This window comes from Chroococcidiopsis cubana SAG 39.79 (genome assembly GCF_003991895.1).
Lineage (GTDB): Bacteria > Cyanobacteriota > Cyanobacteriia > Cyanobacteriales > Chroococcidiopsidaceae > Chroococcidiopsis > Chroococcidiopsis thermalis.
Window position 1 is genome coordinate 181,016 of sequence record NZ_RSCK01000003.1, and the last position, 43,295, is coordinate 224,310.

At 45.5% G+C, this 43,295-nt stretch carries 42 protein-coding genes, 6 pseudogenes and 1 riboswitch; of the genes and pseudogenes, 29 read left to right on the plus strand and 19 right to left on the minus strand.

Features of this window, described 5'->3' with window-relative positions; all coding sequences use genetic code 11:
- The 3 genes from DSM107010_RS03420 to DSM107010_RS41980 all read right to left on the minus strand — a co-directional run.
- Positions 1-1,162, minus strand: a 1,162-nt coding sequence (locus DSM107010_RS03420) for an iron uptake porin (RefSeq protein WP_241994108.1), incomplete at its 3' end; no start/stop codon positions are given.
- 1,065 nt (positions 1,163-2,227) lie between these two features.
- On the minus strand, positions 2,228-3,175 hold the full coding sequence (locus DSM107010_RS03425; protein WP_106165968.1) for a vitamin K epoxide reductase family protein: 948 nt from the start codon (positions 3,173-3,175) through the stop codon (positions 2,228-2,230).
- A 94-nt stretch (positions 3,176-3,269) separates the two neighbouring features.
- Entirely contained in the window at positions 3,270-3,392 is a 123-nt protein-coding gene (locus DSM107010_RS41980; RefSeq protein WP_277871302.1) for a hypothetical protein, read from the minus strand.
- An 80-nt stretch (positions 3,393-3,472) separates the two neighbouring features.
- On the opposite strand from DSM107010_RS41980, the gene DSM107010_RS03430 reads away from it, so the two are divergent.
- Together DSM107010_RS03430 and DSM107010_RS03435 are read left to right on the plus strand one after the other, a co-directional pair.
- Positions 3,473-3,904: an ArsR/SmtB family transcription factor gene (locus DSM107010_RS03430; RefSeq protein ID WP_106165969.1), complete on the plus strand. Its 432-nt coding sequence runs from the start codon at positions 3,473-3,475 to the stop codon at positions 3,902-3,904.
- Positions 3,905-3,999: 95 nt separating this feature from the next.
- Positions 4,000-4,527 (plus strand): hypothetical protein, encoded by a 528-nt coding sequence (locus DSM107010_RS03435; RefSeq protein ID WP_106165970.1) that lies wholly within the window; start codon positions 4,000-4,002, stop codon positions 4,525-4,527.
- 238 nt (positions 4,528-4,765) lie between these two features.
- Here DSM107010_RS03435 and DSM107010_RS03440 read toward each other — a convergent pair whose 3' ends face one another.
- Positions 4,766-5,374, minus strand: a complete 609-nt coding sequence (locus tag DSM107010_RS03440) for a GerMN domain-containing protein (protein WP_106165971.1) — start codon at positions 5,372-5,374, stop codon at positions 4,766-4,768.
- Positions 5,375-5,649: 275 nt separating this feature from the next.
- Positions 5,650-6,441, minus strand: a complete 792-nt coding sequence (locus DSM107010_RS03445; RefSeq protein ID WP_106165972.1) for a DUF305 domain-containing protein — start codon at positions 6,439-6,441, stop codon at positions 5,650-5,652.
- On the opposite strand from DSM107010_RS03445, the gene DSM107010_RS40890 reads away from it, so the two are divergent.
- The 3 genes and pseudogenes from DSM107010_RS40890 (at position 6,440) to DSM107010_RS03455 (ending at position 7,690) form a co-directional block, all read left to right on the plus strand.
- Positions 6,440-6,634, plus strand: a complete 195-nt coding sequence (locus DSM107010_RS40890; RefSeq protein ID WP_106165973.1) for a hypothetical protein — start codon at positions 6,440-6,442, stop codon at positions 6,632-6,634. The two genes, DSM107010_RS03445 and DSM107010_RS40890, sit on opposite strands and share 2 nt — an antisense overlap.
- A 202-nt stretch (positions 6,635-6,836) precedes the next feature.
- Positions 6,837-7,079: pseudogene (locus DSM107010_RS03450) on the plus strand (glycoside hydrolase); the annotation flags it as partial.
- Positions 7,080-7,114: 35 nt separating this feature from the next.
- The gene (locus DSM107010_RS03455; protein ID WP_106165974.1) at positions 7,115-7,690 is read left to right on the plus strand and encodes a DUF411 domain-containing protein; all 576 of its coding nucleotides are present in this window, start codon (positions 7,115-7,117) and stop codon (positions 7,688-7,690) included.
- A 97-nt stretch (positions 7,691-7,787) separates the two neighbouring features.
- On the opposite strand, the pseudogene DSM107010_RS42830 reads toward DSM107010_RS03455, so the two are convergent.
- A pseudogene (locus tag DSM107010_RS42830) lies at positions 7,788-8,297 on the minus strand (pyridoxal-phosphate dependent enzyme); the annotation flags it as partial.
- A gap of 70 nt (positions 8,298-8,367) precedes the next feature.
- Here DSM107010_RS42830 and DSM107010_RS03465 point away from each other — a divergent pair.
- Positions 8,368-8,673: a hypothetical protein gene (locus tag DSM107010_RS03465; RefSeq protein WP_106165975.1), complete on the plus strand. Its 306-nt coding sequence runs from the start codon at positions 8,368-8,370 to the stop codon at positions 8,671-8,673.
- Positions 8,628-9,614 (plus strand): ISKra4 family transposase, encoded by a 987-nt coding sequence (locus tag DSM107010_RS03470; RefSeq protein ID WP_127022381.1) that lies wholly within the window; start codon positions 8,628-8,630, stop codon positions 9,612-9,614. Before DSM107010_RS03465 ends, DSM107010_RS03470 begins: the two co-directional genes overlap by 46 nt.
- Before the next feature lie 155 nt (positions 9,615-9,769).
- On the opposite strand, the pseudogene DSM107010_RS03475 reads toward DSM107010_RS03470, so the two are convergent.
- From DSM107010_RS03475 to DSM107010_RS03495, 5 genes and pseudogenes are all read right to left on the minus strand, one after another.
- Positions 9,770-10,228: pseudogene (locus tag DSM107010_RS03475) on the minus strand (PLP-dependent cysteine synthase family protein); the annotation flags it as partial.
- 58 nt (positions 10,229-10,286) lie between these two features.
- The gene (locus DSM107010_RS03480; protein WP_106165977.1) at positions 10,287-11,009 is read right to left on the minus strand and encodes an MBL fold metallo-hydrolase; all 723 of its coding nucleotides are present in this window, start codon (positions 11,007-11,009) and stop codon (positions 10,287-10,289) included.
- A 145-nt stretch (positions 11,010-11,154) separates the two neighbouring features.
- Entirely contained in the window at positions 11,155-11,793 is a 639-nt protein-coding gene (locus DSM107010_RS03485) for a peroxiredoxin (RefSeq protein ID WP_106165978.1), read from the minus strand.
- A gap of 121 nt (positions 11,794-11,914) precedes the next feature.
- Positions 11,915-12,841, minus strand: coding sequence for a vitamin K epoxide reductase family protein (locus DSM107010_RS03490; protein WP_106165979.1), 927 nt, complete (start codon positions 12,839-12,841; stop codon positions 11,915-11,917).
- Positions 12,838-15,492, minus strand: coding sequence for a heavy metal translocating P-type ATPase (locus DSM107010_RS03495; RefSeq protein WP_106165980.1), 2,655 nt, complete (start codon positions 15,490-15,492; stop codon positions 12,838-12,840). Before DSM107010_RS03495 ends, DSM107010_RS03490 begins: the two co-directional genes overlap by 4 nt.
- A 219-nt stretch (positions 15,493-15,711) precedes the next feature.
- Between DSM107010_RS03495 and DSM107010_RS03500 the strand changes: the two genes are divergently transcribed.
- The 3 genes from DSM107010_RS03500 to DSM107010_RS42000 all read left to right on the plus strand — a co-directional run bounded on the left by DSM107010_RS03500 (position 15,712) and on the right by DSM107010_RS42000 (position 17,009).
- Entirely contained in the window at positions 15,712-16,092 is a 381-nt protein-coding gene (locus DSM107010_RS03500; RefSeq protein ID WP_199755380.1) for an ArsR/SmtB family transcription factor, read from the plus strand.
- A gap of 75 nt (positions 16,093-16,167) precedes the next feature.
- Positions 16,168-16,644, plus strand: coding sequence for a cation efflux transmembrane domain-containing protein (locus DSM107010_RS41995; RefSeq protein WP_258183788.1), 477 nt, complete (start codon positions 16,168-16,170; stop codon positions 16,642-16,644).
- Positions 16,632-17,009, plus strand: coding sequence for a cation diffusion facilitator family transporter (locus DSM107010_RS42000; protein WP_258183789.1), 378 nt, complete (start codon positions 16,632-16,634; stop codon positions 17,007-17,009). The genes DSM107010_RS41995 and DSM107010_RS42000 overlap by 13 nt, the downstream gene beginning before the upstream one ends.
- Here the strand turns inward: DSM107010_RS42000 and DSM107010_RS03510 are convergent.
- Together DSM107010_RS03510 and DSM107010_RS03515 are read right to left on the minus strand one after the other, a co-directional pair.
- Positions 16,953-18,134 (minus strand): hypothetical protein, encoded by a 1,182-nt coding sequence (locus DSM107010_RS03510; protein ID WP_106165981.1) that lies wholly within the window; start codon positions 18,132-18,134, stop codon positions 16,953-16,955. The two genes, DSM107010_RS42000 and DSM107010_RS03510, sit on opposite strands and share 57 nt — an antisense overlap.
- Positions 18,135-18,189: 55 nt before the next feature.
- Positions 18,190-18,381: a hypothetical protein gene (locus tag DSM107010_RS03515; protein WP_106165982.1), complete on the minus strand. Its 192-nt coding sequence runs from the start codon at positions 18,379-18,381 to the stop codon at positions 18,190-18,192.
- A gap of 21 nt (positions 18,382-18,402) precedes the next feature.
- Positions 18,403-18,551, minus strand: a riboswitch (cobalamin riboswitch).
- Between the two features lie 61 nt (positions 18,552-18,612).
- Here DSM107010_RS03515 and DSM107010_RS03520 point away from each other — a divergent pair.
- From DSM107010_RS03520 to DSM107010_RS03545, 6 genes are all read left to right on the plus strand, one after another.
- Entirely contained in the window at positions 18,613-18,942 is a 330-nt protein-coding gene (locus tag DSM107010_RS03520; protein WP_106165983.1) for a YnfA family protein, read from the plus strand.
- Positions 18,943-19,004: 62 nt separating this feature from the next.
- Positions 19,005-19,253: a hypothetical protein gene (locus tag DSM107010_RS03525; RefSeq protein ID WP_106165984.1), complete on the plus strand. Its 249-nt coding sequence runs from the start codon at positions 19,005-19,007 to the stop codon at positions 19,251-19,253.
- A complete protein-coding gene (locus DSM107010_RS03530) occupies positions 19,250-20,356 on the plus strand; it encodes a multicopper oxidase domain-containing protein (protein WP_106165985.1) in 1,107 nt (368 codons plus the stop codon). Before DSM107010_RS03525 ends, DSM107010_RS03530 begins: the two co-directional genes overlap by 4 nt.
- Positions 20,353-21,507 (plus strand): ZIP family metal transporter, encoded by a 1,155-nt coding sequence (locus tag DSM107010_RS03535; RefSeq protein WP_106165986.1) that lies wholly within the window; start codon positions 20,353-20,355, stop codon positions 21,505-21,507. The genes DSM107010_RS03530 and DSM107010_RS03535 overlap by 4 nt, the downstream gene beginning before the upstream one ends.
- Entirely contained in the window at positions 21,507-21,941 is a 435-nt protein-coding gene (locus tag DSM107010_RS03540; protein ID WP_106165987.1) for a QcrA and Rieske domain-containing protein, read from the plus strand. The genes DSM107010_RS03535 and DSM107010_RS03540 overlap by 1 nt, the downstream gene beginning before the upstream one ends.
- Positions 21,942-22,315: 374 nt before the next feature.
- Entirely contained in the window at positions 22,316-22,921 is a 606-nt protein-coding gene (locus DSM107010_RS03545; protein WP_106165988.1) for a hypothetical protein, read from the plus strand.
- A 2-nt stretch (positions 22,922-22,923) separates the two neighbouring features.
- On the opposite strand, the gene DSM107010_RS03550 is transcribed toward DSM107010_RS03545, so the two are convergent.
- Positions 22,924-23,541 (minus strand): TMEM165/GDT1 family protein, encoded by a 618-nt coding sequence (locus DSM107010_RS03550; RefSeq protein ID WP_106165989.1) that lies wholly within the window; start codon positions 23,539-23,541, stop codon positions 22,924-22,926.
- A 524-nt stretch (positions 23,542-24,065) separates the two neighbouring features.
- Between DSM107010_RS03550 and DSM107010_RS03555 the strand changes: the two genes are divergently transcribed.
- Positions 24,066-24,980: a cation diffusion facilitator family transporter gene (locus DSM107010_RS03555; protein WP_106165990.1), complete on the plus strand. Its 915-nt coding sequence runs from the start codon at positions 24,066-24,068 to the stop codon at positions 24,978-24,980.
- 84 nt (positions 24,981-25,064) lie between these two features.
- Positions 25,065-26,378: an Nramp family divalent metal transporter gene (locus DSM107010_RS03560; RefSeq protein ID WP_106165991.1), complete on the plus strand. Its 1,314-nt coding sequence runs from the start codon at positions 25,065-25,067 to the stop codon at positions 26,376-26,378.
- 37 nt (positions 26,379-26,415) lie between these two features.
- On the opposite strand, the gene DSM107010_RS03565 is transcribed toward DSM107010_RS03560, so the two are convergent.
- The 5 genes from DSM107010_RS03565 to DSM107010_RS03585 all read right to left on the minus strand — a co-directional run bounded on the left by DSM107010_RS03565 (position 26,416) and on the right by DSM107010_RS03585 (position 30,575).
- Positions 26,416-27,144 (minus strand): tetratricopeptide repeat protein, encoded by a 729-nt coding sequence (locus DSM107010_RS03565; RefSeq protein ID WP_106165992.1) that lies wholly within the window; start codon positions 27,142-27,144, stop codon positions 26,416-26,418.
- Positions 27,145-27,343: 199 nt separating this feature from the next.
- Complete coding sequence (locus DSM107010_RS03570) at positions 27,344-28,702, minus strand: mechanosensitive ion channel family protein (RefSeq protein ID WP_106165993.1); 1,359 nt, start codon at positions 28,700-28,702, stop codon at positions 27,344-27,346.
- A gap of 125 nt (positions 28,703-28,827) precedes the next feature.
- A complete protein-coding gene (locus tag DSM107010_RS03575; RefSeq protein ID WP_106165994.1) occupies positions 28,828-29,181 on the minus strand; it encodes a phage holin family protein in 354 nt (117 codons plus the stop codon).
- Between the two features lie 196 nt (positions 29,182-29,377).
- Positions 29,378-30,064: a class I SAM-dependent methyltransferase gene (locus tag DSM107010_RS03580; protein WP_106165995.1), complete on the minus strand. Its 687-nt coding sequence runs from the start codon at positions 30,062-30,064 to the stop codon at positions 29,378-29,380.
- A gap of 166 nt (positions 30,065-30,230) precedes the next feature.
- Entirely contained in the window at positions 30,231-30,575 is a 345-nt protein-coding gene (locus tag DSM107010_RS03585) for a DUF3703 domain-containing protein (protein WP_106165996.1), read from the minus strand.
- Positions 30,576-30,712: 137 nt separating this feature from the next.
- Between DSM107010_RS03585 and DSM107010_RS03590 the strand changes: the two genes are divergently transcribed.
- The 11 genes and pseudogenes from DSM107010_RS03590 to DSM107010_RS03640 all read left to right on the plus strand — a co-directional run.
- Complete coding sequence (locus DSM107010_RS03590; protein ID WP_106165997.1) at positions 30,713-31,249, plus strand: hypothetical protein; 537 nt, start codon at positions 30,713-30,715, stop codon at positions 31,247-31,249.
- A 157-nt stretch (positions 31,250-31,406) separates the two neighbouring features.
- A pseudogene (locus DSM107010_RS41070) lies at positions 31,407-32,527 on the plus strand (ISAzo13 family transposase).
- Entirely contained in the window at positions 32,500-35,163 is a 2,664-nt protein-coding gene (locus DSM107010_RS03600; protein ID WP_199755382.1) for an efflux RND transporter permease subunit, read from the plus strand. The pseudogene DSM107010_RS41070 and the gene DSM107010_RS03600 overlap by 28 nt, the downstream one beginning before the upstream one ends.
- A gap of 58 nt (positions 35,164-35,221) precedes the next feature.
- A complete protein-coding gene (locus tag DSM107010_RS03605; RefSeq protein WP_106168541.1) occupies positions 35,222-35,707 on the plus strand; it encodes a hypothetical protein in 486 nt (161 codons plus the stop codon).
- A 365-nt stretch (positions 35,708-36,072) separates the two neighbouring features.
- Positions 36,073-36,627, plus strand: a pseudogene (locus DSM107010_RS03610) (response regulator transcription factor); the annotation flags it as partial.
- Positions 36,628-36,894: 267 nt separating this feature from the next.
- Positions 36,895-37,392: a 2-oxobutyrate oxidase gene (locus tag DSM107010_RS03615; protein WP_106168543.1), complete on the plus strand. Its 498-nt coding sequence runs from the start codon at positions 36,895-36,897 to the stop codon at positions 37,390-37,392.
- Positions 37,393-37,575: 183 nt separating this feature from the next.
- Complete coding sequence (locus DSM107010_RS43510) at positions 37,576-37,899, plus strand: four-helix bundle copper-binding protein (protein ID WP_479684197.1); 324 nt, start codon at positions 37,576-37,578, stop codon at positions 37,897-37,899.
- A gap of 174 nt (positions 37,900-38,073) precedes the next feature.
- On the plus strand, positions 38,074-39,384 hold the full coding sequence (locus tag DSM107010_RS03625; RefSeq protein WP_106168545.1) for an IS701 family transposase: 1,311 nt from the start codon (positions 38,074-38,076) through the stop codon (positions 39,382-39,384).
- 184 nt (positions 39,385-39,568) lie between these two features.
- Positions 39,569-41,559: pseudogene (gene ftsH, locus DSM107010_RS42835) on the plus strand (ATP-dependent zinc metalloprotease FtsH).
- A gap of 307 nt (positions 41,560-41,866) precedes the next feature.
- The gene (locus tag DSM107010_RS03635) at positions 41,867-42,682 is read left to right on the plus strand and encodes a CemA family protein (protein WP_106167907.1); all 816 of its coding nucleotides are present in this window, start codon (positions 41,867-41,869) and stop codon (positions 42,680-42,682) included.
- 60 nt (positions 42,683-42,742) lie between these two features.
- Positions 42,743-43,295, plus strand: a 553-nt coding sequence (locus tag DSM107010_RS03640; protein WP_127022390.1) for a sigma-70 family RNA polymerase sigma factor, incomplete at its 3' end; no start/stop codon positions are given.

Here is a 43,295-nt window from a genome sequence, read left to right on the forward strand (position 1 = left end):
AACCTGCCCCTGAACCAAACCCAACTTGCGAATAGATGGGACTGCGGTAGCCAAACGCAGAAATAGCACCATCCTTTACATCTCCAAAGTAGGGATCGATCAGATCGACAAAATCTCCTAAAACACCACCGTAAGGTTCGACAAGAACCGTCAGGCGATCGCCTATCGGAAATTCATAGGCGAGATAAAACACTCCCAAGTCATTTTCGGTAGAACCAACGGTATCTCGTTCGTACACGAGTCGTCCCATGTTAGTACCTGTTGCGTCTCTAAAATCAGGGAAGTTATTGGCATAAAGCGAGACAGTCAGCGTATCTTTACCAGTAAAACTAGTCTCGAAATCTAACAGCACCCGATTGCTAAGGGTGAAATTTTCATCCACCCTGCCAGCCGAACCTGCTGTCACGCCAGAAGGAACGGCTTTGTCTTTCCCAACAGCTCCACTCAAAGCAAAGATGACTTGCCCGTTGAGTTTAGTCGTGGTGGAAAATTGATTGGCTTCTAATTCAGATGTCTGAGCTTCCAAGGCATCAACTCGTCCGCGAAGCGTAGCAAGTTCGGTAGAAAACTCTTCTTGCAACCGCTGTAGAGTTGCCAGATCTTCTTTGGTTACATTGTCAGCCGTAGCTGTGGCAATTAATTCATTCACTCGATCTAGACAGGCATTCAAACCAGCGGCAAATTCATAACGAGTCAGAGCGCGGTTGCCGCGATAAGTTCCGTCGGGATACCCCGCAATGCAGCCGTATCGTTCCACCAATGACTGCAATGCTTGAAATGCCCAGTCATTAGGCTGTACGTCGGATAGTTGGGATACTGAGGTAACTTGAGCCAACGAATCATCGAGCTTGTCTTCATTGCTGTGGGGATTGGCTCGAATTGAAGAGATAGGAGACGCAGATCCAGGGAGACTTGTAGCTGGAATTGCTTGCATGGCATTGGAATATTCCGTGGAGGAGATTGTAGTCGCTTGAGCTATCGTGGCTTCTGCCTTACCAGCCTCAAGCACATCTGCCCCAGATGCAGTCCCCTTTGGTTTATCGTGGATAATCTCTATCGAATTCGTCTCTCTCTTTAAAGCTTTTATCTGTGCAGCTTGTAGTTCAGAAACTTTAGTAGTTTTTGGAGTTGGAGCCGCTGTCGAGGCAGCTACGCTTGACATCAAAAATATTCCGAAAGCAGCCGAGCTTAGTAGTAGGTATTTCCACAAAATATTAGACACTTTCCCTCACACTTTTTTAGTACAAAAACTTCAAGAGCGACAATTCGAGAAATTCTTTACTCATTTAGCTGAGTTGCCTTAGACAATCGTTGCACAGCAGTAAAAGAGGTATGTCTCCTCTCCCCTTGTCAGCTCAGCAGAGTAGAGAACGTTTACCAAATAAACGTTAGCTTTTGTTCTTATCCCCCGCAGGAAGCTTATAGAACAATAGAAGGAAGTATTGTTTTTACAGTAATTTTACTTATTCTTACTTCCGAACGCTTCATTGGAAAACGCATCTAGTTTCTCAGCTATTATCGTTCCTATTAATAGCATTACTTCTTAAGTCTTGTCATTTCATACATATATATTTTTAATATTTTCAAGATATTACTACATTTAATAAAAATTTAATTATTTCTCTATTACTGTCTAGAAGTAGCTAAAATAAGCTCGGAGAGCTATTCTATAGTTTGCACTTGAGTCAACATCTTTTAAATCAACATTTTTTTCATCCTGAATTCATATTTATATGCTAATCAGTTTAAAATAAATTGATGTAACTCCAGCATAAGTTTGAAACTAAGTTATTTTCATCCTAATTTCATAATTAACTATCAATTTAGTGGAGCGTGGATTATTTACCAAAAAACGAATGATATTCTTCTGAAGCAAAATATTAGTGTCTCTACGGATGTCATTCATAAGTAGAGACACTAACTTGATAAAGTATCTACCTAAGTGTTCTTTAGGGAGCTGGATCGTCTCTAGTTACACTTCATTGCCTGTGGTGTATTTAACTCGTTCCTAAACTGCTAAGAGTGAAAGGGTGTAGCTCCAAAGTTCAATTGCCTTTTCGAGTGGGCTTACTTTCTGCTTCCAGATAATCCAAAGTAAACGTGACTTTTGTCTACTGTGTGTAATCTCTGTGCTGCTCAAAACGAAATACCTGCTCTGATGATTGGGAAAATGGCGTTCAATCTCAAGGTAATTCTTAGGATAAGGTTTCTGGCGATCGCCTCCTGGCTACTTTTCAGCAGGCAGAGAATTTTGAAAGTTACGCGGTCCTTTGTAGCCAGAAAGTTGTGCCAGTTCTTCTAAGCTTTGAGTCCCCGTAACAGTTTTGCCGTTAATTACCCAGGTGGGATATCCTTGTACCCCCGCAGCTTGACACTGCTTTGTTTGAGGATTTTTGCCTTTAGGATCGCACTCCACATAAGGAATGTCCTTAACTGCCTCCCGACCAAACAGTTGTTTTTGGTCGTGGCAGTGCGGACACCAGAAGCCGCCATAGAAGACTGCGCCAATCTGCTTCAGGTGTTGTGCCAGAGCGATCTCTGCTTTGCCGGAGCTAGTGGTAATGGGGTATCCCCCTGGTGAGGGTTGCTCCGTACTATGGCTGGAGTCGGCGACTGCTGGAGTTTTCGCGTTGATATAAACTCCTAGCGTGCCGATTAGCACGATCGTTACCACGATAAATCCGGTGAATAACAGTTGACCGATATCTTGCCAATCCCGACACAAGAGCGCCAAAGTAAATAGAAGTGCTGATAGGATTGCCGAGCCAACACAATAGATACAGACTGCCTTAATCTCAAAAGCGAGTAGATACATCAGGTAGCCGCTGAAAACCATCATCGCTGTTCCACCAGCAAACAATAGCAACCCAGTCCAGTTCTCCAACTGCGAGCGCAGAGCCTTATTGGACTGTGAATTTACAAGTAGAGGAGCCACAGCGAAGATTACCATGCTAGCGTAGGCGAGAAAGCCAAATAACGCCAGTGGTAAACCAAAGACAGTAGCGTAGGGGCTGGCAAGTACGATATCGCAGCCTTTAGTCGGACAGGCAGCAGAGCCTTGAGAAAATTTAACGACAGTGAGATAGGCAGTGACTACAGCACCCACAGTAGCAAGTCCTGCCATTAAAGGGCGCGAATAGCGATGAGTCCAAGGAGTAGAAGATCGTTTCTTCATGAAACTGTTGTGGATGAAGTTGAATATGAGGCTAAACAATTGTATGCAAAAGAATGCTTACCGCTCTTAGGTTGGTACTGCTGGCTCTAAACAATCACATTCCATTAGCAGTTACCAGCAAAGGGATTTCCGTATCTGCTAAAACCGCCACGACTAGTCCGAGCCACTCCAAGCGTACCCAACAAAAGTTAACTGCTAGCATTTTAATACAATACATATAATTACTGAATAAATGTTCACATATACAATGATTCTCATTTTAGATAACATGAGTAAGATCGATCGCCATTGCTTTTAATGAACAAGCGTAAGAAAAAGCTAGAAGATACCCCACCTCTTAGTCCGGATGCATCGACCTGTGAAATTCATCCAGTGCATCTCATCGATCGCGTTAGCTCTTCAAAGACACAAATCTTACCCACAACAAAGGCACAGCAGATGGCAGAATTTTTTGCAGTGCTAGCAGATCCAAACCGTCTGCGCCTCATATCTGCTCTTACTTCCCAAGAGTTGTGCGTCTGTGACTTAGCGGCGTTGACGAAAATGAGCCAATCGGCTGTTTCTCATCAACTGCGATTATTGAAAGCCATGCGTTTAGTCAGCTACCGTCGAGAAGGTCGCAACGTTTATTACGGTTTGGCTGATAACCATATTATCAACCTGTATCGCTGTGCGGCAGAACACTTGGACGAATCAAATGAAAGAACGCTCTTTGGGTCGCCACCCTGACTCAAGATAGCCCAACAACTTTGGTGTAGTGAAGTTTGACAGCTCGTCTTTTGACAGAGGCAGTTGCTTCATGCAAGTAATGACAAAAAAATCCTATGCCACGTCGATTACATCTAGAGCGAACACTTGGTTGGACTCTGCTTTTCGCCTCACTTATTAGCCCAGCTTCTGCCCACAACATTAAGATATCTGGGGACGTGGCTGGTACTTGGCACGTTGAGCCTAATCACGCTCCCAAAGCTGGAGAACCTGCTAGAGCTTGGATTGTACTGACCCGCAAGGGAGGGCAAATCCTGCCATTAGAGCAGGCTAATTGTCAAATGGCTGTTTACTCGCAACCTCGCAAAGGAGGTGACTCCCCCGTGCTACAGCCTACCGTCAAAGCTATTAATGCTGAAAAGTATCAGGGTATTCCTGGAGCGGATATCGTCTTTCCCAAGACTGGGCTTTATCAACTGGAGTTAAGCTGCACGCCAAAAACTCAAGGTAGTTTCCAGCCGTTTCAGTTAAAGTATGATGTCACTGTTGCAGCGAGTACTACACCAATACCCAGCACTAAAACATCATTGGAGAACACCACAGATAGTGCAACTACGCAAGCGAAAAAAAGTCAGCCAAACTAAAGTCCCCAAGAGTGGACGATTTTTGCAATTACGATTACAGCACTTTCAGAATGGAGAACCTTGGGAATAACAGTACGCCGTCATATAAAGCACTAATTTTTTAAGCCTACCCTGCATATCGTACCTTGTACTGACGCATGAAGTTAGCTGGATTTAATTCCCTGTCTAAAAGCATTTGGATACTAGAATCTCGAACTAACCTTGCGTGTCATTATAACTAGTGTTTATAGACTAGTGTTTATAGCGTAAAGTTTTCCTCAAAGCTTCGTCTGGTGAGCGGTTGCTCTAGTTCTAAACCTTCACCGCCCAAAACTTCCAACGGTTTGCCTTCTACTTCAATCCAGACCTTTGCTTTTGGATCTAAACTCGTGGCAGTATAAATAACTTGTGCCACGCGCCCAATCATAGCAGCACTACCACCGCCAGTAGTGAATTCTTCGGACAAATTGACGCGAACGCCATCTGGCTCAACTTTCACGTTCCGAAGCTTTGTTCTGGCTGGAATGGTAGTAGTTACCTCTCCCTTCTGAGGTCCCGCTAACAAACTGTTGAAAGCCGCTTTTAACATTGTACTGGGCTGGCGATCGGCAGTAGCTGCAATCGCTTCGGAAACCAACTCTTGGTTGCTACCAGTGTCCTTTAGCCAAAAAACTTGTGCCGTTTGCTCAACCTTCGGCTGTACAGATGGCGACGGCGACTGTTGCACTGTGTTGGGGGTAATTGGTGATGTTGGAGATTTAGTAGAATGCCAAATCCACCAAGCAGTACCCCCTCCTGCTACCACTACTACTGCTGCAATCGCCGCGATTAAACCACTAGAACCACTACGAGCTGGTTGTTTTGACATACTGAACCCCCTCCTTGGGGCTGGGATATTTGTGTAAGAAGGAAAACTTTGATTAACTACAGTTGACAACCAGCTATTTTTTGAAGACTGGAAGATGCTTCTAGATGGAGGAACGCTATAACTTGTTATTTTGTGAATTTATATTCAATTGTAATATTCGTACCTCCCACACAGAAGTCAGCTAACCTACTGGAAACTTGCTAATCTGGGGCAAAGAAAGTTTTGCGATCGCTACCAAACTTATTTAGCGTTCGGGAATTTACTAAAGTATCAGCTCATGATGTTTGATACCTCTTTTGATACCATTGTTGCATTTGGTCGATTTCAGCCGTTTGACTTTTGACAATTGCTTCAGCTATCTGACGAATTTCAGGGCGTTGGCTATGGGTCAGTACCATTTGAGCCATCATCACACCCATCTGGTGATGGGGAATCATTTGTTGAATAAACTCTCGATCGAAGTCAGATGCATTTTGCAGGGCATACATATTTGTACCCATGCATCCACCACCCATCATGCAACAACCGCCGCCAGATCCCCAACCTCGGTCATTCCAGCCTTGGTGCATACCCATGCCAGAATTCCAGTCAGGTTGAGTATTGCCTTGCTGCTGGCGATTCCGGTGATGCCAACCCCAGCCCATACCTTGTCTCCAAACAGGAACATCAGTACCATACCACTGCTTGTACCAAGTTTGCATTTGTTGAATTTCTTTGTTCTGTGTGGTTTTAATTGTTGCGGCTAGTTTTTTCAGTTCGGGCTGCTTTGCTCGACTCAAAGCCAGATCTGCCATTGCCACAGCCCCTTCATGATGCGGAATCATCATGATGATAAAGTGTTGGTCGGACTGACCCATCATTCTCAGTCTGGAAGGAACTGGGGTGGTGTTGCCTAGAGGGGTAGCTTGAGAGATACTTCTTGACGGCGTGCGATCGGTCTTGGTTATACCTGTAATAATGTTCGGAATTGAGGCTTGCGGGAGTGCTTGGGTAGCAGCGAGCATCAACATAGCGACGCTACCCGCGAGCAAACCTGCAAAACTGTAGAGAGTTAGTTTTTTGTTCATGGTTACACCTCATTTCCATACAAGGGAAAAAAAGCCTTCCCAGCAATTAATGGATCTCAGAAAGGTTTCGTGGAGCCAGTGGAAAAATAGTAGTTTTATCTTAATGTTAGACAAAAAAGTTGAGAAAATTGTGAGCAAAAGGTATTTAACTCTGTTTGGTGTAGTTGCGATCGCGTACACTCCAAATGGTTGATGTCCATCGTGGGGTTACTGCTCATTCGGAAGATTCCCCAGCTCGATCCGCGTTCAAGTGATGAGATGATATAAGGCAATTTGCCAGAAATTTCTGTTATGATGACTGGGATTGACGCGATCGCATGAAGAATAGAGGCGACTAAATGTAAATTATTCTGTTATGAAACCAGAACGATTCTTGATTGTTTAGCCCTAAGAAAATGCAAAAATCTTTCAGTCACAAGCCAAACAACTTCAGACAACCTAAAAAGTCGAGATGGTGGTTGAGATTGATTATTTTAGGGGTGCTAGCGTTACCGATTCTCATTTGGAACGGACGCAGAGAACAGCAATCTTCTTCTGAAAAAAATCCTTTTGGCTACTTACCACAACTAGCTATGTCGGGAGGCGATCCTTATGTTCGGGCATTAATGCGGACGATATCTGCCAGCAAGTCAATAGCAACGTCAAAAACTAACTGTTATTTGTGAGATTTTAAATGAAATACAAACAATCTCTGAGAATACAAAAATGGTTGCGCCCGATTGCGATCGGTGCTGCCATTGGAGTCGCGATGGTGACTTATCCAGCAGTAGCGCAGAACTTGGGAGACAATTCTTTGCTGGGTACTCCTCTAGGGCGATCGGTGAGTGTCGATCGAAACGTCAGTAAAAAACAGACAAAACCATCTGCAACGCCAGAGATTGTTGTCTACCGCAGTCCATCCTGCGGCTGTTGTGGTGGATGGATTGACTATATGAAAAAACAAGGTTTTCAAACAAAAGTCATACTCGCATCCGACACAGAAGCAGTCAAACAAAAGTATGGCGTTCCCGATCGCCTTGCATCTTGCCATACGGCAGTCGTCAACGGTTATGTCATCGAAGGACACGTACCAGTTAATGATGTTAAGCGCCTGCTGCAAGAAAAGCCAAATGTTACTGGTATATCCGTTCCCGAAATGCCTGTAGGCACTCCTGGTATGGAAGTAGGGGATCGCAGAGATCCATTCACCGTGTTCTCCTTCGATAAAAAAGGCACAGCTAAAGTCTTTAACAAGTATCCATCTTCTTGAAGCGGATTTCTGCCAAAAAAGCTTTTGTGAGAATGTAACTTCGCTTAAGCCTTTTGGCAGAGATAGAAGATTGTCTGCGATTGACACGAACAATTAGTTACACAACAGCAGGTACTCGTGGCTCTAAATCTTGAAACAATGGCGTACTCAAGTAGCGTTCTCCAAAGCTAGGCTGCATCGTGACAATCAATTTTCCTTTGTTCTCCGAGCGCTGAGCGATGCGGATTGCTGCACACAACGCCGCACCGGAGGAGATGCCAGAGAGTAGACCTTCTTCTTCTGCCAACCGCCGACTGTAAGCAATCGCTTCCTCATCAGTCACGCTTATGACTTCATCGAGCAAGTCCACTCGAAGGACTTGGGGAATAAATCCAGCACCAATGCCCTGAATTTTGTGCGCTCCTGGTTATCCTCCCGATAAAACTGGGCTACTAGCAGGTTCAACCGCGATCGCTTGAAAACTTGGTTTGCGTGCTTTAATTACCTCTGCCACGCCGGTAATTGTGCCACCAGTGCCGATTCCAGCCACCACCATATCTACTTGCCCATCTGTATCTGACCAGATTTCCTCTGCTGTTGTCTCTCTGTGAATCTGCACGTTAGCTGGGGTGTGACCTCTACTTGATTTAATTGTTAAATCGTGTTTATGTTCTCTAAGGGAGTCTAGAGGGCAGAGCATGAGCGCGAAATTAATTAGTATTGAGGGGTCAACCGTCAAGCTAGAAGTGAGCATCGAGATCGGTCGTTCGATGTTGACGAGTGAGGAGAACATCCAGCAAAGCTTAAACGCAGCAGGATGTATTGCAACTGTTGCAGCCCTGAAATATTTGGATACCGATGGCTCTCCCCTAGAGATTGGCGGAGAAATCATGCGAACCAAAGGAGAACAGCCCAAAGCCTATTCTTCGCCCTTATGGAGAAGTGGTAGTTCCGAGGCATGTGTATCAACGCTCTCTTTGGTGGAACGACCTATTGTCCTCTAGAACGAGACGGAAGAATCATCATCACCTCAACGCCGAAGTTTGCCAAACAGGTGTCCTCGAAACTAGCCTCTGGTTCAGCACGAGAGGTTCAACGGGATCTAGGAGAAAATCATCGCCGTCCAGTCGCAGTTTCCTACATCCAGCGCCTGGGCGAAGCTGTTGCCAGCATTATTCAAGCTAAAGAAGAAAGTTGGAGCTATGCGCCACCCAAACTAGATGTAGAGATTACGAGTGTAGCCATTGGCTTAGACGGAACCTGTATGTTGCTGTGTGAAGAGGGATGGCGCGAAGCAATGGTGGGTACAATTGCCCTCTATGACGCTCATGCAGAACGGCAGCATACGATTTACATCAGCGCCACTCCAGAGTATGGGAAAGCCAGTTTTCTAGAGCGCCTAGAACGAGAAATTACCAGAACCAAGACCCGATACCCTCAAGCCACCTACGTTGGGATTGCTGATGCTGCAGAGTCAAACTGGCGGTTTCTCAAACAGCATACCAGTGAACAAATTCTCGACTTCTATCATGCATCCGGCTATTTAGGAGCCGCTGCCATCGCCCTTTATCCCAATCAACTAGCTTCGCAGCGTCAATGGCTCCAGGATAGTTGTCATGATCTCAAACATGACCCAGGTGCCGCCACTCAACTCTATGAACAGATGCTTGAGCTATCTCAAAGCTCAAAACATTCCCAGACGATTCAGGATAATCTGGCAGCAGCAGTGACCTATTTCCGTAATCATCAGCATCAGATGAACTATGCTCAATGCCTTGACAGACATTATCCCATTGGCTCTGGAGTGACTGAAGCTGCCTGCAAAACCGTGATTAAGCAACGCTTATGTTGTTCGGGAATGCGTTGGAAGCAAAAGGGAGCAGCAGCGATTCTGAGCTTGCGGACTTTGGTCTTAACCCTCTTCTGTCACTCTAGGAAAATTTGACGAAATTACGTGGTTTCAGCCAACGAAAAATCAAGGTTTCAACCCAGTTTGACAGAAGAGGGTTAACCCCCACGCGCTGGAATCAATTTTGGCATAAACTCAATCAATATGGTTTTCCAGTTGCTCTTTAACCATATCAAATAGAGGTCGCACCCGTTAGCTGGGTTCCGAAACTGTTGCAGCATATAGGCATTGGGAGTTGTGTCAACTATTGCCTGCGCTCGATGGATTGCACCGCTCATGCCTTCAAATCCTGGCGTAAGTTCGAGAGCGGCTCCATAGGCTCGCAACATGGATCGTCGTTCATTGCTCATTGTATCTGGCATCGTCAGAATTAGCCGATACCCTTTGGCAGCCGCCGCCATTGCTAAGGCAATTCCAGTATTTCCTGAAGTTGGTTCGACTAAAGTCGTCTTTTCTGGAGTAATTAATCCCTCTTGCTCTGCCGCAGTAATCATGCTGACACCAATCCGATCTTTGACGGAGGCAGAAGGGTTCATGCTCTCCAGTTTCACTACAATTTGCGCCACACACCCTTCGGCTTGGGGAATATTATTCAACTGCACCAGAGGAGTACTACCGACTAATTCTGTAATGTTTTTGGCAATCCGCATGGCTTTAATTGATTGTTAGTTGTCAAAAGAATGATAAATTGTTAAGTTTTCAGCTTCTTTAATGTTGAGTACGAGAAGCTAGCATTTGAGGGAAAGCTAAGTTACCGCAATGCTCGTTAGCAGGAATCGCTTCCATCATCTTTTGCGGCTTTGGTAGCTCTAAGTTGGTCATTAGTTCAATAAAGCTAGCGCGATCTCGTCCGGCAAACCGAGGATTCCACCGCTTTTCTTCCCCAATTGTAGACACTGTAAATCCTCGGTAATCATGAGCAGGGTATACCAGGGTTTCATCTGGCAGCGTAAATAGCCGCTGTGTCACTGAATCGAATAGAACTGCTGCGTCACCGCCTTGAAAATCAGTACGACCACAGCCTCGGATAAACAGAGCATCTCCTGTCAGCACGCGGTCGTTATTGACTCGGTAAGCCATGTGACTACCAGTGTGACCAGGGGTGGCGATCGCTTGGATAGAAATACTTCCAAGCAGCAGCATTTCTCCATCTCGAATCAACCGATCGGCACACACTGCCTGTGCCTTTTCTGGCAATATTCCCAAGCTCCCCGTCAACTCCCGTAGTTTGGCAGTTCCAGTGATATGGTCGGCGTGGATATGGGTTTCTAAACAATAACACAGCTTAAAGCCAAGCTCCTGAAGCAGATTGCAATCGCGCTCTACTTGTTCCAAAACTGGATCGACCAGCACAGCTTCTTGTGTTTTGGGGTCAGCAATCAAGTAGGTATATGTTTTGGATTCAAGATCGAACAACTGCCGAAAAAACATATCTAGCCCTCTTGGAACGTCTAATGCTGTGACTTCAAAAAAGTTCTACTGGGGCGGAGATAGCAGGAAGCTAAGTACAACTGCTTTCTCTCGCCCAAAGATCTGTTTTTTATCAGCTACACCAGCATCTTATAGATGAGACAGGTTACTTATTCGGTTGAGGAGTCATCCGCAGATAGGGCTTGACCTTTTTATAGCCCTTGGGAAACTTTTGCTTTAACTCTTGGGGATCTTTAATTGAAGGAACGATAACGCAGTCATCTCCCTCTTTCCAGTCGGCTGGAGTAGCAACTTGGTAGTTGTCAGTCAACTGTAAGGAATCAATTGCCCGCAAGATTTCGTCAAAGTTACGACCCGTGCTAGCAGGATAGGTAAGTGTTAATCGCAGCTGCTTTTGAGGGTCAATGATAAAGACGGAACGAACAGTTAAGGTATTGTTGGCATTAGGATGGATCATGCCATAAAGGTCAGAAACCTTACGCTCTGGATCTGCCAGGATGGGATAGTTGAGCTGGGTAGATTGCGTTTCTTCAATGTCTCCAATCCATCCTTTGTGGGATTCGACATCATCAACGCTCAGTGCCAACACTTTAGCATTGCGTCGATCGAATTCAGGTTTAAGTTTGGCAACAGCACCTAGCTCAGTCGTGCAAACAGGTGTGAAGTCGGCAGGATGAGAAAATAGCACAACCCAACTATCACCTGCCCACTCATAGAAATCGATCTCGCCAGTACTCGACGCTTGAGTAAAGTTTGGCACTGTATCGCCTAATTGTAGAGACATAGTAAACCTCCGATTTAACAGAAAAACAAACTAACCTATCGGGTTGATAGATTTCTTCAAAGTTGCAGAACGGTATTTCTAAAGTTTCGAGATCCCCTCGCTAGACATCTGTGTTAACTGTCTAATGCCCTGATTGGGGAGCGTTTCGGAAATTACGCGCTCCCTGATAATTCGACAAATCTGCTAGTTCTGGCAGCGTCTTTTCTCCGGTATATTTTTGTCCGTTGATTTCCCAGGTAGGAAAACCCTCAATTCCTGCCACTTGGCACGTCTGGGGCTGCGCGTTTTGTCCCTGGGGATGGCATTCCACGTAGTTCAACTGCTTGGCGGCTTCTGCACCAAAGAGGTGCTTTTGGTTCTGACAGTGGGGACAGGTGAACGCCCCGTACATCTTGGCTCCCGTTTGCTTGAGATGCTGCGCCAAAGCAATTTCGGCTGCACCAGAGGATGAGGCGATCGTATAACCACCCGGTTGGGCAGCGACACGCGGATTGCTCACGTTAGCGTAAACGCCGAGTGTGCCAACCAGTGTAATCATGCTAACAATCGTCCCAGTAAAAAACAGTTGCCCAACTTCTTCCCAATCCCGCCCAATAATGGACAGGATGAACAGGCTAGTTGACAGCAATGCTGACCCAACACAGTAAATACAGACTGCTTTGATTACAAATGCAATCAAGTACATCAAATAGCCACTGAAGATTGTCATGGCGGTTGCCCCCATGAACAGCAGTAGCCCAGTCCAGCGTTCTAAATTAGTGCGGAGTGCCTTTTGTTCAGAGGGGTTAACTAGCAGAGGGGCGATCGCAAAAACGACCATGCTGGCATAAGCAAGGAAACCAAACAGCGCGAGGGGCAACCCAAACATAGTCGCATAGGGACTGGAGAGAACCACATCACATCCTCCGGTTGGGCAAGCAGTAGGATCTCCAGTGAGTTTGGTAATCGTAAGATACGCGGTGACTGCTGCCCCGATTGTGGCAATTCCTGCTATGAGAGGGCGCGACCAACGATGAATCCAGGGAAGAGATTGTTTACGAGTTATCATGAAACTTCGCTAATTCGTGTATTAAACAAACGCATGGCATTGAACGTTACGAACAGGGAAGATCCCATATCTTCTAGCACTGCTACTGGCAAACCAATTATCCCTAGAGTTCCCAAGAGGATAAACGTGCCATTCAAGACAAGCGCTAGGACAATACTTTGCTTGATGACTGACAGGGTGCGTTGGCTGAGTTTAATCGCATAAGCCAACCGTCGCAGGTCTCCACTTGTAAGTACAACATCAGCCGTTTCAAGAGTAACGTCGATATTACCTACTGCAAAACTAACATCGGCGGCTGCCAGAGCGGGAGTATCGTTGATGCCATCTCCAACCATACCTACTACTCCAGAGCGGCGAAGCTTGTAGATTGCCTGGAGTTTATCTTCGGGTAGAAGTTCAGCTTGATGTTCATCAATGCCAACCTGTCGAGCAATCTGTCTAGCTACGGGAGAGCGATCGCCTGTCAGCATTACCAGGTGTTTCAACCCAATTCGTTTCAACGCTCGAACCGCTTCTGTAGATTCCAGGCGCAAACCATCTGCTAGAGCGATCGCGCCGATTAAGCCTTGACGAGTCCCGACTAACACGGGAGTTTGTCCCTGTGATTCCATCTCGGTCAATAAGGATTGAGCTGCTGCTGATAGTGAAATTTCTTGCTCAGTAAACAATCGACGATTGCCGACAAAGTAAATAAACTGTCTAAACTTTGCCCAAACTCCTTTACCAGGGACAGCGGTAAAGGATTCTGGCTCCTCCAGTTCCATTTCCTTGGCTTTTGCTTGTGCCACGATCGCCTTTGCCAACGGATGCTCCGATCGTTGTTCTAAAGAGGCGGCAATAAGTAGCACGGTATCTGCACTTATTTCCCCTAAGGTATAAACCTCTTGTACAACAGGCATTCCTTGAGTAATCGTGCCAGTTTTATCAAAGGCAAGGGTTGTCAATCGTCCGGCTGTCTCCAGTGCATTGCCGCCTTTGAATAACACCCCTTTTCGGGTTGCCGCCCCAATTGCACTCACGAGAGAAACGGGGGTAGCAATTACCAAAGCGCAAGGGCAAGCAATGACGATTAATACTAATGCTTTGTAGAACCACACATTGAACGGTTGAGCAAAGAACAATGGAGGAATAAATGCCATTCCTGCCGCAAGAGTCAGGACAATTGGCGTGTAAATGTTAGAAAAACGGTCAACCCACTGCTGAATCGGAGCGCGGCTCTCTTGAGCTGATTCCACGAGATGAATGATGCGGGAGACTGTTGTGTCTTTTACGGAGTGGGTTACTCGAACTTCCAAAAAGCCAGTAGAGTTCAGCGTGCCTGCGAAGACGCGATCGCCCTTCTGTTTATCTTCTGGAATCGCTTCCCCTGTGATTGGTGACTGATCGACTGCACTCATTCCAGACATCACGACACCATCTAACGCAATGCGTTGTCCTGGTCGAATAGTCAGGATTTCGCCTACCCCAATTGTTTCGACAGGAAGCGACAGTTCCTGTCCGTTCCGCTTGACTGTAGCAGTAGGTGGAGTTAAATCCATCAAATCGCGAATGGCATTGCGAGTGCGACTGAGGGTGAAGGTCTGTAACGTTGTCCCCAAGGTAAACAAGACGATGACTAGTGCGCCTTGGAACCAATAGTTCAGGATTGCAGCTCCAATTGCGGCAAGCGTCATCAGCAAGTTCATGTCGGCTCGACGCAGTTTCAGAGAGATCCAGGCAGCTCGTGCGATCGGCAACAGGGCAACAATTAAGCTGATGGCATAGAAGCCTTGGGCGACCCAATCTAGTGAGAATACCCGTTCAACGATCGCTCCCAGCACCAAGCCAATGCTACTGAAAAGGACGGTCTGTCCCCTTCGCGTCCTCAGCCAGAACTGCCAACCTGTCAAGTCGGATTTTGGCGATCGCCGAGCGGCTGTCGGCTGGTGAGGTGGCATAGCATCAGAGCCAGTGCCAGTATTTTCTACATTCGCGCTCGTCACGTCCTCGACGGTATAACCCAAAGCAGTAACTCGATCGAGAATTGCCGATTCACTGACCTGAATCGGGTCATACGATACTTCTAGCCGTTCGGTTGCAAAACTGACTGAAACTTCAGAAATCCCTGGCAGTTTCTGGAGACTAGCTTCAATAGTCTTGGCACAGCTGCCGCAATCCATTCCACTCACCTTGGCTTGAAGTTTTTGAGTAGAGGACTGCGCCGGAGCCTGCTCAATGGTATAGCCTAAAGCCATGACGCGATCTCGAATCTCCGCCTCACTCACAAGCTTAGGGTCATAGGCAACGTGTAAACGCTCAGTGGCAAAGCTCACAGATGCTTCGGCAACTCCAGGCAACTGCTGCAAGCTAGCTGCAATCGTCTTAGCACAACTACCACAATCCATGCCACCAATTTGCGCTTGTAGGCTTTTAGTTTTAGATGGAGCTATATCAATGGTGTAGCCCAAAGCGGTAACGCGATCGCGAATGGCAGATTCATTCATGAGCTTAGGGTCAAAAGACACATTTAAGCGCCCTGTCGCAAAACTCACAGATACCTCAGTCACTCCAGGCAGCTGCTGCAAACTCGCTTCAATGGTTTTGGCACAGCCGCCACAATCCATACCGCCAATCTGCGCTTGTAGGATTTTGATAGAGGGAGTGGATGTCATTTTGGGTGATTCGCTAGAAGATTTTAATTATGGAAAGCTTTCCCGACCGTTCAATTACTTATTCCAAGCTAGGTAAGCCAAAGCAGATCGGCTTGTAGACGTAATTATCAGCATATTATCACTTACTGATATGTTAGTCTATCGTTAGAGAGAGTTACTTGGATAAAATCAGCAAAATATTATTAGTGGCTGATAAGCTGATATTTTAGAACTTTACTAATGCCAATGATTGCTCAAGCTAATAAAGTAGCTAATAAAGTTGACTTGAAAGCCAAGCTCTTTCGCGGCTTTTCCGACTCCTCGCGTCTATCCATCCTCAACGCGTTGCGTGTCGGTCCGTTAACTGTCAACGATATTGTTGAAGCTACGGGACTAAACCAATCTAATGTTTCTAACCATCTTGGGTGTCTGCGCTGTTGCGATCTGGTTATCCGCTCTCAGCGAGGACGTTACGTATACTATCAACTGGCTGATGCACGAGTAGCCAAGTTTCTAGACTTGGCAGATGAACTGCTAGCGGACGTGGCGAAGGGTGTCTACGAATGCACTCACTACGATCTGCCAAAAGAGGCTAAAAATGGCAAATGCAATAACCATTGAGGTTGCTACTAGTCAAATTGATCGTGCCAAAACGTGCCAGCTGCTAAGTCTAGCGCACGAGGACAGGATTGCTTGGTGTCCAACCTGTGGACGACTTTTTGTCTTCCAAAAACAGTGGCAGGGAATAAAGGAGATTTTGAATGGTATTTGAGCATGAAGGCACTTTCCGATCTCGATCTCCCAGTTAAGCTGAATGACTGCCAACTTTCCCATTCGAGCTACGTAAAGGCTGGGCAAGGTACACAAAAGATAAAGCTCCTCTGGATTGTTTTGGGATTGAGGATTGGTCTTTTCCTGGTAGAACTGGGAGTAGGACTTTGGAGTCACAGCCTCTCACTTGTAGCCAGTGCAGGGCATTTATTCTCAGATCTGCTCGCTTTGGGATTGACACTGCTAGCCGCTTGGCTGGCACAACGTCCTGCTGTCTATCAGCGCTTAGAAATTTTGGTGGCGCTGCTCAATGGATTGGGACTGATGGCAATCGCTGCCTGGATTGCCTGGCAAGCTATTAGTCGCTTCCAAACTCCTTTGGCATACCGATGCGGATCGTAGTAGGATTGAGCTTGGTGATTAACGGCTTCAACGCTTGGTTGCTACAGGATGACAGTCACCATAACTTAAACCTGCGGGGAGCGTTCCTGCACGTAGTTGCTGATGCTGCTAGTTCTGTCGGCGTGATGCTAGCCGCTTTAGCCATTTACTACTTGAACTGGCTCTGGGCAGATGTATCTGCAAGTTTACTCGTTGCTTGCTTGCTCAGTCTCGGTGCTGTCCCCCTCGTTAAAGACAGCTTAGAGATTCTGATGGAATACGCTCCCCCCTGCATTGATGTAGCTGAGATTGAAGCTATCTTAAGAGAGCTAAAGCCTTCGATCGGTATCCATCCTCCTGAGTCCCCACCTGTGCTTTTGTCCTAGTCCTATGACTAGACCAATGGCAATAATGCCAGCGAACAAAGCGAGTGTAGTTAATCGTACTGATAAAGGCGGCGCTACTCCCTCAACTTCGATTTCTCTTTTCACCCGAAAAGGATGAAATTTGCGAATTGCATTGGGTTGGGGAGCAACTTCCACTTCAACTTTATGGGGTGCGCCATCAAAAAACTGCTGCTGCCAAGTCAGTTTTCCGGTGGTATCTGGAATACCTTGATAGGCAAAGGCTACCCATTCACGCTCGAGCTGGGTGGTTTTAACATTCAAAATCACGTCCGCTGCTGGCTGATGGGTTTGGGTATCGATCGCCTCAGCTTGCAAGTTAGCAATCTTACCAACTATTGCATTGGTATCCCCTAATAATCGCAGCTCAAGACCCTGAGACTGCACGATCGCACTAGATCCCGCTTGTGGTTCGCCTTTATGGGACATCGACACTCCAGATTCAGCGAGTTCGGCACTAATGTTGACGGTTAACAAGGCAGCGATCGCGATCGCGACTGCCCCACTTAACAGCAGCCGGACTCGCTGTGGTGCTATCTCACCAGCTGGGATGGATTGTTGCCCGCCGATCGTCCAACCACCCACTAATCCAACTGCAAACAAGATGGCAACAAGAAATCCAAAGTTACGATACTTCACCCAGTTTTCAGACACAGATAAAGTCAGAGTTTTCTGAATGGGAATAAAAGTATTAGTAGCGTTTGGGGTGACAGCGACTCGCAGTTGGTACGTCCCTCGAATCGGCAGCATTTGCTGAAGATTCAATTTCCCCTTAGGAGCAACAGCCTCTATCTCCAGAAGTTTTGTTCCTTCTACTATGGGAAAATCTGTTGTCAACCAAGGATTTGGCGGTGGAGCGAGAAGTTGTAGATGCATCCTGGCATTTTCTATTGGTTTATCCGACTCATCTACTACTTCTAAAATCAACTGTACGGGCAACTGCCGATTTGCTGCCTCGGCTTCAAAAGGTAAAATCTTGCTGACAGTGGGCTTAGTCGTCAGCCGCACGACTGGTTGTACGGTCTGAGATAATCCCGCGAGATCGCTAAAAACCATTCCCATCAGACAAATAGTGCTGATGAGCGCAGACGAATGAAATTTTAACATGTTTGCTCTTGAACTTTTACACAATCGGGAAAGCTAAATCCCTTCCTTAGCTTTCCTAGTGACAACTCACGAGCCAAGTATGATGACGCAGAGAATGCACTTTGTCGTGAGCTGCTGGATATGTAGTGAAGTAAATCGTCCAAAGCGACAGAGCGCAGAGCGAGATGTAGAGCGTCGCCTGCACGGGGACTGATAGAGTGAAGCGTGCTGCTTGAGACCGAATAGAAGCAATTGAACCAGCCGTCATCGTGTACCTCGCAGATGAGTTGGGGTATGAAAAGTCTCGGCGGGCATCCTGGCTGGGAGTATGAGTGAGATACTCCTTCACAGTTGCGGGACAGCGTTGGACTTGCACCAAACTTTCCCCGTTACCTCTAGTGGCTGCTTCCCACTAGAACCGACTTATAACTCAGACTTTATCGCAGTTTGTGCAGTTGCACTAACCTATTAGCAACAGTTTTACATTTGTTAATTCTTCATGGAAATTATTAAATCTGTAATTTACTTTGTTTTAGCTAGATTGTGCGAAATTGGCGGCGGATATTTGATTTGGTTGTGGTTACGGGAAGGCAGAAGTCTCTGGTTTGCCATAGTTGGGGCATTGCTGCTGGCTGTTTATGGTGTCATTCCCACGCTACAGCCAGCTAGCTTTGGTCGCGTCTATGCCGCATATGGTGGTGTTTTCGTAGTTCTCTCGCTGTTTTGGGGATGGCAGGTGGACGGAACTGCTCCAGATAAGTTCGACTACTTCGGTGCATGGCTGGCGCTTTTGGGCGTACTGGTGATGATGTATGCGCCTAAAGGCTGATATTTTTGGCAAAAAGAGCGGAGAATATGAGAAGAATATGAAAATAATCGTTGGTTAAATGAATGGCTACGTCAAAAAATTGCTTCAGTCTGCCTAAAATTCACTGCAGTATCAAAATTCTTCATAGTAGTAGTTTTTGGCGCAAGCTGTTTGCCTATGCAAGACCAGGGTATCTCGTTTCTGTAGAAGATCCGAACCTCGGCAACTGGGACACGGACATAGCTGGGATAGCTGAATTTGACTGCGCCTTCACGACAAGCGGGCGATATTTCCCTGAAACCTTAAGCAAAACAGGAGGGTTTCAAGCATGAAACCTCATCTGACTCGGCGATCGCTCTTAGAAGCGGGATTTCTTGGTGCCGGAACTTTTTTTAGCAAGCTCTTGCCAACAACTGCCTCTGCCGAAGCACAGAAAGTTGAGTCTCCTGCCTATGCCGCTCATAGGGACACGGCTGTAGAGCATTCAGTTTCCAAACACGGCGGTAGTCTGACTGTGGGTGATGTCGATGATGCCCGCAACGGCTTTAATCCCCGTGAAATGTTAACAGACTGGGATAGGGGTAAAGTTTCAAAACTGCCCGACGGTCGGACGCTGCGGGAATATGAAATTTTTGTCGAAGAACGGTTAATTGAAATTGCTCCCAAGGTTTTCTATCCAGCTTGGACTTATAACGGGCGCGTTCCAGGACCAACTGTGCGGGTAACGGAAGGCGATCGCGTGCGGATTTGCTTCTCCAATCGCGGCACTCACCCCCATACCATCCATTTTCACGGCATCCACTCTGCCCGAATGGATGGAGTTCCTGGTACACTCGAAGCCAAGGCTGGACAAGAAGTTGTCTACGAGTTTGACGCTAAACCCTTTGGTTGTCACCTGTACCACTGTCACTCAGTGCCGTTCAAGCGGCATTTGCATAAAGGACTCTACGGCGCTTTCATTATCGATCCCGATCCAAAACGCCATCCAGAAGCTGAAAAAGTTGCTTCCTCCCGACTTCTAGGTAGCTCGGAAAATGCCAAATGGCAAGAATTTCTGATGGTGATGAACGCCTTCGACACTAACTTTGATGAGGAAAACGAATTCTACGCCATCAATACCATTCCCCACGAATTCATGAAACGACCCATCCGCATCGAACGCGATCGCCCGGTGCGGGTTTACTTAGTGAATGTGATTGAATTCGATCCGCTCAACTCTTTCCATCTACACGCCAACTTTTTCGACTTCTACGACCACGGTACAACCTTAACACCAACCCAACGTACCATCGATACCGTGATGATGGTGCAAGCACAACGAGGGATTTTGGAGTTCTCGTTCCAAGATTTTGAGCCTGGGACTTATATGTTCCACGCCCACCAGTCAGAATTCTTGGAACTGGGTTGGATGAGCGCTTTTGAGGTAGTGGTATGAAAAGAGCATGGTTGTGGGTAATTTTGCCGCTGGTACTACTGGCAGCTTTGATTGGAATCTTTCTGACAATCAATCCCCTCGGTCTCTTGGGAGTTTCAGCCCCTCCGATCGAAAATTTGACTGTGGAACGGACGGTGTTGGACAAGCAAGGCATCTCCCTATTGGTAAGGGCTGGCGGTTCCGAACCGATGCAGATTGCCCAGATTCAGGTAGATGGGGCTTACTGGGAGTTCAGCCAAAACCCGCCAGGAACGCTGTCTAGGCTGGCAACAGCTTGGATTAACTTGCCTTATCCTTGGGTTCAAGACGAAACCCATCACATCAAATTTATTACCAATACGGGACTGAGCTTTGAACACGAAATTGCGGTAGCTGTGCCAACACCACAATTTTCTCTCACCCGTGTTTTGGCATATGCCCTACTAGGTTTGTATATAGGCATCGTGCCTGTGGGACTAGGAATGCTATTTTATCCATCCCTGAAAGCTTTGGGTGGGCAAGGGATTAAGTTCTTATTGGCTTTGACGATCGGGATGCTAGCTTTTCTGTTAGTGGACACAATCGAGTCAGGACTAGAATTAGCCAGTAAAGCAGCTAGCGCCTTTTCAGGTAGCGCCTTAGTTTGGTTGGTTACAGCTGCTTCTTTCCTAGCCATTTTCACTGTAGGCAGACGCGGTGGCAAAGCACCGGAAGGAACTGCCTTGGCTACTTACTTAGCTTTTAGCATTGGTCTGCATAATTTGGGGGAAGGGCTGGCGATTGGTGCTGCCTTTGCCATCGGTGAAGCAGCACTTGGCTCGTTGCTAGTTGTCGGGTTTACCTTACATAACATCACTGAAGGCATTGGGATTGCCGCGCCATTGGTCGAGTTGCGACCCAAATTGACGACTTTTCTGGGATTAACTGCCTTAGCCGGTTTACCCGCAGTTTTAGGAACGTGGATGGGAGCCTTTGCCTTCTCTCCCCTTGGGGCAGCACTGTTTCTGGGAATTGGGGCGGGAGCCATCGTGCAAGTTATGGTGGAAGTTGGCTCGTACTTGGCACGGACAGCACGCAAAACGGGCGGAACGTGGCTTTCTAGAGTTAGCTTCGCCGGATTCAGTTTGGGACTGGCGGTTATGTACGCAACAGCATTATTCGTCAATTTCTAATGATGAAGCGCCGAAGTTTTCTTACCTGGATGGGTTTGGGTTGGCTAGCCAGCACGTTACCCGTGGCGATCTCTGCTTGCACGAGTCAATTTAAGCGCCTTGAATCTAGACTCCGACCTGACGGCTTTCAAGCAATTGGCACTGTGGCTGATTTAGAGCAATTTCCCGGTATAATTCAAGTGCAAGTGGATTCTACTGCGGTCATAGCGATTCGTCACCCTTCGCAACCAGGAGTGTTGGTGGCTCTCAATCCTACTTGTCCACATGCTGGTTGCAAGGTGGAATGGCAGAAGGATAATAGTAAGTTTGTTTGTCCCTGTCATGGATCTGAGTTTGACCCTAGTGGCAAGGCGATCAGAGGTCCGGCTGCTAGGAATTTGATCGGTTACCCAGCCAAAGCTGAAGACCAAAGTATTTTAGTGAAGCTGGGTTAGAAGTAGCTTGCTACATTTGTGAAACTAATTGCATGCCGTTCAGCCACTGGATCGATTGACGTTTTTCTACTCCTGATTGTGGCATAAGTACAGTTCACTTACTAGGTTTCAGTCAAGTCGTTTTCAGTTTACAGTTTTAGTTTGCAGTCATTCTATTGCTATATTTATGAGCGATTGCCGCTTGGTGAGAGAGTCTGTGAATCCTATATAGCTCAAGGCTATAGCTTAGTCAGTTGCTACTATTATCGCTAGCTTAAATGTTTGGCTTCTGTTAAAAACTTTTCTGGATTGGCTGTAAGTTTATCCCGATTTAGAGGCAGTTCGCTTTCCAAAAAGCTAATGTAAATTTATTACTATTGCCAGGTTTATCGTCAATGCCTCCGCCACAAATAACAACATTGATTGGGGGATTAGCTGCAATCGCACAGATAATCCTCGCCCAGCTAATTTACTGGGAATACAGCCAAAAAAATTTATCTATTTCAACGGCGAAACACTTACCAGTTAGCGAGCGGACTATCTCAAAGCTTGAGCTAACCGACTGCTTATTTTCTCCCGCTCGAGTTTGGAGCCTTGGTTTATTAACTCTCGTACTTTACGGACTGCTGGGATTTCATTTTGCTGTTGTTGGCGCTAGACTCTGGGTTTGGGCTTTAGCCGTTTTAATTAACTACTGGAATCTTGCTAATCTAAGGCAAAGAAGATTTTCCACTCGCCACAAAAATTACTTGGTAAAAGCATTACTAGCTGCTCATATCATGCCTTCGGCTGTAGCAATAGCTGGAATAGTTTGGGCAAGCATTCAAAATTTACCAATTTATCTTCCCGTTGCCCTCGGACTAGCAACTGGCATCAACTCAGTTGTGATGATGGCGATGTTTACAGAATTATTTGGCAGGAGCAAAGCGGTTACTCTGGTAACAGGTGTATCTTATTTGGGTTTTGTCTTGGGCTTTATATTACAACAGGTCTCCCTTTAGGGTTAAACTCCCTCCCACCAAGCAACAGCAGCAAAAAGTAAGAACAGTACTCCCCCAACAGCAGTAATTGTCCGTTCTGAAATCCGCCCAGCAATTATTTTGCCGCCGACAACAGCAATTAGGGCGCAGATGGCGTGTCCGAAGATCGCTCCTACTGTTACGCCTAAAGCATTGTTGGATGCAGAAAGTGCAATTGTAGCAATCTGGGTGCGATCGCCCCACTCGGCTAGAAACGTCAGAATGAAACTCTCGAAGATGACTGCCCAATTGCTTTTGTGATGTTTCAGGTTCAGTTCGCTCTGCTCTACGGCTGTCTTTGCCTCATCGACAACTGAACTTTGGGCTGTAGTGGGCATTTTCCACCCATCGACCAGCAACTTGACTCCAAAGCAAACAAACAAAGCAATTTCAGCATAGTGGATGTATGCTTTGGGCAAGAAAGCGATCGCAGTACCTAACATCACCGATAGAACTGTCATGGCGGCAAGTGCTGCTACTACGCCTGTAAGCACCAAACGGCGGGAGTGGCGCATAGACATCACGACAGCGATAAAAAAGGTCTTATCGCCCAATTCAGAGATTGTAATCAGTAACAAGCCAGCAGTAAAAGCAGTTAGCACTTTCTCAAACTCCTCAGAATGTGTTGCGATTTCTCTGAGTGAGCTTGATGAGCGTGCAGACACTTCACCAAGCTCACAATCGAGGTGAACTAGGTGAAGGTCTCGCTTTCAAATTTTTGCATTTTTAATTTAGTTAGTAATCCTAACTAAACTAGGCATCAAAAACTAATTTCCTGAACCAGGCTATATGCGCCAGTATGTTGATTCAGGTAACTGGCAATTCAACTGCCAGCAGCTACTCCCCTTCAAACATCTTTTATATTACAACAAATAAGTTACAAACAATAGAGATTTTACTGAAAATACTAGATATGACTCGCAATGTTTTTCGACTTTTTCTCATATTTTTCTCATCCCGATCTCATTTTTATTTCATCTTTATAATTTCTATTCTCAGCTCTCAAACTACTCAATCTCACTAATATTTCCTACTTATAGGTGAATAACTGGGATTCAACTAATTATAAACTTGCGAGTATTCGCTTTAATTCTTCCTACTCGACTCTGTTTTCAAACCAGCTCCTATGAGAAACTCCTCTGCCCGTTTTTATGCCTTTCTCTCAATTGGAGCCGCTGTGCTAACTATTGCTCTCAAAGCAGGTGCGTACTTTCTCACTGGCTCTGTAGGACTGCTTTCAGATGTAGCTGAATCTGGAGTGAATTTAGTCGCCGCTTTAGTTGCAACCTGGGCGCTGACCTATGCCGCCAAACCCCCTGATGAAGAACACGCCTTCGGACATTCTAAAGCAGAATACTTTTCCAGTGGAGTGGAAGGTGCTTTGATTTTGGTCGCTGCTGTGAGTATTGCTGTAGCTGCATGGGAGCGCCTGCTTCACCCACAACCCCTAGCACAAATTGGGATTGGACTGGGATTATCGCTAGTAGCGACGGCAGTGAATGGCGGACTTGCCCTGGTGCTATTACGTGCGGGCAGACGCTTGCGCTCGATTACTCTGCGAGCTGATGCCCATCACCTGCTTACAGATGACTGGACTTCAGTAGGTGTGGTACTAGGTTTGATCTTTGTGCCGCTAACCGGTTGGTTAGTACTCGATCCAGTAATTGCCTTTTTGGTTGCTGCTAATATCATCTGGACAGGCGTAAAACTACTAAGCGAAACAGGATCGGGGCTATTAGATGCTTCGATGCCTGCGGCGGAGCAGCGCATCGTTACAGATATCTTTGCTAGCTATGAAAAGCAGGGCATCCAATTCCATGCGTTCAGAACGCGAGTCGCGGGAGTACGTCGATTTGTCTCCTTTCACGTCCTCGTCCCTGGAAATTGGTCTGTCCAGCAGGGTCATGCGCTCTGTGAAGAGATAGAACTGGCAATTCTGCGATCGCTGCCCCAAACCCATGTCTTGACTCATCTGGAGCCATTGGAAGACCCAATATCGTGGTCCGACCAGAACTTAGACCGGACAATTAGCCCCCAATAATTCTGCCAAAAGATTGATGCTACTGGCGGATCTGCTGAGATTATGAGAAGAATATGAAAAGAAATATAAGTTCAACGAACTACCATGCCAGAAAACCGCCCCAGCTTGCCTGAAGTTCACCGCAGTATCAAAATTCCTCATGGCAGTGGCTTTTGGCGCAAGATGCTTGCCTATGCGGGACCAGGATATCTCGTCTCTGTTGGCTACATGGACCCCGGTAACTGGGCTACGGATATTGCTGGCGGGTCCAAGTTTGGCTACACGCTATTGAGCGTAATTCTGCTGTCAAACCTGATGGCTATCTTACTGCAATCCTTATGCGTGCGTTTGGGTATTGCTACCGGACGAGACTTAGCGCAGGCTTGTCGGGATTATTTCCATCCAAAAGTTAACTTTTGTTTGTGGGTGTTGTGCGAAATCGCGATCGCCGCTTGCGATTTAGCCGAACTGCTGGGGAGCGCGATCGCCTTACAACTCTTATTTGGACTACCCTTAGTTTGGGGAGTCTGCATCACGGCGCTGGACGTGCTGATGCTGTTATTCCTGCAAGGGAAAGGCTTCCGCTATGTAGAAGCTTTGGTAATTATGCTAGTAGCGACAGTAGGAATTTGCTTTGGCTTAGAAATTCTCTTTTCTCGCCCCGATGTGGGAGGAATATTACTAGGCTACGCACCCAAGCCGGAAATTTTACAGAATCCAGAGATGCTCTACATCGCTATGGGGATTCTGGGAGCAACAGTAATGCCGCATAACTTATATTTGCACTCCTCGATCGTGCAAACTCGCGACTGGCAGCCAACGGTCGAGAAGCGATGGGAAGCGATTAAGTTCGGCACAGTTGATTCAACCGTAGCTTTGTCACTGGCATTATTTATCAATTCAGCGATTTTGATTGTTTCTGCGGCAACGTTTCATTTTTCTGGCTATCGAGATGTGGCAGAAATTCAAGATGCTTATAAATTACTATCTCCTTTGCTAGGAGTCAGTGCCGCCAGTGCAATTTTTGGTCTTGCCTTACTTGCTTCTGGGCAAAGTTCCACGCTAACTGCAACTTTAGCCGGACAGATCGTGATGGAAGGCTTTTTGCAATTGCGTCTACCACCTTGGTTACGTCGTTTAGCTACCAGGCTGATTGCGATCGTTCCAGCCTTAATTGCAATTATCTTTTTTGGCGAACGCAGCACGGGGAACTTACTCGTTTTCAGTCAAGTGATTTTGAGTTTACAGCTATCGTTTGCGGTGATTCCACTAGTCATGTTCACCAGCGATCGCCGCCGCATGGGAGAATTTGTGAATCCTTTATGGCTCAAAGCTCTAGCTTGGTCAGTCGCTACGGTTATTGTCAGCTTGAACGTTTGGCTGCTGCTGCAAACCTTTCTCGGCTGGCTAAAGCTGTAGGACAAAAACTTTGTATCTTCTACCTTCCTTTCAGGATTTACGGTTGCACGGGAGGTTTGGCAGTTGATGGCTGTTGGATCGTTTGCAGAAAAGTCAACGCTTGTTGGTGGGCAGGTTCATTTCCTTGAGCCGAAAAAATTCGCGCTGCTTGCTGTAAATCGACGATCGCTCCCGATCTATCTCCCAAATGATAGCGGACAGTACCGCGATTACCGTAAGCCTCAGCCATGTCAGGTTGGAGTTGAATGGCTCGATCGTAATCGGCGAGCGCGGCTTTGGCATTTCCTAGTCCTGAATGTGCCAGTCCTCGATTGTAGTAAGCATCGGCAAAATTGTCATCGTATCGTAAAGCCGCGTTAAAATCTGTTATTGCTTCTGAAAAATTGCCCCTTTGGGCTAATACAGTTCCCCGCTTATTGTAAGCATCGGCGTGATGGGGATCGATTCGCAGTGCCGAGTTAAAATCTGCTATTGCTGCCTTGTAGTTTCCGAGTTCGGCACGGACAAAACCTCGGTTGCAGTATGCTTCAATAAAACTGGGATTCAGCCGCACGACTCCATCAAAGTCTTCAATTGCGCCTTGGAAGTCTCCTCGTTCGGTCTTTTCCACACCCCGATTAAACAAGTCCTGAGCATTTGTCAAAGGCGCAGATGAGGATGAAGGCAGACTGGGTTTTACAGTAGATGCCGCACGAACGGCGGGAGTCAGTCCGCCCAAGGCAGTAGCTATTCCCAGGATGGCGATCGCTCTACTTATGTTGTTCATGAATTGGCTCCACAGCTAGAGAACAACCTCAGATTCGTAAAAGAGCATTTCCTGCTAAATTAGGTTAGTTCCAATTAAAACCACGCCGAGCAAGGAAAATACGATGTAGATTGAATTAAAATCGGACTTGAAACTATTATCGATTGGGTGCGAGTACTTATATCTAGAATAGCAAGAGACAGCAACTGAGTTAGCACCTTTAACTCTTGCTGTTTTGAGTTTGACTGGAATTTCCTCTATTTAATGCAGCCTGCCAGCTGTCAACATGGCGTGGAACGAGAATGCGGACATCGGGATCGGGCAACCCAATCCCTGCTTGTTTCAAAGCACCAACGATCGCAATTCTGACTGCTGAGGTCGTAGCCACAAAATCAGAACGTCGCGAGTCAGTCCAAAAACGCACTTCAACTACAACATCATCCTGTCCTAGCTCTCGTATCCGCACGGAAACTCTTGGCGATTCCAGCACTCCCGCAGCACGCTGGGCTGCATCTGCGACAACATTCACAACTTTTTGTAAGTCGCTATCATAGCCGATAAATAATTCCACGCTGCGGCGGCGGACGGGAACAGCTGTATTGTTGATAATCCGAGAAGTAAATACTTCTGCATTGGGAACGAGAACCACACGCCCGTCATAGGTACGTAACTGAGTTGCCCGCAATTCGATCCGCTCGACATTTCCCTCAGTTTCACCCACGACGATCTGGTCGCCTAGCTCAAACGGGCGTAGAATCAGAATCAAAATTCCGCTGACAAAATTAGACAGGATATCTTTGAGAGCAAAACCCAAGGCAAGTCCAGTTAACCCTAACCCAGTGGCAACGGTGCGCGGGTCAAAACCAAAGGCATCCAGCGCCACAATTACACCTAAAGTCCAAACAGCATAGTATGCAACCTGCTTAATCAGGTTCTCTACAGTTAAATCTTCCACAATATGACGGAAGATAATTCGCATCAACCAGCGTACAGTGGTAGCGATCGCCCAAAATAATCCAATTACCAACAAAGATGCGATCGCACGCGGCACGATCGCGATCGCGGATTCTAGCAGTCGTCCGAAGGCAGTAGCGACCGATGCTTGGACTTCAGCCACAAATCGCCCCCACGGGGAAAGTCGCCGCCCACTCGCTTGCTTCAAGGCAGCATTAATTGCTTGTGACCATTGAGTCGCTAGAGCGTCAACATTCGTTAAGTTATCCTGAGCATCCGCTGGCATGACCGTGACTACAGGTACTGAGGCGATCGTGATGACGCGCTCAGCCCGATTTGTTCTGGTTGTCTCGATTCGAGGTGCGGCGATTGCCTCTGGATTCTCTAATAACCTATTCATCCGTCGCTCGATTTGCCGCGCCCGCGCCTGAGCGTCGTTATTCTCTACCGCACTGACGCGAAATACCGAGCGACCATCTAGGCGTACAGTCACTCGCTCGTCTTGCGCTCCTACCGAACTAGGAATAATTGTTGTCGTCAGGATAGCAAACAGCAGTAACCAACTTGCGGCAGTTCGTGTCAGCTTGTGTTGACGGTTCGCGATCGCTCTCCTGTTTTTGGGCATGACAAGTCAATTCTTCTTTTCAAAAAATAAAGCGTGGCTCCACAATTGTCGTCACGCTTGAGTCAGAAATAGTCATGCTAATTTGCTAACTTTTATCCTCTTGCTGCGACTCAGAATACTCAAACTCACAGTCTCAATGTTGCTAGCAGATTGAAAAGTAGAGAGTTAATTAGACTCAAAGCAATGGAGCCGAGTAAGGCACTCCAAATTCCCCAACGTAGCCGAAATCCCGTAACGAGAGCAGCGGCTAGACCAAAAATAATTGCATTCAAGACAAACAGGAATAGACCCAAGGTTAAAAGAATCAAGGGAAAGGTAAAAAATCCTAAAATCGGTCGCAACAAAGCGTTCAAAACTCCAAAGACTGCGGCGGAAACAGCTGCTTTACCAAAACTGTCAATTTCTACACCCAATGGTAGCCGAGCAATAATTAAAAAGCTAATGGTTGTGACTAACCAGGTAATCAGGATTCCAAGCATAATAATTATCGGGATTGGCGATCGAGTACGACATTCAGAATTCTGAATGTAATACTTATTCTAGTTTCTACTTGTTAATTCTTAACCTAAAATTAGCCAAAGTTATAGCTAACAAAAACGCTAGGCTCACGCCGAAATCGTCAAAGAAACAAACCACCAGCATTTGCTGTAATTTGCCCGATCGCAGGTACGTCTACTACGATCTTTTAAATCCCACGCCAGCAATACTCGTCCAACGCGATAGCCCAAAGGTGAAGGGATAGCAACGAATATCGGACAATCCTGCTTCAGCCATGAGATGAGTTAGCTGCTTGGGACTAATACAACCATTTCCCCAATGCCATTGAATGCACCACCCTAGTAAACCTGGACGAGTGACGGTGAGGACGAGCGGTGCTTTTGGACGCAGCACCCTGACCATTTCTTGGAGTCCTCTAGTGGGGTTTGGTGAGTGTTCCAGCATATGGGCGCTCAGAACTAAGTCAAAGGTGTTGTCATCAAACGGCAGGTTATTGACATCGCTTTGGTATACTTGGCAATCTACGCCTGAGCGCACTAATAGCTGGTTTGCCTTTGCCAACATCTCTGGGGAGATGTCTACGCCTGTAACATGTAATTTAGGACTCACGGTTTTAGCTAGAGCCAGACTGAAATCAGCAGTACCGATACCACAATCGCATACAGTCGAGCCATCATGTAAATCTGCTATTACACCTGAGTATTGCAGAGATTGAAATAATTTCGCGTAGGCACGGCTATAACCCAGCCATTGGAGGTGACGATGCCAGCAAGGAGCCGCAGTATTATACATCCGAGTCAGTTGCTCGGTGGTAGGATAAACTCGCCCAATCGAGATTTGCCAGTACCCAACCGTCCATTCCATTGCTCGAATTCCTAACTGCTACTTTAGCTTCAATGTCGCTCTGTAGCAGGAATAGATCGCTAGTCAAATGGATAGTTGGAGGACGATCGCCAGGATAGTTTTGCCGATCGCAACGTCAAAGAAAAGGGGCTAGTATAGTGCCCCTACTCAGATTTATGATTCGGATTTATTGTTCTAGTATTTGCAGCAAATCGTTGGGAATCGATATGCGCTCGGAGTCGCTAATGTTAACTCTGCCATCTCGAAGATATCGCTTGCGTCCAAACAACAAAGTGAGTGGAATAGCTAACACAGTCGGGATTAATTGTCCGGCTATTTCCTTTAGATCTCTTTGTCTCCAGGCTAATTTGAGCATTTCCCAGTGAGCGATCGCGTGAGGCAAGGGATAAGCTTGACCGAGAACGTGCGATCGTTGCAATGCCACCCATGCATCTGCAAAATTTCCAGTTTGAATGGCAGCTCGCGCCTTACGTATTTCTGTTTCAAAGTGCTGGCGCACAATTGCTTTCATAATTTTTCGTCCTCTCTACCTTTCTAATTCCCATGTTGCCTTCTCATTACCGTTACCCTACTAGCCAAAAGGATAGTTAAAAGGATAATTTTATTTCAGGTAGGGTTGATCTCGCGTTCGACTGCTAAGGGAATGTTATGCAAACAAGATTTATACTTGTCGTCAGCTCTTTGCTATTACTTCCAGTTGCGGGCGCTGGTATTTTTGCCCGTTTGAGTGTGGCAAGCCAAACACCTAGATCGCCGTATGTGAATGAATTATCTAGCCCGATTCGCGGGTTAAGTACGCAAGAAGTTGACGATCTGTTGAATGGGCGTGGTGCAGGGTTTGCACGGATGGCGGAGCTGAATGACTATCCTGGACCAAGGCACGTCCTCGATCTCAAAGGGCAACTCAATCTCTCTGCCGAGCAAACTCAACAAGTACAAGCCGCGTTTGAAAAGATGAATGTAGAAGCTAAGCGATTGGGACGAGAGATTGTAGATCGGGAGCAGCGTTTGAGTATAGCTTTTGCTGACAAAACCATTGCACCAGCAAAGTTACAAACCCAAACCGAAGCACTGGCAATGCTGTACGGTAAATTACGCCAAACGCATTTGCAAGCTCATTTAGAGATTACTCCTCTACTCTCACCCAAGCAGATTGCTACCTATAAGGGAGTTGCGGGTAAATGAGTTACCAGTTAAACTGAGCGGATAACTTATTGCTCAACTATGTAAGGTTTTTGGTAAGTCCACATTGGTGCTCTTTCTCACAATGTTAACCGAAAAAGTTAAATCAACCCTAAAAGATGCTGCGAAAAAGCTAACAGGGATAAAGAAAAGAGCCTTTATGGCTCAAGTAACTCAAGATTATTTTGATGGGTCAGCACGTAAAGCAGAAACTTATCTAGGGTGGTCACGTCAGGCAGTAGGTTTAGGACTAAAAGAGCTGCAAACAAAAATTGTTTGTCTAGATAATTATGCAGCTAGAGGCAGAAAAAAAACAGAAGATAACCTCCCCAATTTAGAAGAAGATATTCGGAGTTTGGTGGATAGTCAATCTCAAGCCGACCCCAGTTTTCAATCCACATTCTGTTATGCTCGCATCAGTGCAAGAGCTGTCAGAGAGGCATTAATTGAGCAGAAGGGTTATCAGGATTATGAGTTGCCCACTCGTCAGACAATTGGCGACATTTTGAATCGAAATGGTTATCGGTTAAAAAAACGCAAAAAACAAAACCTTTAAAAAAGATTCCAGAAACTGATGAGATTTTTGAGAACGTAGACCAAGCAAATCGTGCCTCAGACCTCAATCCCAAGTCTTTGAGAATATCTATTGATACTAAAGCCAAAGTAAAAATTGGCAATTTATCCAGAGGCGGTAAAGCTCGAACACTTGAGCCAGTAAAAGCGGATGACCACGATTTCCAATGGAACGTTGTGTTGGTTCCTTTCGGGATTCTAGATGTGTTGCAAAGTCGCTTATCGATTTATTTGGGTCAATCGGCAGAGACAACAGATTTTATCATGGACTGTTTAATCGCTTGGTGGCAAGAAAATCAATCGCTTTACCCGCAAGTCGAAGAATTATCTATCGATCTAGATAATGGTTCAGCTACCAGAAGCGACCGCACTCAATTTATTAAACGAATGGTGGAATTTTCTCAACAAACTCAATTAAGAATTCGGCTGATTTATTACCCCCCATACCATAGTAAATATAATCCTATAGAACGCTGCTGGGCAGTGTTAGAAAACTTTTGGAATGGAGCTATTTTAGACTCGGTTGAAGCGGCTGTTGCATGGACTTCTAATATGACATGGAAGGGTCTTTCTCCACTAGTGCGCTTCATCGAGAGAACTTATGAAAAAGGTGTATCTGCTTCGGCTCAAGAGTTAGAATCACTTCACCCCTTCTGGCAACGTTCTGAAACTTTGCCTAAATGGGACGTGACTATTTGCCCAACCTGACTGGTAGCTTATTTTTACGCACATCCCCTGGGGTGACTCAAGTTGTAATTTTTGGCGGAGATGTGCGCCAGTATCAAGTCCTAGTCGATCCCGACAAGCTCAAAGGCTTCAATGTCTCTTTACAAGAGGTAGCTGAAGCGACTGAAAAAGCTAACGTCAACGCACCAGGCGGATTTTTAATCAGCCCAGACCAGGAAATGTTAGTGCGAGGAGTTGGGAGGATTGCGTCGATTGACGAGCTGAAGCAATCGGCAATTACAGCCCGAAATGGTACGCCCGTTTTACTCGGTCAGGTAGCTGATGTCACAATTGGTGCAGAACTCAAACGCGGCGATGCAACTTCTAATGGTAAAAAGGCAATTGTTTTAGTTGTCAACAAACAACCCCAAGCCGACACCCCGACAGTTACCCGTGCAGTAGAAGCGGCAATGGAGGAAATTAAAGCCAGCTTGCCTAAAGATGTGAAAGTAGATGTGACTTTCCGTCAGGAAAATTTCATCGAAGCTTCGCTCAAGAATGTAGAGGATGCATTGCGCGATGGTATTATCATCGTTTCTATCGTGCTAATTCTGTTTTTGATGAATTGGCGTACGGTGATTATCAGTCTGAGTGCCCTGCCCTTGTCTTTACTACTGGGGATGATGATTTTGAATTGGACCGGACAGGGTATTAATACAATGACGTTGGGAGGATTAGCTGTTGCTATTGGTTCGGTGGTAGATGATGCAATTGTGGATATGGAAAACGTCTACCGTCGTTTGCGGGAGAATCAGCTAGCAGGAACGCCCGTCAATCCTTTGCAGGTGGTATTTGATGGCTCGATTGAAGTGCGCGTTAGCGTACTGTTTTCTACAGTTATTATTGCTGTTGTCTTTGCCCCGATTTTTGCCCTTTCCGGTGTGGAAGGGCGCATTTTTACACCAATGGGGCTATCTTATCTACTTTCGATCGCGGCTTCAACTCTAGTGGCACTGACGCTGACTCCAGCTTTGTGCGCGCTGTTGTTAGTCAATCGGCGTTTGCCAGATGAGGAAACCTGGGTAGCGCGATTTTCCCATCGAGTTTACCGTCCGGCTTTGAGATTTTCAATTCGATTTCCCCAGATTGTCTTGATTGCTGCTGTTGCTAGTTTTGTAGCGGCAATGGTAATATTACCTGCGTTAGGACGGGTATTTTTACCGGAATTCCAAGAAAGTTCGCTCGTCGTTGCCACTTCCTTGTATCCAGGGGAATCCCTAGAAGCGACCAATACAGCCGATCTAGCAATTCAAGATGCCCTTAAGAGTGACAAACGATTTGAAGCACTGCAATTGCGGTCGGGACGCGCCCCTGGCGATAGCGATGTGGGTGGTGTTAACTTTGGGGAATTAGATGTAGAACTGAGCGAAGAGGGACTTAAAGACCGGGAGGGGAGTATTGAGACTCTGCGGCGAGAGTTTGCCAAAATACCAGGAGTAGCGGCTAATATTGGCGGTTTTATTTCCCACCGGATGGATGAAGTACTGTCTGGAGTCAGGAGCGCGATCGCCGTCAAAATTTTCGGTCCTGACTCAGAGCAACTCCGTACTATCGGTCAACAAGTAGAGTCAACTATGCGTAACGTTACCGGAGTTGTAGACCTGCAATTAGAACCCCAAGTGCCGATTAAGCAGGTACAAATTCAGTTCGATCGCCCTGCTGCCGCTCGTTACGGTTTGAGCGTAGGCGATTTAGCTCAAACTATTGAAACTGCCTTAAATGGGCGAGTCATTTCTCAAGTCTTGGAAAACCAACAAGTATTCGATCTCGTCGTGTGGTTGCAAGAAAGTTCTAGGAACAATCTAGAAACTATTAGGAATTTGTTAGTAGATACTCCCAACGGACAAAAAATTCCTCTCGCCCAAGTTGCCAAAGTTGTATATGGCACGGGTCCGAATACAATCAACCGCGAGAACGTTTCTAGGCTTATCGTTGTTTCTGCCAACGTGCAAGGGCGAGACTTGGGTTCTGTTATTAACGATATTCGGGAGCGAGTGAGACAGCAGGTGCAATTGCCTTCTGGATACTACATTCAATATGGCGGTCAATTCCAGGCACAAGAGCAGGCTACCCAAACCTTAATTTGGGCTGGAATCTTGGCATTCATTGCCATTACGATACTGATTTACTTTGCTGTCAAGTCAATTCCTGCTACGGCGATGATTATGATTAACTTACCCTTAGCATTAGTGGGAGGTGTAATTTCTGTTGCCTTGGGTGGCGGTATTATCTCCGTGGCTTCAATGGTAGGGTTTATTACTCTATTTGGTGTAGCCACTCGTAACGGACTGCTGCTCGTTGACAACTACAATAACAAGCTGGCAATTGGTATGTCCTTACGGGAAGTTCTGTTTGAGGGATCGATGGAGCGACTTGTCGCAATTCTAATGACCGCTCTATCATCTGCTTTGGGAATGGTACCGCTGGTAATTGGCACTGGTGCTGGTAAGGAAATCTTACAGCCATTGGCAGTAGTGGTGCTGGGTGGATTATTCACTTCAACAGCTTTGACACTGTTGGTTATTCCAGCTTTGTATTCTCTATTTGGCAAGTTTTTGGCTCCTAAAAAGACTATGCCAGTACAAAATATTGAGGCTGCTCAAGGTTCGGCTGTATAAACTAACATATCCAGCTAATTTTTTCGCTCTTTAACTATTTCAACTCAGGAGTCAATCAATGAGATTACTAAAATTTGGTGCGATCGCTCTAGGTAGTTTAGGACTGCTCTTTTTCGGGGCTTTTAGCCAAAGCGATCGCGCCACGAGTTACGCCAATAACTCAAATATTAAAGTAGCAAAAACAGTAGTAACGAAAACTGAATTAGTCGAGAAAGCGAGTGCATCTAAAAATCAAAAAGGCGGTCAGGTTGTAGAGGCTGGTGCTTACCATCTAGAGCTAGTACCTGAAAAAGGAGAGAAAGGAACTCATCTGGATTTGTATTTACAAAGAGGAGACAATCACGAAGCAATTCCTAATGCTAAAGTCACGGCTCAAGTTCAGTCGCCTGACGGAACGCAAAAAAACTTAAATTTTAAATACGATCCTAGCGGAAAGCACTACACGACCCTGCTACCTGGAAAAGCAACTGGTCAGTATCAGATGAAAGTTACTGCCGACGTTAAGGGTGAAAAGGTAAACGGACGTTTTAGTTTTAAGCAATAATCCGAGCAGACTGCATTACCGCTCGCAGTTATATTTCACTAGTACAGTCAAGGACACAAAAGCCGTGTCTTTGACTGACAGGTTAATGCTTAGCTCAGCTGCACTCGGCTCAGTAGTAGGGCATCAATCGCCACATTGACAGTAGACAAGCTCATAACTTTTTAACTATCTTTCTAATGACTGAAACTAGGCTAATGACTGAAACTAGGCAGTGAATAGAGAAAATTTATCGCAAAATATTAGCTTTGTACCGATATTTCATCCTGATTTCATCCCAACCTGCAAATATTGAATATATGAAAGTATTATCGCGACCAGTCGTAGGGGACGCTGTGCTTTCTACTACTTAACATCTGTAACAAACTGTGAAGATTCTAGTTGTTGAAGATGACGAAGTTGTTGCTAACGTGCTATCTCTACTTCTCTCTAGTCATAACTATGTTGTAGAAGTTGCCGCAGATGGACAAATAGCTTGGGAATTAATTGAAGTTTATGACTACGATCTTATTCTACTTGATGTTTTATTACCTAAACTAGATGGCATTAGTCTTTGCCAGCGGCTGCGATCGCACGGCTATCAGATGCCAATTCTGCTGCTTACAGGTCAGGATAACAGCCAAGATAAAGCGATTGGGTTAGATGCTGGAGCAGACGATTACATTGTAAAACCGTTTGAACAGCAGGAGTTGCTCGCTCGTATCCGCGCTTTGCTACGTCGAGCAAGTGTTAATCCCGCTCCAGTTCTAGAGTGGGGAAGCTTACAACTAAATCCGGCAACGGGTGAAGCGACGTATGCAGAAAATTTGCTCTCACTCACCCCTAAAGAGTATGCGCTGCTGGAACTATTTTTACGCAATAGTCGGCGAGTGTTTAGCTATGGTGGAATCCAAGACCATTTATGGGCATATGAGGATGTTCCTAGTGCAACTTCAGGAAACTTTTTTTGCAAGTGGGTCTAATAGAGGGCAGCCAAAATAATCACGCACTCTGGCCTTTAACTCTTGTGCTGTTACTAACCAGAGACAACTTTTGTAGAAAACAATACCTAAAAGTGCGATCGCATAAGTAGTTCGAGTTGGGTATTGATTTTGGCATAGCTGAAAGAAGGGATGAAAACACATCTACACGACTGGCATTGCCACTAGACTGTCCGATCTCAATACTTTACAGAATTGACGGAGTTAGAAATGCCGAACCAATGTGTAATTGCTGTGTATGACAGCGTGTCAAAAGCAAAAGAAGCCTTACACTTATTGGAGCAAAATGGCTTCCCAATCGATTGCCTAACTCTGATCACCCAGAATCGAGAAATCGAAAAGGAATTGCATCATCCTACGGATAATGCTGGAAACGCAGCTAAGCTCGGCGCTGTTGCTGGTGGTTCCTTGAGTTGGGTAATTGGGGTGCTTGCTGGTGCGGCTGTTGTTTGGATTCCTGGTGTGGGGCCAGGGCTGGCAGTCGGACACCTAGCTAGTACTGCATTACGAGGTGGTATTGAGGTTGTTGTAGCTAGTGCAACTGGAGGAGTGCTGGTGACGTTAGTAGATTGGGGTATTTCTCAGCAACACCTCCGTAAGCACGAAAAAAAGCTTAGGGATGGTAATTACTTACTGATGGTTGATGGCAGCACCAAGGAGGCAGTTCGTGCCAAGAATATCTTGAAGAACGCTGAGCGGGGGAACTGAACCTCTACAAGAAAATATTCGCATATGTCTTACCTATAAGAATTTCGAGAATTGGTGAAGTCTTTCACGCTGATTTCATCCGAGTCTGAGATCGTTATTAATAGGTTTCATTTTTCACTATGAATTTCAACAGGATTTTGAATTTGAACTAGACGTATGACAACGAGGTATCTTATAGCAATGATGGAAACATGCATTCAAGCTTGTCATGAATGTATGCGCGAATGTGGAAACTGTGCCAATACTTGCTCGAGCAGCTATTTGGCGCAGATGATGGCTGAATGCATAAGTCTGTGTAGTGAATGTGCCGATTTATGCTCCCTTTGTGCGCGTTTCATGTTACGAAGATCCAGTCTTTATGCTGAAGCTTGTCTTGCCTGTGCTAAAGCCTGCGAACTCTGCGCGACTGAGTGTGAAAACAGCGCCGATGCCAAACATTGTAAATCTTGTGTCGAAGCTTGCCGTCGTTGCGCTCACATCTGTCGCGAAGTGGTGCAGGTAGCCTAAGAGTTAAAAATTGTTCTTGTTTGAAACATTTGGATGGGAATGAGTAAGTCTGCCCTCATGCAAGCTAGCGATCGACTCGGTATCTGACTTGCTCGAAAGTAGGTAGATTAACCCTACTTTGTCACTCTGTCAGTAGTATAATAAGGTAAAAAGGCTAAAACAAAGACACAGAGTATGGTAGAGCCTCGTCTAGCTGCGCCGACCATCAAATTTGTGGACGAATATTGTCAGTGGTATAAAAATCTGTTTTCAGATATTAGAAGCTTCGAGGCTTTTAAGTACCTTCATCTAGGGTGTATTTCTGATTTAAAACGTAAAACATTACCAGCAATAGCCAGAATCGTAGGATTAGATAACCAGCAAGGGCTACATCATTTCTTAACTTCGTCACCTTGGTCAGTGTCAAAGCTAAGACAGTTGCGGTTAGAACTAATTTTACAGGTGCTAAAAGGCAAACCGCTCGTATTAATTATTGATGAAACAGGAGATAAGAAAAAAGGAAATAAGACAGATTATGTGAAACGGCAGTATATCGGGAACTTAGGGAAGACAGAGAATGGAATTGTTGTAGTGACAGCATATGGTGTGTTCTGCGGCATGACCTTTCCATTACTATTTGAAATTTATAAGCCCCACGAAAGATTAAAGCCAGGAGATCAATACCGTACCAAACCAGAAATAGCAGCGATGCTGATAAAACAGCTTCAATCAATGGGTTTTAAGTTCAACTTAGTACTGGCAGATAGCTTATATGGCGAGAGTGGAAAAAATTTCATATCTGTATTAGATGAATTAGGTCTAAACTATATAGTGGCAATTCGTTCAAATCATTATGTAGAGATACTCCCAAGGCAACGAGTTCAATATTTAAAGTGGCATAAATTTCAAAGAGTATTCTCTGACCTCAGTAGAGAAAATCGGTTTATTAGAGAAATAATTTCGGGGAAACGTGGAGAAAAGAGGTATTGGCAGATTACAACAGATGCTCTCGCTTTACCTGAGAACTCAACTTGGTATGTCATGAGTAAATACCCAGAGATTACGCCAAGGGAGGTTGGAAATTTTTACGGTTTAAGGACTTGGGTCGAGTATGGTTTGAAACAAAGTAAAAATGAACTAGGCTGGGCAGATTTCTATCTGACTCGTTATCCAGATATTGAGCGCTGGTGGGAAATAATTTGTAGTACTTATCTGATGGTTAGCCTCCATTCAGAACAAATGTTACAGGCTCCACCACAACGAGAGTCAAAATTTGCTTCACATCCCTGGTGGGATAATGGGAATAGCTGGAAGAATATTTTGAACAATCTTCGCTTAACTGCTCAACCTTTTATTTTATTTAATCTGATATATCCTTGGTTAACAGTTTTTCCTATTCCCCAATTATCTTTAGGATTTTCTAAACTTCAATCTATTGTTTATAGTCTTACAAGTTCAATTTCTATTTTCCTCGCTCACCCTGATTTCTACTTTTCTTCTGCCTAGAGTGACAAACTAGGGTTAATTTCATGCTACTAATGTTTAGTTTATTTGCAGTCGCTGTAGTAGCTTCATCTGGCTACTTTGTTTGAGACAACATAATTGAGTTGATAATCTATTTAAAAATGTCATCAGATGAAATTTCTCGTTAGAACATAAGTGTGAGCAAAGTTTAGCTTGGAGACTAACAATGCCCGTTGAAAAAGATGGAAAATCTAATTCCCCTAATCCTCACCACTTCGGAAGCAGTCTATTGACGCTCCTGTTTTTCCTTTTTCTCTTCCACTTTTTCATTGCCCCTGGAATGCGTTCTCCAACAACTGAGGTTCTGTACAGCCGATTTCGCAAGGATGTGAAAGATGGTAAGGTTGCTCAAGCACTATTGGCTGAAAACCAGATTCAATATACTCTCAAGGCAGACTTACCCAAACAGCAAAAACCCCAACCAAACAATTCATCCACGCCTCCATCGAATCTACAATTTCCCCAAACCGATGGCTCAACCTCGGCTCCCGCCAAAATCTACACGACTACGCCCATTCCAAACGATCCGAGCCTACCTCAGCTCTTGGCAGATAATAATGTAGAATTCGGTGCGCAGCCACCCGATCGCAATGCCTGGATCGGTACGCTTTTAGGGTGGGTGATTCCTCCCTTGATCTTTTTTGGTATCTGGGGTTTGCTGCTCAACCGTGCCCAGGCGGGTGCAGGTGCAGCCCTAACTGTAGGAAAAAGCAAAGCCCGCATTTATTCGGAAGGACATACTGGAGTTACGTTGGCTGACGTAGCGGGAATTGATGAAGCGAAAGCGGAACTTGGGGAAATTGTGGAGTTTTTGAAAAACTCTGCTAAATATACTCGTGTTGGAGCCAAAATCCCCAAGGGAGTGCTTTTGATCGGCGCGCCAGGGACGGGCAAAACTCTCCTAGCAAAAGCTGTAGCTGGGGAAGCGGGAGTTCCTTTCTTCAGCATCTCTGGCTCCGAGTTCATCGAGTTATTTGTCGGTGTTGGCGCGGCGCGGGTGCGAGATTTATTCGAGCAGGCGAAGAAACAAGCTCCCTGTATTGTTTTTATCGACGAACTAGATGCTCTAGGTAAATCTAGAGCCGGAGCACAGGATCGATGATGGGAGGTAATGACGAGCGGGAGCAAACCCTGAATCAACTATTGACTGAGATGGATGGCTTTGAAGCCAATACAGGAGTTATTATTTTAGCGGCGACTAACCGCCCTGAAGTTTTAGATCCAGCCTTACGCCGTCCTGGTCGCTTCGATCGCCAAGTAGTTGTCGATCGCCCAGACAAGCTGGGACGGGAAGCTATTCTCAAAGTACACGTAAATCAAGTTAAGTTAGCAGCTGATGTAGACCTGGCCGCGATCGCCGCCCGCACGCCAGGATTTGCTGGTGCCGATTTAGCCAATTTAGTGAATGAAGCCGCCCTGCTAGCTGCTCGCCAAGATCGAGAAGCCGTAACGATGGCTGATTTTAACGAGGCGATCGAGCGAGTGATTGCTGGCTTGGAGAAAAAATCTCGCGTTCTCAACGAGACGGAAAAGAGAACTGTTGCCTACCATGAAGCAGGACATGCTATTGTCGCAGCCTTGATGCCTGGAGCTGGCAGAGTTGAAAAAATCTCTATTGTCCCTAGAGGTATAGGCGCATTGGGCTACACGCTGCAATTGCCTGAAGAAGACCGCTTCTTAATGGCAGAAAATGAAATTCGCGGTCGCCTTGCTACACTTTTGGCAGGACGCTCCTCAGAGGAAATTGTCTTCAGTACAGTGTCAACGGGAGCTAGCGACGATATCCAAAAAGCAACCGATCTTGCCGAACGCATGGTGACTCTTTATGGTATGAGTCATAAGCTGGGACCTGTGGCACTAGAAAAAGTGCAGCAACAATTTTTGGATGGTTTCTCCAATCCTCGTCGTCCGGTTAGCCCTGCAATTGCGGAAGAGATCGATCGAGAAGTTAAGGAGATTGTAGATGGAGCGCATCAGATTGCCTTACTCATTCTAGAAAGCAATCGTTCTTTATTAGAGGAAATGACTCAGCACTTAATAGGTGCAGAAGTTCTAGAAGGAGAGCAACTACGCCGTTATTTAGAACAGGTTCAAGTTCCTAATGATTTGGTAGATTGGCTACGCACAGGTCAGTTAATATCTAAAAAAGTTAACTGAAATTTTTAGTATATTTTTGCTGCTAAATATAAAAGTAATTTAAACTAATAAATACTGCCATACATAAGTTCTGGTTGAAGATTTCTTGCAAAAATAAAAATATTACTAATACTAAATCTAGAATAAATCTGTAAGATTTAACTAATTTTTCTAATAATCAAAAATTTTCTTCGACTTAGAATGAATTTCATCTTGATTTCATCTTGCCTTTCGTATAATAAAGTTTAATCACTTACACCTCATGCTTAGCTTAGTCTCAGGCTTTTAGTTTACAAGCTTAAAAGCCTGAGTTTTTATAACGATAAGAATGAAATCGAAATCGTCATCTAGAAAAACTAACTTCATTCCCCGCTCTATCTTTCGGACTATAGGAAAGGTTAGACAAGCATTCGATCCACAAGCAGAGTCAAAGCTAGTTGAAGAGTTTCGCGCTTCTCAGCAACGTACGCTTATATCTATTCGTTTTCTGTTAATTCTAATTGTAGTTCCCGTGCTAGTAAGCCAACTTTCTAGAAACTTTGTAATTAGCCCATTAGTTAAAGCTTTATGGAACAAAGAGGAATTAGTAACTTTCTTAAACTCTTCTCAGGAAGAAAGAGCTTTAGCCGAGCTAAAAAGATTTGAACAAGCAATTTACTTTGAGTTTCATCTAAATAAAACTCCAAAACTATCTAACGAAATTTTACAAAAGAAACTAAAGGAAAAAGCTATTAGTTTGACTGCAAAGTATAGAAATGAAAGTTTTGATGCATTAACGAATGTTTTTGTAGATCTGCTTTCAGCACTCATATTTATTATGATAATCATAATCGGTAAACAAAGACTAAATATTATTAAGTCTTTGCTTGATGACGTAATTTATGGATTAAGCGACTCTGCTAAAGCCTTTTTAATTATTCTCTCTACCGATCTATTTGTAGGCTTCCACTCTCCATACGGATGGCAAATAATTTTGGAAGGTGCTTTGAAGCGTTTTGGTCTTCCAGAAAATAAAGATTTTATTTTTTTATTCATTGCTACTGTCCCGGTTATTGCAGACACCATTTTTAAGTATTGGATTTTTCGCTACCTCAATCGCTCTTCTCCTTCAGCAGTAGCAACCTACCACAACATGAATGAATAGTTAATTCAAATAAATATGTTATCAAAATAAATTGATTTTTCATTATCAATGTTTACTATCATGAAGACTACTCAGACAAGCACTGACCTCGTATACGTTTACCTACGTGAGATTGGTCGCGTACCACTCCTATCTCACGAGCAAGAAATTTTTTATGGTAAAAAGGTACAGCGATCGCTCGCTGTACTATTGGTGAAAGATTCGCTAACCAAGCAGTTAGGTCGAGAACCGTCGCTTAATGAATGGGCAAAAGCTTCGGGAACGTCAGACAATACCCAGCTAACACAAGCGATCTCAGATGGTGAGAATGCTAAGCGCAAGATGGTAGAAGCTAATTTGCGACTGGTAGTTTCCATCGCCAAAAAGTACACCAAGCGTAATTTAGAGCTTCTGGACTTGATTCAGGAAGGAACTATCGGCTTGCATCGGGGTGTAGAAAAGTTCGATCCCACCAAAGGGTATCGGCTCTCAACTTATGTCTACTGGTGGATTCGTCAAGCTATAACTAGAGCGATCGCGCAGAACAGCCGCATCATCCGGCTGCCGATCCACATCACTGAGAAGCTCAATAAAATTAAAAAGACACAACGCCAGCTATCCCAACGCCTGAAAC

Coding starts and splice junctions, on each gene's coding strand:
- DSM107010_RS03455 (WP_106165974.1), top strand. CDS start 7,115: ATGAAATACAAACAATCTCTGAGAATACAAAAATGGTTGCGCCCGATT.
- DSM107010_RS41980 (WP_277871302.1), bottom strand. CDS start 3,392: ATGTATTGTATTAAAATGCTAGCAGTTAACTTTTGTTGGGTACGCTTG.
- DSM107010_RS03585 (WP_106165996.1), bottom strand. CDS start 30,575: ATGAAAGCAATTGTGCGCCAGCACTTTGAAACAGAAATACGTAAGGCG.
- DSM107010_RS03625 (WP_106168545.1), top strand. CDS start 38,074: ATGGTAGAGCCTCGTCTAGCTGCGCCGACCATCAAATTTGTGGACGAA.
- DSM107010_RS03425 (WP_106165968.1), bottom strand. CDS start 3,175: ATGAAGAAACGATCTTCTACTCCTTGGACTCATCGCTATTCGCGCCCT.
- DSM107010_RS03500 (WP_199755380.1), top strand. CDS start 15,712: ATGCCAATGATTGCTCAAGCTAATAAAGTAGCTAATAAAGTTGACTTG.
- DSM107010_RS43510 (WP_479684197.1), top strand. CDS start 37,576: ATGGAAACATGCATTCAAGCTTGTCATGAATGTATGCGCGAATGTGGA.
- DSM107010_RS03440 (WP_106165971.1), bottom strand. CDS start 5,374: ATGTCAAAACAACCAGCTCGTAGTGGTTCTAGTGGTTTAATCGCGGCG.
- DSM107010_RS03540 (WP_106165987.1), top strand. CDS start 21,507: ATGATGAAGCGCCGAAGTTTTCTTACCTGGATGGGTTTGGGTTGGCTA.
- DSM107010_RS40890 (WP_106165973.1), top strand. CDS start 6,440: ATGGTTACACCTCATTTCCATACAAGGGAAAAAAAGCCTTCCCAGCAA.
- DSM107010_RS03520 (WP_106165983.1), top strand. CDS start 18,613: ATGGAAATTATTAAATCTGTAATTTACTTTGTTTTAGCTAGATTGTGC.
- DSM107010_RS03570 (WP_106165993.1), bottom strand. CDS start 28,702: ATGCCCAAAAACAGGAGAGCGATCGCGAACCGTCAACACAAGCTGACA.
- DSM107010_RS03515 (WP_106165982.1), bottom strand. CDS start 18,381: ATGACGGCTGGTTCAATTGCTTCTATTCGGTCTCAAGCAGCACGCTTC.
- DSM107010_RS03565 (WP_106165992.1), bottom strand. CDS start 27,144: ATGAACAACATAAGTAGAGCGATCGCCATCCTGGGAATAGCTACTGCC.
- DSM107010_RS03545 (WP_106165988.1), top strand. CDS start 22,316: ATGCCTCCGCCACAAATAACAACATTGATTGGGGGATTAGCTGCAATC.
- DSM107010_RS03560 (WP_106165991.1), top strand. CDS start 25,065: ATGCCAGAAAACCGCCCCAGCTTGCCTGAAGTTCACCGCAGTATCAAA.
- DSM107010_RS03590 (WP_106165997.1), top strand. CDS start 30,713: ATGCAAACAAGATTTATACTTGTCGTCAGCTCTTTGCTATTACTTCCA.
- DSM107010_RS03485 (WP_106165978.1), bottom strand. CDS start 11,793: ATGTCTCTACAATTAGGCGATACAGTGCCAAACTTTACTCAAGCGTCG.
- DSM107010_RS03605 (WP_106168541.1), top strand. CDS start 35,222: ATGAGATTACTAAAATTTGGTGCGATCGCTCTAGGTAGTTTAGGACTG.
- DSM107010_RS03575 (WP_106165994.1), bottom strand. CDS start 29,181: ATGCTTGGAATCCTGATTACCTGGTTAGTCACAACCATTAGCTTTTTA.
- DSM107010_RS03430 (WP_106165969.1), top strand. CDS start 3,473: ATGAACAAGCGTAAGAAAAAGCTAGAAGATACCCCACCTCTTAGTCCG.
- DSM107010_RS03470 (WP_127022381.1), top strand. CDS start 8,628: ATGTGTATCAACGCTCTCTTTGGTGGAACGACCTATTGTCCTCTAGAA.
- DSM107010_RS03510 (WP_106165981.1), bottom strand. CDS start 18,134: ATGTTAAAATTTCATTCGTCTGCGCTCATCAGCACTATTTGTCTGATG.
- DSM107010_RS03530 (WP_106165985.1), top strand. CDS start 19,250: ATGAAACCTCATCTGACTCGGCGATCGCTCTTAGAAGCGGGATTTCTT.
- DSM107010_RS03525 (WP_106165984.1), top strand. CDS start 19,005: ATGGCTACGTCAAAAAATTGCTTCAGTCTGCCTAAAATTCACTGCAGT.
- DSM107010_RS03480 (WP_106165977.1), bottom strand. CDS start 11,009: ATGTTTTTTCGGCAGTTGTTCGATCTTGAATCCAAAACATATACCTAC.
- DSM107010_RS03465 (WP_106165975.1), top strand. CDS start 8,368: ATGAGCGCGAAATTAATTAGTATTGAGGGGTCAACCGTCAAGCTAGAA.
- DSM107010_RS03490 (WP_106165979.1), bottom strand. CDS start 12,841: ATGATAACTCGTAAACAATCTCTTCCCTGGATTCATCGTTGGTCGCGC.
- DSM107010_RS03535 (WP_106165986.1), top strand. CDS start 20,353: ATGAAAAGAGCATGGTTGTGGGTAATTTTGCCGCTGGTACTACTGGCA.
- DSM107010_RS03435 (WP_106165970.1), top strand. CDS start 4,000: ATGCCACGTCGATTACATCTAGAGCGAACACTTGGTTGGACTCTGCTT.
- DSM107010_RS03600 (WP_199755382.1), top strand. CDS start 32,500: ATGGGACGTGACTATTTGCCCAACCTGACTGGTAGCTTATTTTTACGC.
- DSM107010_RS03555 (WP_106165990.1), top strand. CDS start 24,066: ATGAGAAACTCCTCTGCCCGTTTTTATGCCTTTCTCTCAATTGGAGCC.
- DSM107010_RS03635 (WP_106167907.1), top strand. CDS start 41,867: ATGAAATCGAAATCGTCATCTAGAAAAACTAACTTCATTCCCCGCTCT.
- DSM107010_RS03445 (WP_106165972.1), bottom strand. CDS start 6,441: ATGAACAAAAAACTAACTCTCTACAGTTTTGCAGGTTTGCTCGCGGGT.
- DSM107010_RS03580 (WP_106165995.1), bottom strand. CDS start 30,064: ATGGAATGGACGGTTGGGTACTGGCAAATCTCGATTGGGCGAGTTTAT.
- DSM107010_RS03615 (WP_106168543.1), top strand. CDS start 36,895: ATGCCGAACCAATGTGTAATTGCTGTGTATGACAGCGTGTCAAAAGCA.
- DSM107010_RS42000 (WP_258183789.1), top strand. CDS start 16,632: ATGCGGATCGTAGTAGGATTGAGCTTGGTGATTAACGGCTTCAACGCT.
- DSM107010_RS03495 (WP_106165980.1), bottom strand. CDS start 15,492: ATGACATCCACTCCCTCTATCAAAATCCTACAAGCGCAGATTGGCGGT.